This window comes from Pseudomonas sp. B21-036 (assembly GCF_024748925.1).
GTDB lineage: Bacteria > Pseudomonadota > Gammaproteobacteria > Pseudomonadales > Pseudomonadaceae > Aquipseudomonas > Aquipseudomonas palmensis.
In genome coordinates, this window is sequence record NZ_CP087178.1 from 1 (window position 1) to 55,223 (window position 55,223).

Annotated in this window: 54 protein-coding genes (1 of these 54 running past the window's edge); 30 read left to right on the forward strand and 24 right to left on the reverse strand. The window is 64.7% G+C overall.

Translation table 11 applies throughout. The features are described from left to right. The 4 genes from dnaA to gyrB are packed head-to-tail and all read left to right on the forward strand — an operon-like array spanning window position 1 to window position 6,209. Window positions 1–1,518 carry a chromosomal replication initiator protein DnaA gene (gene dnaA, locus LOY33_RS00005; protein ID WP_123753552.1) on the forward strand — a complete coding sequence of 506 codons (1,518 nt, stop codon included), beginning with the start codon at window positions 1–3 and terminating at the stop codon, window positions 1,516–1,518. Between the two features lie 42 nt (window positions 1,519–1,560). Continuing rightward, the gene (gene dnaN / locus LOY33_RS00010; protein WP_043860677.1) at window positions 1,561–2,664 is read left to right on the forward strand and encodes a DNA polymerase III subunit beta; all 1,104 of its coding nucleotides are present in this window, start codon (window positions 1,561–1,563) and stop codon (window positions 2,662–2,664) included. Between the two features lie 19 nt (window positions 2,665–2,683). Further along, window positions 2,684–3,787, forward strand: coding sequence for a DNA replication/repair protein RecF (gene recF, locus LOY33_RS00015; RefSeq protein WP_043860678.1), 1,104 nt, complete (start codon window positions 2,684–2,686; stop codon window positions 3,785–3,787). Between the two features lie 4 nt (window positions 3,788–3,791). Further along, entirely contained in the window at window positions 3,792–6,209 is a 2,418-nt protein-coding gene (gene gyrB / locus LOY33_RS00020; protein WP_054916057.1) for a DNA topoisomerase (ATP-hydrolyzing) subunit B, read from the forward strand. Between the two features lie 120 nt (window positions 6,210–6,329). Here gyrB and LOY33_RS25940 read toward each other — a convergent pair whose 3' ends face one another. Together LOY33_RS25940 and LOY33_RS00025 are read right to left on the reverse strand one after the other, a co-directional pair. Next, complete coding sequence (locus LOY33_RS25940) at window positions 6,330–6,473, reverse strand: GNAT family N-acetyltransferase (protein ID WP_185061973.1); 144 nt, start codon at window positions 6,471–6,473, stop codon at window positions 6,330–6,332. 70 nt (window positions 6,474–6,543) lie between these two features. Continuing rightward, the gene (locus LOY33_RS00025; protein WP_123753550.1) at window positions 6,544–7,851 is read right to left on the reverse strand and encodes a sigma-54-dependent Fis family transcriptional regulator; all 1,308 of its coding nucleotides are present in this window, start codon (window positions 7,849–7,851) and stop codon (window positions 6,544–6,546) included. Window positions 7,852–8,103: 252 nt separating this feature from the next. Here LOY33_RS00025 and LOY33_RS00030 point away from each other — a divergent pair, with 252 nt between their 5' ends. The 3 genes from LOY33_RS00030 to LOY33_RS00040 are packed head-to-tail and all read left to right on the forward strand — an operon-like array spanning window position 8,104 to window position 11,120. Continuing rightward, the gene (locus LOY33_RS00030) at window positions 8,104–8,988 is read left to right on the forward strand and encodes an MBL fold metallo-hydrolase (protein ID WP_258660590.1); all 885 of its coding nucleotides are present in this window, start codon (window positions 8,104–8,106) and stop codon (window positions 8,986–8,988) included. Between the two features lie 39 nt (window positions 8,989–9,027). Further along, window positions 9,028–10,305: an FAD/NAD(P)-binding oxidoreductase gene (locus LOY33_RS00035; protein WP_054916055.1), complete on the forward strand. Its 1,278-nt coding sequence runs from the start codon at window positions 9,028–9,030 to the stop codon at window positions 10,303–10,305. Further along, window positions 10,302–11,120 carry a sulfite exporter TauE/SafE family protein gene (locus tag LOY33_RS00040; protein WP_123753548.1) on the forward strand — a complete coding sequence of 273 codons (819 nt, stop codon included), beginning with the start codon at window positions 10,302–10,304 and terminating at the stop codon, window positions 11,118–11,120. The genes LOY33_RS00035 and LOY33_RS00040 overlap by 4 nt, the downstream gene beginning before the upstream one ends. A gap of 7 nt (window positions 11,121–11,127) precedes the next feature. On the opposite strand, the gene LOY33_RS00045 is transcribed toward LOY33_RS00040, so the two are convergent. Beyond that, window positions 11,128–12,015 (reverse strand): LysR family transcriptional regulator, encoded by an 888-nt coding sequence (locus LOY33_RS00045; RefSeq protein WP_123753547.1) that lies wholly within the window; start codon window positions 12,013–12,015, stop codon window positions 11,128–11,130. A 136-nt stretch (window positions 12,016–12,151) separates the two neighbouring features. Here LOY33_RS00045 and LOY33_RS00050 point away from each other — a divergent pair, with 136 nt between their 5' ends. After that, window positions 12,152–13,801, forward strand: coding sequence for a GMC family oxidoreductase (locus LOY33_RS00050; protein ID WP_104571753.1), 1,650 nt, complete (start codon window positions 12,152–12,154; stop codon window positions 13,799–13,801). A gap of 94 nt (window positions 13,802–13,895) precedes the next feature. Next, complete coding sequence (locus LOY33_RS00055) at window positions 13,896–15,518, forward strand: MFS transporter (RefSeq protein ID WP_043862238.1); 1,623 nt, start codon at window positions 13,896–13,898, stop codon at window positions 15,516–15,518. A gap of 179 nt (window positions 15,519–15,697) precedes the next feature. Here the strand turns inward: LOY33_RS00055 and LOY33_RS00060 are convergent, their stop codons facing one another. Genes LOY33_RS00060 through glyQ form a run of 4 tightly spaced genes read right to left on the reverse strand, consistent with a single transcriptional unit; the run spans window position 15,698 to window position 20,040 of the window. Further along, the gene (locus tag LOY33_RS00060) at window positions 15,698–16,468 is read right to left on the reverse strand and encodes a 1-acyl-sn-glycerol-3-phosphate acyltransferase (RefSeq protein WP_043862239.1); all 771 of its coding nucleotides are present in this window, start codon (window positions 16,466–16,468) and stop codon (window positions 15,698–15,700) included. Window positions 16,469–16,489: 21 nt separating this feature from the next. After that, complete coding sequence (gene gmhB, locus LOY33_RS00065) at window positions 16,490–17,032, reverse strand: D-glycero-beta-D-manno-heptose 1,7-bisphosphate 7-phosphatase (protein WP_100634899.1); 543 nt, start codon at window positions 17,030–17,032, stop codon at window positions 16,490–16,492. A 3-nt stretch (window positions 17,033–17,035) separates the two neighbouring features. Continuing rightward, entirely contained in the window at window positions 17,036–19,090 is a 2,055-nt protein-coding gene (gene glyS, locus LOY33_RS00070; protein WP_258660592.1) for a glycine--tRNA ligase subunit beta, read from the reverse strand. After that, window positions 19,087–20,040 (reverse strand): glycine--tRNA ligase subunit alpha, encoded by a 954-nt coding sequence (gene glyQ / locus LOY33_RS00075; RefSeq protein ID WP_043862242.1) that lies wholly within the window; start codon window positions 20,038–20,040, stop codon window positions 19,087–19,089. The genes glyS and glyQ overlap by 4 nt, the downstream gene beginning before the upstream one ends. Before the next feature lie 81 nt (window positions 20,041–20,121). Here glyQ and LOY33_RS00080 point away from each other — a divergent pair, with 81 nt between their 5' ends. Further along, on the forward strand, window positions 20,122–20,673 hold the full coding sequence (locus LOY33_RS00080) for a DNA-3-methyladenine glycosylase I (RefSeq protein ID WP_043862243.1): 552 nt from the start codon (window positions 20,122–20,124) through the stop codon (window positions 20,671–20,673). Window positions 20,674–20,712: 39 nt separating this feature from the next. Then, window positions 20,713–21,600 carry a lysophospholipid acyltransferase gene (locus LOY33_RS00085; protein ID WP_054916050.1) on the forward strand — a complete coding sequence of 296 codons (888 nt, stop codon included), beginning with the start codon at window positions 20,713–20,715 and terminating at the stop codon, window positions 21,598–21,600. Window positions 21,601–21,707: 107 nt separating this feature from the next. Here the strand turns inward: LOY33_RS00085 and LOY33_RS00090 are convergent, their stop codons facing one another. Genes LOY33_RS00090 through def form a run of 5 tightly spaced genes read right to left on the reverse strand, consistent with a single transcriptional unit; the run spans window position 21,708 to window position 26,231 of the window. Beyond that, on the reverse strand, window positions 21,708–22,019 hold the full coding sequence (locus tag LOY33_RS00090) for a tetratricopeptide repeat protein (protein WP_043862245.1): 312 nt from the start codon (window positions 22,017–22,019) through the stop codon (window positions 21,708–21,710). Window positions 22,020–22,031: 12 nt separating this feature from the next. Then, a complete protein-coding gene (gene trkA, locus LOY33_RS00095) occupies window positions 22,032–23,405 on the reverse strand; it encodes a Trk system potassium transporter TrkA (protein ID WP_043862246.1) in 1,374 nt (457 codons plus the stop codon). Window positions 23,406–23,424: 19 nt separating this feature from the next. Beyond that, a complete protein-coding gene (gene rsmB / locus LOY33_RS00100) occupies window positions 23,425–24,738 on the reverse strand; it encodes a 16S rRNA (cytosine(967)-C(5))-methyltransferase RsmB (protein ID WP_058541981.1) in 1,314 nt (437 codons plus the stop codon). Beyond that, window positions 24,735–25,667: a methionyl-tRNA formyltransferase gene (gene fmt, locus LOY33_RS00105; protein ID WP_116052446.1), complete on the reverse strand. Its 933-nt coding sequence runs from the start codon at window positions 25,665–25,667 to the stop codon at window positions 24,735–24,737. Before fmt ends, rsmB begins: the two co-directional genes overlap by 4 nt. A gap of 57 nt (window positions 25,668–25,724) precedes the next feature. After that, window positions 25,725–26,231, reverse strand: a complete 507-nt coding sequence (gene def, locus LOY33_RS00110) for a peptide deformylase (protein ID WP_043862249.1) — start codon at window positions 26,229–26,231, stop codon at window positions 25,725–25,727. Window positions 26,232–26,440: 209 nt separating this feature from the next. Between def and dprA the strand changes: the two genes are divergently transcribed. Continuing rightward, window positions 26,441–27,538, forward strand: coding sequence for a DNA-processing protein DprA (dprA, locus tag LOY33_RS00115; protein ID WP_258660595.1), 1,098 nt, complete (start codon window positions 26,441–26,443; stop codon window positions 27,536–27,538). A gap of 39 nt (window positions 27,539–27,577) precedes the next feature. Beyond that, window positions 27,578–28,135, forward strand: a complete 558-nt coding sequence (locus LOY33_RS00120) for an L-threonylcarbamoyladenylate synthase (protein WP_043862251.1) — start codon at window positions 27,578–27,580, stop codon at window positions 28,133–28,135. Window positions 28,136–28,219: 84 nt separating this feature from the next. Here LOY33_RS00120 and LOY33_RS00125 read toward each other — a convergent pair whose 3' ends face one another. After that, complete coding sequence (locus LOY33_RS00125; protein WP_054916045.1) at window positions 28,220–29,197, reverse strand: NADPH:quinone reductase; 978 nt, start codon at window positions 29,195–29,197, stop codon at window positions 28,220–28,222. 155 nt (window positions 29,198–29,352) lie between these two features. Between LOY33_RS00125 and hemF the strand changes: the two genes are divergently transcribed. Together hemF and aroE are read left to right on the forward strand one after the other, a co-directional pair. Continuing rightward, window positions 29,353–30,279, forward strand: a complete 927-nt coding sequence (gene hemF, locus LOY33_RS00130) for an oxygen-dependent coproporphyrinogen oxidase (RefSeq protein ID WP_043862252.1) — start codon at window positions 29,353–29,355, stop codon at window positions 30,277–30,279. 52 nt (window positions 30,280–30,331) lie between these two features. Beyond that, window positions 30,332–31,159: a shikimate dehydrogenase gene (gene aroE / locus LOY33_RS00135; protein ID WP_043862253.1), complete on the forward strand. Its 828-nt coding sequence runs from the start codon at window positions 30,332–30,334 to the stop codon at window positions 31,157–31,159. A 69-nt stretch (window positions 31,160–31,228) separates the two neighbouring features. Here the strand turns inward: aroE and LOY33_RS00140 are convergent, their stop codons facing one another. Continuing rightward, window positions 31,229–32,800: a SulP family inorganic anion transporter gene (locus tag LOY33_RS00140; protein ID WP_258660598.1), complete on the reverse strand. Its 1,572-nt coding sequence runs from the start codon at window positions 32,798–32,800 to the stop codon at window positions 31,229–31,231. Window positions 32,801–32,860: 60 nt separating this feature from the next. Then, a complete protein-coding gene (locus tag LOY33_RS00145; RefSeq protein ID WP_058541986.1) occupies window positions 32,861–33,382 on the reverse strand; it encodes an NAD(P)H-binding protein in 522 nt (173 codons plus the stop codon). Window positions 33,383–33,460: 78 nt separating this feature from the next. On the opposite strand from LOY33_RS00145, the gene LOY33_RS00150 reads away from it, so the two are divergent. Continuing rightward, window positions 33,461–33,796 carry a DOPA 4,5-dioxygenase family protein gene (locus LOY33_RS00150; RefSeq protein ID WP_043862256.1) on the forward strand — a complete coding sequence of 112 codons (336 nt, stop codon included), beginning with the start codon at window positions 33,461–33,463 and terminating at the stop codon, window positions 33,794–33,796. Between the two features lie 93 nt (window positions 33,797–33,889). On the opposite strand, the gene trpA is transcribed toward LOY33_RS00150, so the two are convergent. Both trpA and trpB read right to left on the reverse strand, forming a co-directional pair. Then, window positions 33,890–34,702 (reverse strand): tryptophan synthase subunit alpha, encoded by an 813-nt coding sequence (trpA, locus tag LOY33_RS00155; RefSeq protein WP_043862257.1) that lies wholly within the window; start codon window positions 34,700–34,702, stop codon window positions 33,890–33,892. Further along, window positions 34,699–35,916 (reverse strand): tryptophan synthase subunit beta, encoded by a 1,218-nt coding sequence (trpB, locus tag LOY33_RS00160; RefSeq protein ID WP_043862258.1) that lies wholly within the window; start codon window positions 35,914–35,916, stop codon window positions 34,699–34,701. The genes trpA and trpB overlap by 4 nt, the downstream gene beginning before the upstream one ends. A 111-nt stretch (window positions 35,917–36,027) precedes the next feature. Between trpB and LOY33_RS00165 the strand changes: the two genes are divergently transcribed. Beyond that, window positions 36,028–36,924 (forward strand): LysR family transcriptional regulator, encoded by an 897-nt coding sequence (locus LOY33_RS00165; protein ID WP_043862259.1) that lies wholly within the window; start codon window positions 36,028–36,030, stop codon window positions 36,922–36,924. Here LOY33_RS00165 and LOY33_RS00170 read toward each other — a convergent pair. Next, window positions 36,921–37,247: a YqjD family protein gene (locus LOY33_RS00170; RefSeq protein WP_043862260.1), complete on the reverse strand. Its 327-nt coding sequence runs from the start codon at window positions 37,245–37,247 to the stop codon at window positions 36,921–36,923. The genes LOY33_RS00165 and LOY33_RS00170 overlap by 4 nt on opposite strands. A gap of 157 nt (window positions 37,248–37,404) precedes the next feature. Here LOY33_RS00170 and LOY33_RS00175 point away from each other — a divergent pair, with 157 nt between their 5' ends. Together LOY33_RS00175 and LOY33_RS00180 are read left to right on the forward strand one after the other, a co-directional pair. After that, the gene (locus LOY33_RS00175) at window positions 37,405–37,620 is read left to right on the forward strand and encodes a dodecin (RefSeq protein ID WP_043862261.1); all 216 of its coding nucleotides are present in this window, start codon (window positions 37,405–37,407) and stop codon (window positions 37,618–37,620) included. A gap of 52 nt (window positions 37,621–37,672) precedes the next feature. Then, entirely contained in the window at window positions 37,673–37,897 is a 225-nt protein-coding gene (locus tag LOY33_RS00180) for a DUF1161 domain-containing protein (protein WP_043862262.1), read from the forward strand. Window positions 37,898–37,963: 66 nt separating this feature from the next. Here the strand turns inward: LOY33_RS00180 and LOY33_RS00185 are convergent, their stop codons facing one another. Continuing rightward, window positions 37,964–38,968, reverse strand: a complete 1,005-nt coding sequence (locus tag LOY33_RS00185) for an LLM class flavin-dependent oxidoreductase (protein WP_210014018.1) — start codon at window positions 38,966–38,968, stop codon at window positions 37,964–37,966. A gap of 181 nt (window positions 38,969–39,149) precedes the next feature. Between LOY33_RS00185 and LOY33_RS00190 the strand changes: the two genes are divergently transcribed. Both LOY33_RS00190 and LOY33_RS00195 read left to right on the forward strand, forming a co-directional pair. After that, entirely contained in the window at window positions 39,150–39,584 is a 435-nt protein-coding gene (locus LOY33_RS00190; RefSeq protein ID WP_258660602.1) for an OsmC family protein, read from the forward strand. An 85-nt stretch (window positions 39,585–39,669) separates the two neighbouring features. Then, a complete protein-coding gene (locus LOY33_RS00195; RefSeq protein WP_043862264.1) occupies window positions 39,670–39,903 on the forward strand; it encodes a DUF1161 domain-containing protein in 234 nt (77 codons plus the stop codon). 3 nt (window positions 39,904–39,906) lie between these two features. Here LOY33_RS00195 and LOY33_RS00200 read toward each other — a convergent pair whose 3' ends face one another. Beyond that, entirely contained in the window at window positions 39,907–40,320 is a 414-nt protein-coding gene (locus tag LOY33_RS00200; protein WP_043862265.1) for a hypothetical protein, read from the reverse strand. Between the two features lie 52 nt (window positions 40,321–40,372). Beyond that, window positions 40,373–40,786 (reverse strand): hypothetical protein, encoded by a 414-nt coding sequence (locus LOY33_RS00205; protein ID WP_054916040.1) that lies wholly within the window; start codon window positions 40,784–40,786, stop codon window positions 40,373–40,375. A 65-nt stretch (window positions 40,787–40,851) separates the two neighbouring features. Between LOY33_RS00205 and LOY33_RS00210 the strand changes: the two genes are divergently transcribed. Continuing rightward, window positions 40,852–41,970, forward strand: coding sequence for an aminopeptidase (locus tag LOY33_RS00210; RefSeq protein WP_258660603.1), 1,119 nt, complete (start codon window positions 40,852–40,854; stop codon window positions 41,968–41,970). A gap of 27 nt (window positions 41,971–41,997) precedes the next feature. Here the strand turns inward: LOY33_RS00210 and LOY33_RS00215 are convergent, their stop codons facing one another. After that, the gene (locus tag LOY33_RS00215) at window positions 41,998–42,648 is read right to left on the reverse strand and encodes an HAD family hydrolase (RefSeq protein WP_054916038.1); all 651 of its coding nucleotides are present in this window, start codon (window positions 42,646–42,648) and stop codon (window positions 41,998–42,000) included. 32 nt (window positions 42,649–42,680) lie between these two features. Continuing rightward, window positions 42,681–43,229 carry a gamma carbonic anhydrase family protein gene (locus tag LOY33_RS00220; RefSeq protein WP_043862269.1) on the reverse strand — a complete coding sequence of 183 codons (549 nt, stop codon included), beginning with the start codon at window positions 43,227–43,229 and terminating at the stop codon, window positions 42,681–42,683. Window positions 43,230–43,319: 90 nt separating this feature from the next. Between LOY33_RS00220 and prlC the strand changes: the two genes are divergently transcribed. From prlC to LOY33_RS00250, 6 genes are all read left to right on the forward strand, one after another. Next, on the forward strand, window positions 43,320–45,371 hold the full coding sequence (gene prlC / locus LOY33_RS00225) for an oligopeptidase A (protein ID WP_043862270.1): 2,052 nt from the start codon (window positions 43,320–43,322) through the stop codon (window positions 45,369–45,371). Beyond that, entirely contained in the window at window positions 45,368–45,628 is a 261-nt protein-coding gene (locus LOY33_RS00230) for a YheV family putative zinc ribbon protein (protein WP_043862271.1), read from the forward strand. The genes prlC and LOY33_RS00230 overlap by 4 nt, the downstream gene beginning before the upstream one ends. A gap of 99 nt (window positions 45,629–45,727) precedes the next feature. Next, window positions 45,728–47,752 carry a M3 family metallopeptidase gene (locus LOY33_RS00235; RefSeq protein ID WP_258660606.1) on the forward strand — a complete coding sequence of 675 codons (2,025 nt, stop codon included), beginning with the start codon at window positions 45,728–45,730 and terminating at the stop codon, window positions 47,750–47,752. 78 nt (window positions 47,753–47,830) lie between these two features. Further along, on the forward strand, window positions 47,831–48,889 hold the full coding sequence (locus LOY33_RS00240; protein WP_043862273.1) for a PA0069 family radical SAM protein: 1,059 nt from the start codon (window positions 47,831–47,833) through the stop codon (window positions 48,887–48,889). A 243-nt stretch (window positions 48,890–49,132) separates the two neighbouring features. Then, window positions 49,133–49,852, forward strand: coding sequence for a carbonic anhydrase (locus tag LOY33_RS00245; RefSeq protein ID WP_043862274.1), 720 nt, complete (start codon window positions 49,133–49,135; stop codon window positions 49,850–49,852). A gap of 194 nt (window positions 49,853–50,046) precedes the next feature. Then, window positions 50,047–51,573, forward strand: coding sequence for a SulP family inorganic anion transporter (locus LOY33_RS00250; protein WP_258660608.1), 1,527 nt, complete (start codon window positions 50,047–50,049; stop codon window positions 51,571–51,573). A gap of 86 nt (window positions 51,574–51,659) precedes the next feature. Here LOY33_RS00250 and LOY33_RS00255 read toward each other — a convergent pair whose 3' ends face one another. Next, window positions 51,660–52,307, reverse strand: a complete 648-nt coding sequence (locus LOY33_RS00255) for a hypothetical protein (RefSeq protein ID WP_054916034.1) — start codon at window positions 52,305–52,307, stop codon at window positions 51,660–51,662. A gap of 311 nt (window positions 52,308–52,618) precedes the next feature. Between LOY33_RS00255 and coxB the strand changes: the two genes are divergently transcribed. Beyond that, window positions 52,619–53,746, forward strand: coding sequence for a cytochrome c oxidase subunit II (gene coxB, locus LOY33_RS00260; RefSeq protein WP_043862277.1), 1,128 nt, complete (start codon window positions 52,619–52,621; stop codon window positions 53,744–53,746). A 16-nt stretch (window positions 53,747–53,762) separates the two neighbouring features. Then, a protein-coding gene (gene ctaD, locus LOY33_RS00265) for a cytochrome c oxidase subunit I (RefSeq protein ID WP_054916033.1) crosses the window boundary here: on the forward strand, window positions 53,763–55,223 show its 5' portion. Its footprint extends 132 nt past the window's final position; the window shows 1,461 of its 1,593 coding nt (coding positions 1–1,461); its start codon is at window positions 53,763–53,765; its stop codon lies off the right edge, out of view.

Sequence of the window (55,223 nt, forward strand, 5' to 3'; positions counted from 1 at the left end):
GTGTCAGTGGAACTTTGGCAGCAGTGCGTGGACCTTCTGCGCGACGAACTGCCTGCCCAGCAATTCAACACCTGGATCCGTCCGCTACAGGTCGAAGCCGAAGGCGACGAGTTGCGCGTCTATGCGCCTAACCGGTTCGTACTCGATTGGGTCAATGAAAAGTACCTGGGTCGCTTGCTCGAACTGCTGGGCGAACACGGCAACGGCATCGCCCCTGCGCTTTCCTTATTAATAGGCAGCCGACGCAGTTCGGCACCCCGTGCTGCGCCCAACGCACCGCTCGCCGCCTCGGTCGCCGCTTCCCAGGCCCAGCAGGCTGCCCAGGTCGCTGCCGTGGCAGCCCCGGCAGCGCCAGCACCTGCGCCGGCAGCGCCACAGGTCGAAGATGCACCTTCGCGCGACAGCTTCGACTCGATGGGCGAGAACACTGCCGTGGTGGCTCCACCCAGCAGCCGTACCGAACAACGTACTGTGCAGGTAGAGGGTGCGCTCAAACACACCAGCTACCTGAACCGCACCTTCACCTTCGAGAATTTCGTCGAGGGCAAGTCCAACCAGCTGGCCCGCGCGGCAGCCTGGCAGGTCGCCGACAACCCCAAGCATGGCTACAACCCGTTGTTCCTCTATGGCGGGGTGGGCCTGGGTAAGACGCACTTGATGCACGCTGTGGGTAACCACCTGCTCAAGAAGAATCCGAATGCCAAGGTGGTGTACCTGCACTCGGAGCGCTTCGTCGCCGACATGGTCAAGGCGTTGCAGCTCAATGCCATCAACGAGTTCAAGCGCTTCTACCGCTCGGTCGATGCGCTTCTGATTGACGACATTCAATTCTTTGCCCGCAAGGAGCGTTCGCAGGAGGAGTTTTTCCACACCTTCAACGCCTTGCTCGAAGGTGGCCAGCAGGTGATTCTCACCAGCGACCGCTACCCCAAGGAAATCGAAGGCCTCGAGGAGCGCCTCAAGTCCCGCTTTGGCTGGGGCCTGACCGTTGCCGTAGAGCCGCCGGAGCTCGAGACCCGCGTTGCGATCCTGATGAAGAAGGCCGACCAGGCCAAGGTCGACCTGCCACATGACGCTGCGTTCTTCATTGCCCAGCGCATCCGCTCCAACGTGCGGGAACTGGAAGGCGCGCTGAAGCGGGTCATTGCCCACTCGCACTTCATGGGCCGCGATATCACCATCGAGTTGATTCGCGAGTCGCTCAAGGATCTGCTGGCACTGCAGGACAAGCTGGTGAGTGTGGATAACATTCAGCGCACAGTGGCCGAGTACTACAAGATCAAGATTTCCGATCTGCTGTCCAAGCGGCGTTCGCGTTCGGTGGCCAGGCCGCGTCAGGTGGCCATGGCCCTGTCCAAGGAACTGACCAACCACAGCCTGCCGGAAATCGGCGACGTCTTCGGCGGCCGCGATCACACCACGGTGTTGCACGCGTGCCGCAAGATCAACGAACTCAAGGAATCCGACGCGGATATCCGCGAGGACTACAAGAACCTGCTGCGGACCCTGACGACGTGATGAACGTCAGCGCGGCTTTTTTTTAAGGCAAGGGACTAGACCATGCATTTCACCATTCAACGCGAAGCCCTGTTGAAACCCCTGCAACTGGTCGCAGGCGTCGTCGAGCGCCGCCAGACCTTGCCGGTATTGTCCAACGTGCTGCTGGTGGTCCAAGGCCAGCAACTGTCGCTTACAGGTACTGACCTGGAAGTGGAACTGGTTGGCCGTGTGCAACTGGAACACCCTGCCGAGCCTGGCGAGATCACCGTACCTGCACGCAAGCTGATGGATATCTGCAAGAGCCTGCCGAGCGAAGCGGAGATCAGCATCAAGGTCGACGAGCAGAAGGTCATCATCAAGGCCGGCCGCAGCCGTTTCACCTTGTCGACCCTGCCAGCCAACGATTTCCCCACCGTCGAGGAAGGCCCGGGTTCGCTGACCTGCACCCTGGAGCAGAGCCGTCTGCGCCGCCTGATCGAGCGCACCAGCTTCGCAATGGCCGTCCAGGACGTGCGCTACTACCTGAACGGCATGCTGCTGGAAGTCTCCACCGGCACTCTGCGCGCGGTCGCCACCGATGGTCACCGTCTGGCCATGTGCTCGATGCAGGCCGATATCGGTCAGGCTGATCGCCACCAGGTGATCGTACCTCGCAAGGGTATCCTTGAGCTGGCGCGCCTGCTCACTGATCCGGAAGGCACCGTTGCCATCGTGCTGGGCCAGCAACACATTCGCGCCACTACTGGCGAATTCACCTTCACCTCCAAGCTGGTGGATGGCAAGTTCCCGGACTACGAGCGCGTATTGCCAAAGGGCGGCGACAAACTGGTACTGGGTGATCGCCAGGCACTTCGCGAAGCGTTCAGCCGTACCGCGATTCTGTCCAACGAAAAGTACCGCGGCATTCGTCTGCAACTGGCGGCTGGCCAACTGAAGATTCAGGCCAACAACCCTGAGCAGGAAGAAGCCGAAGAAGAGATCGGCGTCGACTACAACGGCGGTTCGCTGGAAATCGGTTTCAACGTGAGCTACCTGCTCGACGTGCTGGGCGTCATGACCACCGAACAGGTTCGTCTGATCCTGTCCGATTCCAATAGCAGCGCCCTGCTGCAAGAGGCGGACAATGACGATTCTGCATACGTCGTCATGCCGATGCGCCTGTAATTTGTCCAGCACTCGCTAGATGTCCCTCAGTCGCGTTTCAGTCACCGCGGTGCGCAACCTGCACCCGGTGACCTTCTCCCCCTCCCCCCGCATCAACATCCTGTATGGCGCCAACGGCAGCGGCAAAACCAGCGTGCTGGAAGCCATCCATTTGCTCGGCCTGGCCCGTTCATTTCGCAGCACTCGCCTTACACCGGTCATCCAGTATGAAGAATTGGCGTGTACGGTATTCGGTCAGGTCGAACTGAATGAAGGTGGTTCCAGCAACCTGGGCATATCGCGGGAACGGCAAGGGGATTTCACCATTCGCATCGACGGGCAGAACGCTCGCAGTGCCGCCCAACTGGCAGAGATACTGCCGCTGCAACTGATCAACCCGGACAGTTTTCGCCTGCTCGAAGGTGCGCCCAAGATTCGCCGGCAATTCCTGGATTGGGGTGTGTTCCACGTGGAACCTCGCTTCATGTCCACCTGGCAGCGCCTGCAGAAGGCCTTGCGGCAGCGGAACTCATGGTTGCGGCATGGTACACTTGACGCTGTTTCGCAAGCAGCCTGGGACCGGGAGTTATGCCTGGCCAGTGCGGAAATCGACGAGTACCGCCGTAATTACATCAAAGCGCTGAAACCCGTCTTCGAACAAACCTTGAGCGAATTGCTGGAGCTCGAGGGGCTGACCCTGAGTTACTACCGAGGGTGGGACAAGGACAGAGACCTCAGTGAGGTCCTGGCTGGCTCGCTCCATCGGGATCAGCAGATGGGCCACACACAGGCAGGTCCGCAACGTGCGGATCTTCGGCTCAGGTTAGGCGCCAACAACGCGGCCGATATCCTGTCTCGCGGCCAGCAGAAACTGGTGGTGTGCGCACTGCGTATCGCCCAGGGGCATCTGGTCAGCCAGGCACGCCGCGGCCAATGTATTTATCTGGTGGATGACCTGCCGTCCGAATTGGACGAGCAGCACCGTCGTGCACTTTGCCGCTTGCTGGAAGACTTACGCTGCCAGGTGTTCATCACCTGTGTAGACCACGAATTATTGAGGGAAGGCTGGCAGACGGATACGCCAGTTGCCTTGTTCCACGTGGAACAAGGCCGTATCACCCAGACCCACGACCATCGGGAGTGAAGGCATGAGCGAAAATCAAACGTACGACTCCTCCAGCATTAAAGTGCTCAAAGGGTTGGATGCCGTACGCAAGCGTCCCGGTATGTACATTGGCGACACCGATGATGGTAGCGGCCTGCACCACATGGTGTTCGAGGTGGTCGATAACTCGATCGACGAAGCCCTCGCCGGCCACTGTGACGACATTACCGTAATCATCCATCCGGATGAGTCCATCACCGTTCGCGACAACGGCCGCGGCATCCCGGTCGATGTACACAAGGAAGAAGGGGTTTCCGCCGCAGAGGTCATCATGACCGTACTGCACGCCGGCGGTAAGTTCGACGACAACTCCTACAAGGTATCCGGCGGCCTGCACGGTGTGGGCGTCTCGGTGGTGAACGCGCTTTCCGAAGAGTTGATCCTCACCGTTCGCCGCAGCGGCAAGATCTGGGAGCAGACCTACGTTCACGGTGTACCGCAGGCTCCGATGAAGATTGTCGGCGACAGCGAAACCACCGGCACCCAGATCCACTTCAAGCCATCGTCCGAAACCTTCAAGAACATCCACTTCAGCTGGGACATCCTGGCCAAGCGGATTCGTGAACTGTCGTTCCTCAACTCTGGCGTAGGCATCCTGTTGAAGGACGAACGCTCGGGCAAGGAAGAGGAATTCAAGTACGAAGGTGGCCTGCGCGCATTCGTCGAATACCTGAACACCAACAAGACTCCGGTGAACGAAGTGTTCCACTTCAGCGTTCAGCGCGAGGATGGTGTGGGTGTGGAAATCGCCCTGCAGTGGAACGACAGCTTCAACGAGAACCTGTTGTGCTTCACCAACAACATTCCGCAGCGCGACGGCGGTACTCACCTGGTGGGTTTCCGTTCGGCGCTGACGCGTAACCTGAACAACTACATCGAGCAGGAAGGTCTGGCCAAGAAGAACAAGGTCGCGACCACCGGTGATGATGCCCGTGAAGGCCTGACCGCAATCATCTCGGTGAAGGTGCCTGATCCCAAGTTCAGCTCGCAGACCAAGGACAAGCTGGTTTCGTCCGAAGTCAAAACTGCGGTGGAACAGGAGATGGGCAAGTACTTCTCCGACTTCCTGCTGGAAAACCCGAACGAAGCCAAGGCTGTGGTCGGCAAGATGATCGACGCTGCGCGCGCCCGTGAAGCGGCCCGTAAAGCGCGTGAGATGACCCGTCGCAAGGGCGCGCTGGACATTGCCGGGCTGCCGGGCAAGCTTGCCGACTGCCAGGAAAAAGACCCTGCCCTCTCCGAACTGTACCTGGTGGAGGGTGACTCCGCAGGCGGCTCGGCCAAGCAAGGTCGCAACCGCAAGACCCAGGCTATCCTGCCGCTCAAGGGCAAGATCCTCAACGTCGAGAAAGCACGTTTCGACAAGATGATCTCGTCCCAGGAAGTGGGCACGCTGATCACCGCACTGGGCTGTGGCATCGGCCGCGAAGAGTACAACATCGAGAAGCTGCGCTATCACAACATCATCATCATGACCGATGCTGACGTCGACGGTTCGCACATCCGTACCCTGCTGCTGACTTTCTTCTTCCGTCAGTTGCCGGAGCTGGTCGAGCGCGGCTACATCTACATCGCGCAGCCGCCGCTGTACAAGGTCAAGAAGGGCAAGCAGGAGCAGTACATCAAGGACGACGAGGCCATGGAAGAGTACATGACCCAGTCGGCCCTCGAAGATGCCAGCCTGCACCTGGACGAGTCCGCGCCACCGGTTTCCGGTGTCGAGCTGGAGCGTCTGGTCAACGAATTCCGTACCGTGATGAAGACCCTCAAGCGTCTGTCGCGCCTGTACCCGCAAGAGCTCACCGAGCACTTCGTGTACCTGCCGGCCATCTCGGTGGAGCAGCTGTCCGACCACGCGCACATGCAGAACTGGCTCGCCAGGTTCGATGAGCGCCTGCGCAATACCGAGAAGTCCGGCTTGCTGTACAAGGCCAGCCTGCGTGAAGACCGCGAGCGCAACGTGTGGCTGCCAGAAGTGGAAATCACTTCCCACGGCCTTGCCAGCTACGTGACCTTCAACCGCGACTTCTTCGGCAGCAACGACTACCGCACCGTGACCGCGCTGGGCGCCCAGCTTGCCACCCTGCTGGGTGAAGGTGCCTACGTGCAGCGTGGCGAACGCAAGAAAGCCATCACCGAGTTCAAGGAAGCCCTGGACTGGCTGATGGCCGAAAGCACCAAGCGTCACACCATCCAGCGCTACAAAGGGCTGGGCGAGATGAACCCGGACCAGCTGTGGGAAACCACCATGGACCCGACTGTGCGCCGCATGCTCAAGGTGACCATCGAAGACGCGATCGCTGCCGATCAGATCTTCAACACCCTGATGGGCGACGCCGTGGAACCGCGCCGCGAGTTCATCGAAAGCAACGCCCTGGCGGTATCCAACCTGGACTTCTGACCGGTTGCAGTACCTCTGAAAGCGGGCAGTTATCCACAGTGACAACGCCCTCGAAAGGCCAACCCTCAGGGGTTGGCCTTTTTGTTTTCCCGCCTAGGTGCTGCTGCGCCCTAGGCGTGATCACTCAAGATGCATGTTCACATAGCCCACACCATGCCGTTCGAAGCGTTCCCCTCTGGCCCTGAAGCCGAACTTCTCATAGAAGCCTGTTGCCGTTTCCCTGGCTGAAAGGGTGATCGCTGTTGCGCCGATCCTTTGCGTCACGTCTATGGCATATGTCAGCAATGGACAATTTCAAAGGTCATCGTCGTCATATCCCTGTTTGCCTGGACGCCTACACACCCAGCTCGCGCAGGCGCCGATACAGGGTGCGCTCGCTCAGCCCCAAGTGGCGGGCAAGCTCGCTGCGCGATCCTTCGAAGCTGTCCAGCGCCTGGGCGATGTCGCGCAATCGGGTATTCGAGCGGCGTGGGGCACTGGCGGGCGAGTCGGCTCTCAGCTCCGTGGGCAGGTGCTCGGCGCGGATGATGCCGTCGTCGCTGAACAACCTCGCCCGCTCCAGAATGTTGCGCAGCTCGCGGATGTTGCCGGGGTAGCGGTACAGCCCCAGCAAGGTCATGGCCTCCTCGTCGACCCGCGGCGCAGCGGACCCGGCCAGGCGCTGCAGCAGGGTCTCGATCAGCAGGGGCAGGTCTTCGAAGCGCTCGCGCAGTGAAGGCAGGCGGATCGGGAAGCCGCTGATACGGTAGTAGAGGTCTTCGCGAAAGCTGCCGGCGGTGGCCATTTCCTTGAGCGGCTTGTGGGTGGCCGAGATCAGGCGGAAATCCGAATGCACCGTGCGCAGGCTGCCCACCGGGCGAAAGCTGCCCGACTCGATCAGACGCAGCAGCTTGACCTGCATCGCCAGCGGCACCTCACCGATCTCGTCGAGAAACAGGGTGCCGCCATGGGCGGCTTCGGCCAGGCCGATCTTGCGCTGGTTGGCACCGGTGAATGCGCCCTTCTCGTAGCCGAACAGCTCGCTCTCCAGCAACGTCTCGGTCAGCCCCGTGCAGTCCACCACCACTAACGGACCGCTGGCACGCGGGCTGCTGGCATGCAGGGCGCGGGCGAACAGCTCCTTGCCGGTGCCGGACTCCCCTTGCAGCAGCACCGGTATCTGCGCCGGCGCGGCCCGCTGGACACCGGCAAGGGCCTCCTGGAAGGCCGCCGAACGCCCTACCAAGCCGAACTGCTGCGGCTGTGCCGACGCCACGGCGATGCTGGTCAGGCGTTCGACAAAGGCGATCACTTCACCCTGCTCGTCCAGGATCGGGCGCAACTCCACGTCCACATGCTCCGGCCCGCGCGGGGTGTGATGCACATGCAGCACCCGCTCGGGGGTGCGGCTGTGCCTGGCCTTGCGCATCGGGCAGTGCTCGCCCGCCTGGTCGCACGGCACCGCGTAGTGGTGCGAGACGTGGTGGCACTTCTGGCCGATCGGCGCGGCGCCCACCACCCCGAATTGATGCAGGTACGCGGTGTTGGCGGCAAGAATGTTGTACTGCAGGTCAAGCACGATGCTCGGCTGAGGTTCGTGTTCGAGGTAGGACACCAGCGCCTGCAGGGCGGGGCTGGCGGGTGTGTCGGGGTTCATGGGCATGACGGCACCAGGGGCAAGGCAGGCCCGCAGCTTAACCGAACGCCACGCCCACTGCCAAAAACTGCCAGCCTCTGCCAACCAGCTGACAGAACCGTGGCAGGCAGTTTCGGCCAGAGGGTCCAGACTCAGGTAAATCGGGCGTGCTGGCCGGGGGCAGGCGTGAATCTGCGCTGGCACATATCTTGATGACTGTTGGTCGAATGCCTGCACGGCTGGCCGGCAGGCATCAGCGGATTTCTCTGGAGAGCGGTAATGATCATCGGCGGTAACCTGTATGTAGAAGCGCTGTTCGACAGCGCGACCTCGACCATCAGCTACCTGGTCATGGACCAGGCCAGCGCGCACTGCGCCCTGATCGACAGCGTGCTGGACTATGACCCCAAGGCTGGGCGTACCGATACCGCCTCGGCCGACAAGCTGATCGCCCGGGTACGCGAGCTGGGTGGCCAGGTGCAGTGGATACTCGAGACCCATGTGCACGCCGATCACCTGTCTGCTGCCGCCTATCTCAAGCAGGCGCTGGGTGGCCAGGTGGCCATCGGCAGCCGCATCACCCAGGTGCAGAAGGTGTTCGGCACGCTGTTCAATGCCGAACCCGGCTTTGCCCGTGATGGCAGCCAGTTCGATGTGCTGCTGGACGACAACGGCGAGCTCGACCTTGGCACGCTCAAGCTGCGCGCCTTGCACACACCGGGGCATACTCCGGCCTGCATGACCTACCTGGTACAGGCCGGTGACGAGTGCGTCGCGTTCGTCGGCGACACCTTGTTCATGCCGGATTACGGCACGGCCCGCTGCGACTTCCCCGGGGCCGATGCGCGCACCCTGTACCGCTCGATCCAGCGCATCCTGGCCCTGCCGGATGCCACCCGCCTGTTCATGTGCCACGACTACCTGCCCGGAGGCCGTGCGTTGCGCTACATGACCACGGTGGGCGAACAGCGCGCCAGCAACATTCACATTCGCGACGGCATCAGCGAGGACTGCTTCGTGGCCATGCGCGAAGCCCGTGACGCCACCCTCGACATGCCGCAACTGATCCTGCCCTCGGTACAGGTGAACATGCGCAGCGGCCACTTACCCGAGCCGGAAGACAACGGTGTGTGCTACCTGAAGATCCCGCTCAACAAGCTCTGAACCTGCTGCACCAGAATTATTATTAAAGGACGTACTGCCATGCCTGCCCCCTCCTCTGCCGCTGCCCGCGAGGTCAGCCACCACAAGGTGCTGATCGTCGGCGCCGGTGCCGCCGGAATCGCCACCGCCTCCAGCCTGCTGGCGCGTGATGCCTCGCTGGATATCGCGATCATCGACCCCGCCGACGTTCACTATTATCAACCTGGCTGGACCATGGTCGGCGCGGGCGTGTTCCGTGCAGCGTCCACCGCCCGCACCCTGGCCTCGACCGTGCCGGCGGCGGTCAGGTGGATCAAGGCCGCCGTGCAACAGTTCGACCCGCAGGCGCAGACCGTCAGCCTGGATGACGGGCGCCTGGTGAGCTACGAACAGCTGGTTGTATGCCCCGGGCTGCGGTTGGCCTGGGACGCCATCGACGGCCTGGTCGAGACCCTCGGCCAGAACGGCGTGACCTCCAATTACCGCTACGACCTGGCGCCCTACACCTGGCAGCTGGTGCAGGGCCTGAAGGAAGGCCGCGCCGTGTTCACCCAGCCACCTATGCCGATCAAGTGCGCCGGTGCCCCACAAAAAGCCCTGTACCTGTCGTGCGACCACTGGCTGCGCAGCGGGCGCCTGGGGGCGATCCAGGCGCAGTTCTTCAACGCCGGCAACGTGTTGTTCGGTGTCGCCGACTATGTGCCGGCGCTGATGGAATACATCGACCGTTACGGCGTGGACCTCAACTATTCACACCGGCTGGTGGCGGTGGACGGGCCGGGCAAGCGCGCGACCTTTCTGCGCACCCTGCCCGACGGCAGCAGCGAAACCGTGGTGCAGGCATTCGACATGCTGCATGTGGTACCGCCGCAGGTTTCGCCGGACTTCATCCGCAACAGCCCGCTGGCCGATGCGGCCGGTTGGCTCGAGGTCGACCCGGCCACCCTGCGCCATGCGCGCTACGGCAACATCCATGGCCTGGGCGATGTGATCAACACCAGCAATGCCAAGACGGCCGCCGCTGCCCGCAAGCAGGCGCCGGTGGTGGCCAACAACGTGCTGGTGGCACTGGGGCGCCTGTCGCGTCTGGCCGAATACGACGGCTACGGGTCGTGCCCGCTGACGGTGGAGCGCGGCAGGATCGTGCTGGCCGAGTTCACCTACGGCGGCAAGCTGGCACCAAGCTTTCCGCGCTGGTTGCTCGACGGGCGCAGGCCCACGCGCCTGGCCTGGCTGCTCAAGGCGCGGATACTGCCGCCGCTGTACTGGCGCTGCATGCTCAAGGGGCGCGAATGGCTGGCCAAGCCAGTTGCGCGACTGCGTGAGGCGCGCCAGTGACAGAGCATGAACTGGTCGGCGCCGGTCTTGGCGCCCTCATTGGCATCATCCTGGCCCTGACGGGCGCCGGTGGCGGCATTCTTGCGGTGCCGCTGCTGGTGTTCGGCCTGGGCCTGAGTATGGTCGAGGCGGCCCCGGTCGGCCTGCTGGCGGTGGGCCTGGCGGCAGGTGTAGGTGCGGTGCTGGGGCTGCGTCAGGGGCTGGTGCGCTACCGGGCCGCGCTGTTCGTCGCGCTGATCGGCATGTGCGCCACCCCCTTCGGCCTGCTGCTGGCGCATCGCCTGCCCAATGCACCGCTGGCGCTGGGGTTCAGCGTGGTGCTGGTGTATGCCTGCGCACGCATGCTACGCAAGGCCCTGCGCGAGCTGCGGGGCGAGCCGCCCTGTGCGGATCGTGCCCTGCAGCCCTGTGTGCTCAACCCGTTGCAGGGGCGCTTGCGCTGGACCCTGCCCTGCGCCCGCGCGTTGGCCTTCACCGGCTTGCTCAGCGGCCTGCTGTCCGGCCTGCTCGGGGTCGGTGGCGGGTTTGTGATCGTGCCTGCCCTGGGGCGCTACACCAACCTTGAGATGAAAAGCATCGTCGCCACGTCGCTGGCGGTGATCGCCCTGGTGTCGCTGGGCAGCGTGTTGAGCGCCAGCCTCAGCGGGGTGATGCACTGGGGTGTCGGCGTGCCGTTTGCCGGCGGTGCGGTGGCGGGCCTGGTGGTTGCGCGCCAGTTCGCCCACCGCCTGGCCGGGCCGCGTCTGCAACAGGGCTTTGCGCTGGTGGGGATAGCGGCTGCCCTGTTGCTGGTGGTCAACACCCTGGCGCGCTGAACGCCGCTCACTCGGCGAGCAGTTCGCCCTGCTCTTCGGCGCACAGCGCCAGCAGGTAGTCCCACACTACCCGCAGGCGCACCGACTTGTGCAGTTCGCGCCGGGTGCTGATCCAGTAGCTGCGCTGGATGGTTTCGCTGGGCAGCACGCGCACCAGGTGCGGGTCGTGGCGGGCCATGTAGTTGGGCAGTACCGCGATGCCCAGCCCGGCACGCGCCGCATGTTGCTGGGCGATCACGCTGGTGCTGCGAAACACCACGTTCGGTGCGCGGCAGAAGCTGTTGAGAAACAGCAACTGCTGGCTGAACAGCAGGTCGTCCACGTAGCCGATCCAGCTGTGCCGGGCCAGGTCTTCGCGGCTGTTGAGCGGCGCAGCCCTGGCCAGGTACTCGGGGCTGGCATACAGCGCCAGGCGGTAATCGGTGAGTTTTCGCGTGATCAACAGGTCGGCATGCGGGCGTTCCAGGTGAATGCTGATCTCTGCCTCGCGGTTGATGATGCTGACAAAGCGCGGCACTGCAACCAGCTCCACCTCCAGCCCCGGGTAGCGTTCGAACAAACTGCCCATGCGCGGGGTGAAGAACATGATGCCGATGCCCTCGGTCACCCCCAGGCGAATCTTGCCCAGCGGCGTGATGGCCTGGGTGATCTCCTCCTGCGCCAGCAAGGCGACGTTCTCCATGGCTTCGGCGTGCTTGAGCAGGGCCTGCCCGGCCGGGGTCAGTTCATAGCCCTGGGCGTGCTGCACGAACAGTGCCGTGCCCAGGCTGCTCTCGATGCTCTCGATATGCCGGGCCACGGTGCTATGGGTGGTGTTGAGGCGCTTGGCGGCGGTCAGCAGGCGGCCGCTACGCTGCAACTCGAGAAAAAACCGCAGGTCATTCCAGTCGAACATGCTTTTCCTTGTGAATCAGAGGTTCACTTGCGTTGTTCTAAAACGCACAGCCGTTGCGTGAAATCTAACGTGTTCAACTCGAAAATAATCAATAACACTGGCCTGGACAAGAATAAAAATCAGGCGCGAGGTCTTCATGGCACCAGCCGATCATTCCTACGACTACGTGGTAGTCGGTGCCGGCCCTGCCGGCTGTCTACTGGCCAATCGGCTGTCTGCCGACCCTGGCTGCCGCGTGCTGCTGCTCGAAGCCGGCGGTCGCGACAACTACCCCTGGATCCACATTCCGGTGGGCTACCTCTATTGCATTGGCAACCCGCGTACCGACTGGTGCTTCAAGACCGAAGCGCAACCGGGGCTCGACGGTCGCAGCCTGGGCTACCCACGGGGCAAGGTGCTGGGCGGGTGTTCCTCGATCAACGGCATGATCTACATGCGCGGTCAGGCCCGCGACTACGATCACTGGGCCGAACAGGGCAATCCCGGGTGGGCCTGGAATGACGTGCTGCCACTGTTCAAGGCCAGCGAAAACCATTTTGGCGGCGCCAGCGAGCTGCACGGCAACGCTGGCGAATGGCGGGTCGAACGCCAGCGCTATTCGTGGGCGATCCTCGATGCGTTTCGCGAGGCGGCAGCCCAGAGCGGCATCGCCAGCATCGACGACTTCAACGGTGGGGATAACCAGGGCTGTGGATACTTTCAGGTCAACCAGCGCAGCGGCGTGCGCTGGAATGCGGCCAAGGCATTCCTGCGCCCCGTGCGCCACCGCCCCAACCTGACGGTGCTGACCGGGGTCGAGGTGGACAAGGTGCTGCTCGACAATGGTCGCGCGTCGGCCGTTCAGGCGCGCTGGCAGGGCAGCGAACAGCGTTACCAGGCCCGCCGCGAAATCATCCTGTGTGCCGGGGCGGTGGGTTCGCCGGGCATTCTTCAACGCTCCGGCATCGGCCCGCGGCCATTGCTGGAACGCCTAGGCATCCCGGTATTGCACGAATTGCCCGGCGTGGGCGGCAACCTGCAGGATCACCTGCAACTGCGCCTGATCTACAAGGTCAGCAACGTGCGCACCCTCAACCAGGTGGCCAACACCCACTGGGGCAAGCTGGGCATGGGCCTGCGCTATCTGTATGACCGCAGCGGCCCGTTGGCCATGGCGCCGAGCCAGCTGGGGGCGTTCGTGCGCTCGCACCCCGAGCAGCCCACGCCCAACCTGCAGTACCACGTGCAGCCCCTGTCGCTGGACCGCTTCGGCGAGCCGCTGCACCGCTTTGCCGCATTTACCGCCTCGGTGTGCAACCTGCGCCCGCTCAGCCGCGGGCGTGTGGATATCCGCTCGGCCAACCCGGGCGATGCACCGGTCATCGACCCCAACTACCTCAGCGAGCCTGAAGACCTGCGCGTCGCCGCCCAGGCCATCCGCCTTACCCGACAGATCGTGCAGGCCCCTGCCCTCGCCGCTTTTGCACCGGTCGAATACCTGCCAGGCGCAGCACTCGATACCGAGGAGCAGTTGCAGCAGGCTGCCGGGCAGATCGGCACCACCATTTTCCATCCGGTAGGTACCTGCCGCATGGGCAACGGCCCGCTGGATGTGGTGGACGCACAGTTGCGCGTGCATGGCGTGGCGGGGTTGCGCATCGCCGATGCCTCGATCATGCCGCAGATCACCTCTGGCAATACCTGTTCACCCACCCTGATGATCGGCGAAAAGGCCGCGCAACTGATTCTTAAGGCCGCACCCGCAGCCAGCAACAGCAGTGGCAAGACCGCGTTAGCGACGCCCTGAGGGCGGCGTGCAGTGACGTCGGCAGCAGTCGGCCGGCGACGACAGTGGAACAACAACAAGAATCACTGTGCCCGCAAGGGCCGAGGACAGCACGATGTCGGACACTCTTCAACAGCAGGGCGCTGCAGCCGCGGGCAACAGCCGCCGCGAAGAACGCAAGATCATTTTCGCGTCATCCCTCGGGACGGTTTTCGAGTGGTATGACTTTTTTCTCTATGGGGCGCTGGCAGTCGTCATCAGCAAGCAGTTCTTCGCCGGGGTCAACGACACCACGGCGTTCATCTTCGCGCTGATGGCGTTCTCCGCCGGGTTCCTGGTACGGCCCTTCGGCGCTCTGGTGTTCGGGCGCCTGGGCGACATGATCGGGCGCAAATACACCTTCCTGGTCACCATCGTGCTGATGGGCCTGTCGACCTTTGCGGTGGGCCTGCTGCCCAACTACGCCAGCATCGGCATTGCCGCGCCGATCATCCTGGTGGTGCTGCGCATGCTCCAGGGCCTGGCCCTGGGTGGCGAGTACGGCGGCGCGGCCACCTATGTGGCCGAGCACGCGCCGCCCGGCAAGCGCGGCTTTCACACCGGGTTCATCCAGTCCACCGCCACCCTCGGCCTGCTGCTTTCGCTGCTGGTGGTGCTGGGCAGCCGTTACCTCACGGGCGACCAGTTCGAGGTATGGGGCTGGCGCCTGCCGTTTTTGCTGTCGATCGTGCTGCTGGGTATCTCCACCTGGATCCGCATGAGCATGCACGAGTCGCCGGCCTTCGTGAAAATGAAAGCCCAGGGCAAGACCAGCAAGTCGCCGATTCGTGAGTCGTTCGGCTCGTGGGCCAACCTCAAGATTGTGCTCACCGCGCTGTTCAGCATCAACGCCGGCCAAGCGGTGACCTTCTACACCGCGCAGTTCTATGTGCTGTTCTTCATGACCCAGATGCTCAAGATGGACCCGGCCCAGGCCAATACCCTGCTGATCATCAGCGTGGTGATCGGCGCGCCGTTCTTCGTGTTCTTCGGCTGGCTGTCGGACCGGATCGGGCGCAAGCCGATCCTGATGCTCGGCCTGCTGCTGGCCACCGTGCTGTACTTCCCGCTGTTCAAGGGCCTGAGCCACTACGCCAACCCGCAGATCGACGCGGCCAGCCGCCAGGCGCCGATCGTGGTGATGGCCGACCCGCAGGGCTGCACCTTCCAGTTCGACCCGGTGGGCAAGGCACGTTTCGACAGCACCTGCGACAAGGTCAAGACCTTCCTGGTCAAGCAGGGCCTGCCGTACAGCTCGCAATCGGTGCCTGCCGGTACCGAGGTGGTGGTGACCATCGGCGAGCAGCGTATCGACGGCTTCGACGAAGCGGCCATGCGTGCGGCCATCGAAAAGGCTGGCTACCCGGCCAAGGCAGACCCGGCCAACGTGAACCAGCCGATGGTGGTGCTGCTGATCGTGGTGATGATCCTGATCGCGACCATGACCTATGGTCCGCTGGCGGCGGTGATGGTGGAGCTGTTCCCCACGCGCATCCGCTACACCTCGATGTCGCTGCCGTATCACATCGGCAATGGCTGGTTCGGCGGCTTCCTGCCGACGGTATCGTTCGCGCTGGTGGTGTATACCGGGGATATCTTCTACGGGCTGTGGTACCCGGTGCTGATTACCGGGGTGAGCCTGGTGGTGGGGATCTTCTGCCTGAAGGAGACCAACAAGGTGGACCTGGACAAGGTGTGAAAGGGCCTTAAGTAATCCACAAAAAAACCGGCCTAAAAGCCGGTTTTTTTATCGCGCGAAAAAACTTATGCACGATTTTCGCAAAACAGTCATACAGAGAAATAAGCAGTTAAATCATAAGGTTAGCTAATTTTTCTGAAAGAAATCCAAATACTGTACACACGTTATCCACAGAACGGTCAGGTCACCGGCTGGGCGTCGTCGGGGGCGTGCGCCGGCAGCGAACCGAGGTCGCGCTGGGTCTGCTCGTTCCATGCCGCCGCACGGTCGTTGAGCGCTGCGATGGCGCGTGGCCCGGTGCCTTCGGCATACATAGGCTCGCCGATCACCACCTCGATGGTGCCGGCGCGCTTGCCCCAGCCTTCCTTGGGCCAGTACTTGCCGGCGTTGTGCGCGATCGGCAGCACCGGCAGGTTGGCATTAACCGCCAGCGCGGTACCGCCACGGGAGAACTTGCCGATCTTGCCGAACGGCACGCGGGTACCCTCCGGGAAGATCAGCACCCACACACCGTCCTTGAGCAGCTTGTCGCCTTCGGTGGCCACCTGCTTGAGCGCAGCCTTGGGGTTGTCGCGGTCGATGGCGATGGGCCGCAGCATGGCCATGGCCCAGCCGAAGAACGGCACGTACAGCAGTTCGCGCTTGAGCACCTGGCTCAAGGGCTGGAAATAGGCGGAGAGGAAAAACGTCTCCCAGGTGCTCTGGTGATTGGAGAGGATCACGCAGGGTTGCGCCGGAATGTTCTCGGCCCCGGTGACGTTCACCCGAATGTTCAGGAAAACACGCACCAGCACCAGCGCAAAACGGCACCAGTACACATTGATGAAGCGGTAACGGGCGCGGAACGAAAGGAACGGCGCGATAAAGAAGCTCAGGGTGCACCACAGCAACGAGCTGGTACCCAGCAGCAGGTAAAAAAGAAAAATTCTGATCGCCTGCAGGATCGACATAGCGGAATGTACCGTTGCGGGCTAACCCGCCTGTGTGTGGATAAGTGCACTGGCGATCGACGCCAGGTCATCGAAAATCAGCGTTGCCTCGGGCACGCCCTTGCTCAGGGTCTGCTCGCCTTTGCCGGTCATTACCAGAACCGGTTGTGCATCGACGGCGCGCGCGGCTTCCAGGTCACCCTTGCTGTCACCCACGAACCACACCCCGGCCAGGTCGACCGCGTAATGGTTGGCAATGGTGCGCAGCATGCCCGGCCTGGGCTTGCGGCAATCGCAGCCGTCGTCCGGGCCATGCGGGCAATAGACGATCAGGCCCACCTCGCCGCCCTGCGCCGCCACCAGCTCGCGCAGGCGCGCGTGCATGGCGTCGAGGGTGGCCAGGCTGTAATAGCCACGGGCGATGCCCGACTGGTTGGTGGCCACCGCCACCGTCCAGCCGGCCTTGCTCAGCTGCGCAATGGCCTCGATCGAACCCGGGATGGGAATCCACTCGTCCAGCGACTTGATGTAGGCGTCGGAGTCCTGGTTGATAACCCCGTCCCGATCGAGAATCAGCAGCTTCACGTCCTACCCCAGCAGCGAGATGTCGGCCACGCCCAGGAACAGGCCGCGCAGGCGGCTGAGCAGGGCATAACGGTTGGCTCGCACGTTGGCGTCGTCGGCGTTGACCATCACCGCCTCGAAGAACGCATCCACCGGCTCGCGCAGCGCGGCCAGGCGCGCCAGCGACTCGCTGTACTGACGCGCAGCGGCCATCGGTTGTACCGCCTGATCGGCCTGTTGAATGGCCGAGTACAGCGAGAACTCGTTGGCGTTGTCGAAGTACTTGGGCTCTACCGAGGTAGCCACCGAACCTTCGGCCTTGCTCAGCAGGTTGGACACACGCTTGTTTACCGCAGCCAGGGCTGCGGCTTCCGGCAGCTTGCGGAACGCCTGCACGGCTTGCACGCGCTGGTCGAAGTCCAGTGCCGAGCCTGGCTTGAGCGCACGTACCGAGAGGTAGGTGGCCACGTCGATGCCTTCATCTTCGTAACGCGCACGCAGGCGGTCGAAGACGAATTCCAGCACCTGCTCGCTCAGGCCGGCAGCCTTGACCTTGGCACCGAACTGGGCGACGGCGACGTTCACCGCCTCGTTCAGGTCCAGGTCCAGCTGCTTCTCGATCAGGATACGCAGCACGCCCAGGGCGGCGCGGCGCAGGGCATAGGGGTCCTTGCTGCCGGTTGGCAGCATGCCGATGCCGAAGATGCCGACCAGGGTGTCGAGCTTGTCGGCGATTGCCACGGCCGCACCGGTCAGGGTCGAGGGCAGTTCGGCACCGGCACCGCGCGGCATGTACTGCTCGTTCAGGGCCAGGGCGACGTCTTCGGGCTCGCCGTCGTTGAGGGCGTAGTAGTAGCCGGCAACGCCCTGCATTTCAGGGAACTCGCCAACCATCTCGGTGGCCAGGTCGCACTTGGACAGCAGGCCGGCACGCGCCGCGCGCTGGGCGTCGCCGCCGATGCGCTGGGCAATGAACGTAGCCAGCTTGGCCACGCGCTCGGCCTTGTCGAACACGCTGCCCAGCTGTGCCTGGAACACCACGTTCTGCAGGCGCTCGTTGAAGCTTTCGAGCTTCTGCTTCTTGTCCTGCTTGAAGAAGAACTCGGCGTCGGTCAGGCGCGGGCGCACGACCTTCTCGTTGCCTTCGATGATCTGCTTCGGATCGCGGCTCTCGATGTTGGCCACGGTGATGAAGCGCGGCAGCAGCTTGCCGTCCACGTCCAGCAGGCAGAAGTACTTCTGGTTGTCCTGCATGGTGGTGATCAGGGCTTCCTGCGGCACCTCGAGGAAACGCTCCTCGAACGAGCACACCAGCGGCACCGGCCATTCGACCAGCGCGGTCACTTCGTCGAGCAGGGCCGGCGGCACGATCGCGGTGCCTTCCTGCAGGGTGGCCAGTTCGGCGGTGCGTTTGCTGATCAGCTCGCGGCGCTCGTTGGCGTCGGCCAGCACATAGGCAGCGCGCAGGTCGGCCAGGTAGTTGGCAGGCGAGGTGATGCGCACGGCTTCAGGGTGGTGGAAGCGGTGGCCACGCGAGTCGCGGCCGGCCTTCTGGGCGAGGATGGTGCAATCGATGACCTGGTCACCGAGCAGCATCACCAGCCACTGGGTCGGACGCACGAACTCTTCCTTGCGTGCACCCCAGCGCATGCGCTTGGGAATCGGCAGGTCGTTGAGCGAGTCTTCGACGATGGTCGGCAGCAGGCTGGCGGTCGGCTTGCCGACGATGTTCTGGCTGTAGCGCAGCTTCGGCCCGCTCTGGTCGATTTCACTGAGGTCCACGCCGCACTTCTTGGCAAAACCCAGGGCGGCCTGGGTCGGGTTGCCGTCGGCGTCGAACGCGGCCTGGCGTGGCGGGCCGTCGAGGTTGACGCTGCGGTCCGGCTGCTGGGTGGCCAGGGCGGTGATCAGCACCGCCAGGCGACGTGGCGCGGCGTACACGGTCTTGCTCTCGAAGCTCAGGCCGGCCGCTTGCAGGCCCTTGTCGATGCCGGCCAGGAAGGCTTCGGCCAGGGTGTTCAGGACCTTGGGTGGCAGCTCTTCGGTGCCCAGTTCTACCAGGAAATCTTGAGCACTCATTGTGCAGCCTCCAGCTTGGCCAATACTTCGTCACGCAGGTCCGGGGTCGCCATCGGGAAGCCCAGCTTGGCACGGGCCAGCAGGTAGGCCTGGGCCACGGCACGCGCCAGGGTGCGCACGCGCAGGATGTACTGCTGACGCGCGGTCACCGAGATGGCGCGGCGTGCATCCAGCAGGTTGAAGGTGTGCGAGGCCTTGAGCACCATTTCATAGCTTGGCAGCGGCAGCGGCTGGTCCAGTTCGATCAGGCGCTTGGCTTCGCTCTCGTAGAAGTCGAACAGTTCGAACAGCTTGTCGACGTTGGCGTGCTCGAAGTTGTAGGTGGACTGCTCCACCTCGTTCTGGTGGAACACGTCGCCGTAGGTCACCTTGCCGAACGGGCCGTCGGCCCATACCAGGTCGTAGACCGAGTCCACGCCCTGCAGGTACATGGCCAGGCGCTCCAGACCGTAGGTGATCTCGCCGGTGACCGGGTAGCACTCGATGCCGCCGGCCTGCTGGAAGTAGGTGAACTGGGTCACTTCCATACCGTTGAGCCAGACTTCCCAGCCCAGGCCCCAGGCGCCCAGGGTCGGCGACTCCCAGTTGTCTTCGACGAAGCGGATGTCGTGCACCAGCGGGTCCAGGCCCACGTGCTTGAGCGAGCCCAGGTACAGTTCCTGGAAGTTGTCCGGGTTCGGCTTCAGGACCACCTGGAACTGATAGTAGTGCTGCAGGCGGTTGGGGTTTTCGCCGTAGCGGCCGTCAGTCGGGCGACGACTGGGCTGCACATAAGCGGCGTTCCAGGTTTCCGGGCCGATGGCGCGCAGGAAGGTGGCGGTATGAAAAGTGCCGGCGCCTACTTCCATATCGTAGGGCTGAAGTACCACACAACCTTGCTCGGCCCAGTACTGCTGCAGGGCGAGGATCAGGTCTTGGAAGGTACGCACGGCTGGCGTAGGCTGGCTCACGAAATTCACCTTTTCCAGGGCTGCGAATATAAAGAGCGGGAGTATAACCCGATTCGCCCCCGCCTCTACCCTTGGAGCCTTATGCCACGCTGCTTTTGGTGTACCGATGATCCGTTGTACCAGGCGTACCACGACAGCGAGTGGGGCACGCCCCAGCGCGAGCCCGGCGCGCTGTTCGAAATGCTGCTGCTCGAAGGCTTTCAGGCCGGGTTGTCGTGGATCACGGTGCTGAAGAAGCGCGAACGCTACCGTGAGGTGCTGTTCGGCTTCGACCCGCAGCGCCTGGCGCAGATGACCGATGCCGAGATCGAGGAGCGCATGCTCGACCCCGGCATCATCCGCAACCGCCTCAAGCTCAACGCCGCGCGGCGCAACGCCAGGGCCTGGCTGGCGCTGGACGAGCCGGCGCAGTGGCTCTGGTCGTTCGTCGGCGGGGTGCCGAAAATCAATCATTTCAGCCAGCGCAACGAGGTGCCGGCCGTGACCGACGAGGCCACGGCCATGAGCAAGGCCCTGAAGAAGGCCGGCTTCACCTTTGTCGGGCCGACCATCTGCTATGCCTTCATGCAGGCCACTGGCATGGTCATGGATCACACCACCGATTGCGATCGTTACGCCGCCCTGCGCCGCTGACGGTTACAATGCGCGGCTTGCAGAAGGAGGAACCTGCCTGTGGATAAGTTCAAGGGCGCCTTGATGGTCGGGGCGTTGCGATTGTTTGCCAAGTTGCCCTGGGGAGCGGTGCAGCGGGTTGGCGCGGCCATCGGCTGGATCATGTGGAAGGTGCCCAACAGCTCGCGCAACGTGGTGCGCATCAACCTGGCCAAGTGTTTCCCCGAGATGGACCCGGCCGAACGCGAGCGCCTTGTGGGCCGCACGCTGATGGATATCGGCAAGTCGTTCACCGAAAGCGCCTGTGCGTGGATCTGGCCGGCGCAGCGCTCCATCGACCTGGTGCGCGAGGTCGAGGGCCTGGAGGTGCTGCACGAGGCACTGGCGTCGGGCAAGGGCGTGGTGGGCATCACCAGCCACCTGGGCAACTGGGAAGTGCTCAACCACTTCTATTGCAGCCAGTGCAAGCCGATCATCTTCTACCGCCCGCCCAAGCTCAAGGCGGTGGATGACCTGCTGCGCGAACAGCGCGTGCAACTGGGCAACCGCGTGGCGGCGTCGACCAAGGAAGGCATCCTCAGCATCATCAAGGAAGTGCGCAAGGGCGGCCAGGTGGGCATTCCGGCCGACCCGGAGCCGGCGGAATCGGCGGGGGTGTTCGTGCCGTTCTTTGCCACCAAGGCACTGACCAGCAAGTTCGTGCCGAACATGCTGGCCGGTGGCAAGGCGGTGGGGGTGTTCCTGCATGCGTTGCGCCTGCCGGACGGTTCGGGCTTCAAGGTGATCCTGGAAGCGGCGCCGGATGCGATGTACAGCACCGACGTGGAGACCTCGGCGGCGGCCATGAGCAAGGTGGTGGAGCGTTATGTGCGCGCGTATCCAAGCCAGTACATGTGGAGCATGAAGCGCTTCAAGAAGCGCCCGCCGGGCGAGACGCGCTGGTACTGAGCGCCCCTTCGCGGGTCAAGCCCGCTCCCACAGGGATATCAGTGATCTCAGGATCTGCTCTGTACCTGTGGGAGCGGGCTTGACCCGCGATGGGCTGCACAGCAGCCCTAAACAGCCTTGTCGAGCTTCCTGAGAAACACCGTCATCTCCTTCTCCGCCTGCTTGTCCCCATGCGCCTGCGCTGCAGCCAGCCCTTCGGTCCAGGCCTGGCGCGCGCCGGCCACGTCGCCCTGCACCTGATACGCCTTGCCCAGCAGCTTCCACGCCGCCGAGTACTTGGGGTCGAACTCCACGCAGCGGCGCAGGTGCAGCGCGGCCTCTGCGCCGTTGCCCTCATCCAGCCAGGCCTTGCCCAGGCCGAAGCGCAGCAGCGAGTTATCCACACCCTTGGCCAGCATCTTTTCCAGTGATTCGCGCATTCCGGTTTCTCCCTAGAAGAAGCTCAGGCCCACGTGGAACAGCTTCTCCACGTCGCGGATGTACTTTTTATCCACAACGAACAGGATCACGTGGTCGCCGGACTCGATCACTGTGTCGTCGTGGGCGATCAGCACCTGCTCGTCGCGGATGATCGCACCGATGGTGGTGCCCGGCGGCAGCGCGATGTCCTCGATGGCCTTGCCGATCACCTTGCTCGACTTCGAATCGCCGTGGGCAATGGCCTCGATGGCTTCGGCCGCGCCACGGCGCAGCGAGTGCACGCTGACGATGTCACCGCGGCGCACGTGGGCCAGCAAGGTGCCGATGGTGGCCTGCTGCGGGCTGATGGCGATGTCGATCTCGCCGCCCTGCACCAGGTCGACATAGGCCGGGTTGTTGATGATGGTCATCACCTTCTTCGCGCCCAGGCGCTTGGCCAGCAGCGAGGACATGATATTGGCTTCGTCATCGTTGGTCAGGGCCAGGAAGATGTCGGCGTCGGCGATGTTCTCTTCCAGCATCAGGTCGCGGTCCGAGGCGCTGCCCTGCAGCACCACCGTGCTGTCGAGGGTGTCGGACAGATAGCGGCAACGGGCCGCGTTCATCTCGATGATCTTGACCTGGTAGCGGCTCTCGATGGCCTCGGCCAGGCGTTCGCCGATCTGCCCGCCGCCGGCGATCACCACGCGCTTGTTGGTTTCGTCGATGCGGCGCAGCTCGCCCATCACTGCGCGGATGTGGTTCTTGGCGGCGATGAAGAACACCTCGTCGTCGGCCTCGATCACCGTGTCGCCCTGTGGCTTGATCGGCCGGTCGCGACGGAAGATCGCCGCCACGCGGGTGTCCACATTGGGCATGTGCTCGCGGATCTGGCGCAGCTGCTGGCCCACCAGCGGGCCGCCGTAGTAGGCCTTGACCGCCACCAACTGGACCTTGCCCTCGGCGAAGTCGATCACCTGCAGGGCGCCGGGGTGCTCGATCAGGCGCTTGATGTAGTGGGTGACCACCTGTTCGGGGCTGATCAGCACGTCGACCGGGATCGCCTCGTTGTTGAACAGGCCGCTGCGGGTCAGGTAGGCCGACTCGCGAACCCGGGCAATCTTGGTCGGGGTGTGGAACAGGGTGTAGGCCACCTGGCAGGCGACCATGTTGGTCTCGTCGCTGTTGGTCACCGCCACCAGCATGTCGGCATCATCCGCACCGGCCTGGCGCAGCACCGTCGGCAGCGAGGCGCGGCCCTGCACGGTGCGGATGTCGAGGCGGTCGCCCAGATCGCGCAGGCGGTCGCCATCGGTGTCGACCACGGTGATGTCGTTGGCTTCGCTGGCCAGGTGCTCGGCCAGCGTGCCGCCGACCTGCCCCGCGCCCAGGATGATGATCTTCATCCGCTCTCCCTTGTGCTGGTTAGTGTCCGCGAACGGCGGCGATCTTGATCAGCTTGGCATAGTAGAAGCCATCGTGGCCGCCTTCCTGCGCCAGCAGCTGCCGGCCATGGGGCTGGCGGATGCCGGCCTCGGTGGCCAGGTCCAGCTCGCGCGCGCCCGGCGTGCGGGCCAGGAACGCCTCGATCACTTCGGTGTTCTCGGTCGGCAGGGTCGAGCAGGTGGCGTAGAGCAGGATGCCGCCCACTTCGAGGGTTGGCCACAGCGCGTCGAGCAGCTCGCCCTGCAGGCTGGCCAGGGCAGCGATGTCATCGGCCTGGCGGGTCAGCTTGATGTCCGGGTGGCGACGGATCACACCGGTGGCCGAGCAGGGAGCGTCCAGCAGGATGCGCTGGAAGGTCTTGCCGTCCCACCAGCTGGCGGTGTCGCGGGCATCGCAGGCGATCAACTGGGCCTCCAGGCCCAGGCGGTCGAGGTTTTCACGCACGCGGGTCAGGCGCTTGGCTTCCAGGTCGATGGCCACCACCGCCTCCAGCCCGGCATGCGCCTCGAGCAGGTGGCAGGTCTTGCCGCCGGGGGCGCAGCAGGCGTCGAGCACGCGCTGGCCGGGCGCCAGGTCGAGCAGGTCGGCGGCCAGTTGCGCGGCTTCGTCCTGCACGCTGATCCAGCCCTGTTCGAAGCCCGGCAAACCGCGCACGTCGCAGGCCTCGGCGAGCAGAATACCGTCACGGCTGTACGTGCACGGCGCGGCATCGATGCCGGCTTCGCGCAGCAGGCCCAGGTAGGCATCGCGGCTGTGGTGGCGGCGGTTGACCCGCAGGATCATCGGCGGGTGGGCATTGTTGGCGGCGCAGATGGCTTCCCACTGCTCGGGCCAGAACGCCTTGAGCGACTTCTGCAGCCAGCGCGGGTGCGCGGTGCGCACCACCGGGTCGCGTTCGAGTTCGGCAAGCATCTCGCTGCTCTCGCGCTGGGCGCGGCGCAGCACGGCATTGAGCAGGGCCTTGGCCCAGGGCTTTTTCAGCTTGTCGGCGCACCCGACCGTTTCGCCGATGGCGGCGTGGGCCGGCACGCGGGTGTACAGCAGCTGGTAGAGGCCCACCAGCAGCAACGCCTCGACATCCGCGTCGGCGGCCTTGAACGGCTTTTGCAGCAGGCGCTCGGCCAGTGCCGACAGGCGTGGCTGCCAGCGTGCTGTACCGAAGGCCAGGTCCTGGGTGAGGCCGCGATCGCGGGCCTCGACCTTGTCCAGCTGGGCGGGCAGCGAGCTGTTGAGCGAGGCCTTGCCGCTGAGCACGGCGGCCAGGGCGCGGGCGGCGGCCAGACGCGGGTTCATTGGCCCAGCACCGTGCCGCTGGCGAATTTTTCGCGGCGGCTGTTGTACAGGTCGCTGAAGTTCAGCGCCTTGCCGCCGGGCAGTTGCAGGCGGGTCAGGCACAGCGCCTGCTCGCCGCAGGCCACGATCAGGCCGTCCTTGCTGGCAGACAGGATCTCGCCCGGCGCGCCCTTGCCATCGGCCAGGCGCGCACCCAGCACCTTGAGGGCTTCGCCGCCCAGGGTGCTGTGGCAGATCGGCCACGGGTTGAAGGCGCGGATCAGGCGCTCCAGTTCCTCGGCGGGGCGCGACCAGTCCAGACGCGCCTCGTCCTTGTTCAGCTTGTGGGCATACGTGGCCAGCGCGTCGTCCTGCACTTCGCCGTGCAGGGTGCCCGCGCCCAGGCCGTCGATGGCCTGCAGCACCGCGGGCGGGCCCAGTTCGGCCAGGCGATCGTGCAGGCTGCCGCCGGTGTCGCTGGCGCTGATCGGGGTGCTGACCTTGAGCAGCATCGGCCCGGTGTCCAGGCCGGCCTCCATGCGCATGACCGTCACGCCGCTTTCGGCGTCGCCGGCCTGCACCGCGCGCTGGATCGGCGCGGCGCCGCGCCAGCGTGGCAGCAACGAGGCGTGGCTGTTGATGCAGCCCAGGCGCGGAATATCCAGCACCGCCTGGGGCAGGATCAGGCCGTAGGCCACCACCACCATCAGGTCGGGCTTGAGTGCGGCCAGCTCGGCCTGCGCCTCGGGGCTGCGCAACGTCGGCGGTTGCAGCACCGGGATGGCGTTATCCACAGCCAGCTGCTTGACCGGGCTGGGCATCAGCTTCTGGCCACGGCCGGCCGGGCGGTCTGGCTGGGTGTAGACCGCGACGATTTCATGGGGGCTGGCCAGCAGGGCCTTGAGGTGTTCGGCGGCAAACTCGGGGGTGCCCGCGAAGACGATGCGCATGCAGTTCTCGCTTAAAAAGAAAAAGGCTTGCCGGAGCAAGCCTTCTGGAATGAGGAATCAAGCGTTCTGGCGGTGCTGCTTTTCCAGTTTCTTCTTGATGCGGTCGCGCTTGAGGTTCGACAGGTAGTCGACGAACAGCTTGCCGTTGAGGTGGTCGCATTCGTGCTGGATGCACACGGCCAGCAGGCCTTCGGCGATCAGTTCGAAGGGCTTGCCGTCGCGATCCAGGGCCTTGACCCTGACCTTCACCGGGCGGTCGACGTTCTCGTAGAAGCCGGGTACCGACAGGCAGCCTTCCTGGTACTGGTCCATGTCGTCGGTGAGCATTTCCAGCTCGGGGTTGATGAAGACCCGCGGTTCGCTGCGGTCTTCGCTCAGGTCCATGACCACCACGCGCTTGTGCACGTTGATCTGGGTGGCGGCCAGGCCGATGCCAGGGGCTTCGTACATGGTTTCAAACATGTCATCGATCAACTGACGGATGCTGTCGTCCACTTCCGTCACCGGTTTGGCGATGGTGCGCAGGCGCGGGTCCGGGAATTCGAGGATGTTCAAGATGGCCATAAGCGTATGAGCTGCACTGTGCGATGGGTTGCAAACATGAATGCACATAATAAAGGTATTCGGCGCGTTCGGCACCCTTCTCAAGGTCGGCTAGGGTTTTGAAGGCGACTGGCGGCCCGCACCGGGCGGCGAGTTGTCAAACTATTATCAACAGAGTTATCCACAGGTTTTCACGCGTGGCTGACCCGCCTTCGATCAAGGATGATCCGATGCCCCTCCCGCCTGTTGCGGCGTGCTCGCCGGTTGAACTCGAGGCACGTCTGCGCCTGCACCGCCTTCCCGATATCGGGCCAAAGGGCTTTGGCCTGCTGCTGGAAGCCTTTGGCAGCGCGGCCGCCGCGCTTGATGCGCCCGCCACACAATGGCGGGCGCTGGGCCGCAGCCCGGCCAGCATAACGGCCCGCCACAGTGCCGAGGCTTACGCCGGTGCAGCGGCTGCAATGGCCTGGCTAGAGCGGCCCGGGCAGCATTTGCTGATGTGGGACGCCCCCACCTACCCTGGCTTGCTGGCCGAGCTTTGCGATGCCCCGCCCCTTCTGTTCATTGCCGGCGACCCGACGATTCTGGAGCAGCCGCAGCTGGCCATCGTCGGCAGCCGGCGCGCTTCACGCCCGGCCCTGGACACCGCGGCCGCGTTTTCCAGGCAACTGGCCCAGGCCGGTTTCGTGATTACCAGCGGCCTGGCGCTGGGGGTCGACGGTGCCGCTCACCAGGCTGCAATGGATGCTGGCGGACGCACTATCGGCGTGCTCGGCACCGGCCTGCAAAAACTTTATCCACAGCGACATCATGCCCTCGCGCAGGCCATGGCCGAGCGCGGTAGCGCAGTGGTCTCGGAGTTCCCGCTGGATGCCGGACCGGTGGCGGCCAACTTCCCGCGGCGCAATCGCATCATCAGCGGGCTGTCGCTCGGCGTGCTGGTGGTGGAGGCCAGCCTGGCCAGCGGTTCGCTGATCACCGCGCGCCTGGCGGCCGAACAGGGGCGCGAGGTGTACGCGATTCCTGGCTCCATCTACCATCCGGGGGCCAGGGGTTGCCATCAATTGATACGTGATGGCGCGATGCTGGTGGAGAGCATAGAGCAGATTCTGGAAAGTTTGCGTGGCTGGCAGAACCTTCCGTCGGCCGCCCCCGAGCCGGTGGTGCACCCGCTGCTGGGGTTGCTGCTGGCGGCGCCGCACACCACCGAGGCGTTGGCGCTGGCCAGCGGTCAGGCCCTGCCCCAGGTGCTGGCCACGCTCACCCAACTGGAGCTGGACGGGCGTGTGTGCAGTGACGCGGGGCGTTGGTTTGCCCGGCCGGGCTAAGTACACTGCGTACCAGCCTTTGAACGCGGAGTGACAACGATGGTGAACAGTTGGCGTGTGCAACAAGCCGCGCGGGAAATTCGGGCGGGTGCGGTACTGGCCTATCCGACCGAGGCGGTCTGGGGCCTGGGCTGTGACCCGTGGAACGAGGAGGCGGTGGACCGCCTGCTGGCGCTCAAGTCCCGCTCGGTGAACAAGGGGCTGATCCTGATTGCGGACAACATCCGCCAGTTCGACTTCTTGTTCGAGGACTTCCCCGAGCTGTGGCTGGACCGCATGGCCAGCACCTGGCCGGGGCCCAATACCTGGCTGGTGCCGCACCAGGGCATGTTGCCGGAATGGATCACCGGCGTGCATGACACCGTGGCGCTGCGGGTCAGCGACCACCCGGTGGTGCGCGACCTGTGTTCGCTGGTGGGCCCGCTGGTGTCGACCTCGGCCAACCCGCAGGGTCGGCCGGCAGCGCGCTCGCGCCTGCGCGTGGAACAGTACTTCCACGGGCAGCTGGATGTGATCCTGGGCGGCAGCCTGGGCGGGCGGCGCAACCCGAGCGTGATTCGCGACCTGGCCACGGGGCAGGTCGTCAGAGCGGGGTGACCCCATTCGCCGGCAAGGCCGGCTCCTACAGGCGCGCCAACGTCTGTAGGAGCCGGCCTTGCCGGCGAAGCATTCAGCGCCGATTCAGGGCAGCAGTACCGTAGACCCCACCGTCCGCCGCGCCGACAGCTCTGCCTGAGCCTTGGCCGCCTCGGCCAGCGGATAGCGCTGCTGGATATCCACAGCCAGCTTGCCGCTGGCGATCATTTCGAACAGCTCGTCGGCCATCGCCTGGGTGTTCTCGGCATTGTTGGCATAGCTGGCCAGCGTCGGCCGGGTCACATACAGCGAGCCCTTCTGCGCCAGGATCCCCAGGTTGACTCCGCTCACCGCGCCCGACGCATTGCCGAAGCTCACCATCAGCCCGCGCGGCGCCAGGCAGTCCAGCGAGGTCAGCCAGGTGTCCTGGCCCACGCCGTCGTACACCACCGGGCACTTCTTGCCGCCGGTCAGCTCCAGCACGCGCTGCGCCACGTCTTCACGGCTGTAGTCGATGGTTTCCCATGCACCCAGGGCCTTGGCCCGCGCCGCCTTCTCCGGCGAGCTCACGGTACCGATCAGCTTCACGCCCAGGGCCTTGGCCCACTGGCAGGCCAGCGAACCCACCCCACCGGCGGCGGCATGGAACAGCACCGTCTGGCCGGCCTGCAGCGCGTAGGTCTGGCGCAGCAGGTACTGCACGGTCAGGCCCTTGAGCATCACCGCGGCGGCCTGCTCGAAGCTGATGCTCTCGGGCAGCTTCACCAGGTTGGCTTCAGGCAGCGTGTGCACCTCGCTGTAGGCACCCAGCGGACCGCCAGCGTAGGCCACCCGATCGCCCACCTTGATCCGCGTCACGCCCTCGCCCACCGCCTCGACCACGCCGGCAGCTTCGGTGCCCAGGCCCGAGGGCAGTGCCGGCGGCGCGTACAGCCCGCTGCGGAAATAGGTGTCGATGAAGTTCAGACCAATGGCGTGGTTGCGCACGCGGACCTGTTGCGGGCCGGGCGCGGCGGGTTCGAAGTCGACCAGGGTCAATACCTCGGGGCCGCCATGCTGGCTGAACTGGATACGCTTGGCCATCTGCACTCTCCTGCTGGATCCGGGAAAACCCCTATCGGACGCCTTTGCTTGATCGCCGTCAACTGCGGGTGGCCTGCCGCCGGTGGTATGCTACGCGCCGAATTCAGCGCCGGCCCCCGCCTGGCCCGGCCCTAGCCCGTTTCCAAGGTGACCTGATGACTACCCGCACCGAGGCCGTGAAGGCCTACCTGCTCGACCTGCAAGACCGGATTTGCGCCGCCCTGGAAAGCGAAGACGGCGGCGCCCGCTTCGTCGAGGACGCCTGGGTACGCGAAGCCGGTGGCGGTGGGCGCACGCGGGTGATCGGCGAAGGCAACGTCATCGAAAAAGGCGGGGTCAACTTCTCGCACGTGTTCGGCAGCGGCCTGCCGCCGTCTGCCAGCGCGCACCGCCCCGAACTTGCTGGCCGTGGTTTCGAGGCGCTGGGGGTGTCGCTGGTGATCCATCCGCACAACCCCCATGTACCGACCTCCCACGCCAACGTGCGCTTCTTCATTGCCGAGAAGGAAGGTGAAGAGGCGGTATGGTGGTTCGGCGGCGGCTTCGACCTCACGCCCTACTACGCCCACGAAGAAGACTGCATCCACTGGCACCGCGTGGCCGAGCAGGCCTGCGCACCGTTCGGCGCCGATGTGTACCCGCGCTACAAGGCCTGGTGCGACCGCTACTTCCACCTCAAGCACCGGGGCGAGCCGCGGGGCATCGGCGGCTTGTTCTTCGACGACCTGAACGAGTGGGACTTCGACACCTGCTTCGCCTTCATCCGTGCCATTGGCGATGCCTACGTCGAGGCCTACCTGCCCATCGTGCAACGGCGCAAGGCGCAGCCGTACACCGCCCAGCAGCGTGAATTCCAGGAGTTCCGCCGCGGGCGCTACGTGGAATTCAACCTGGTGTACGACCGTGGCACCCTGTTCGGCCTGCAATCGGGCGGCCGTACCGAGTCGATCCTGATGTCGCTGCCTCCGCAGGTGCGCTGGGGCTATGACTGGAAGGCTGCGCCGGGCAGCGAAGAAGCACGCCTGACCGAGTACTTCCTGCAGGACCGCGACTGGCTGGGCCTGGACAAGGCCGCTCACTGAACCCATTGTGGATAACGTGCCCGATTCGCCGGGCGGACTCAGGAAACGCGTCATGGACCAGTACGTTGTATTCGGCAACCCGATCGGCCACAGCAAGTCGCCGCTGATTCACCGGCTGTTTGCCGACCAGACCGGCCAGCAGCTGGAGTACAACACCCTGCTGGCGCCGCTGGACGACTTCAGCATGTGCGCGCTGGGCTTCTTCAAGCAGGGCAGTGGCGCCAACGTCACCGTGCCCTTCAAGGAGGAAGCCTACCGCCTGGTGGGTGACGGCCTGACCGCACGCGCCTGGCGAGCCGGGGCGGTGAACACGCTGACCCGGCTGCCCGACGGCAGCCTGCAGGGCGACAACACCGACGGTGCCGGCCTGGTGCGCGACCTCACGGTGAATGCCGGGGTCGAGCTCAAGGGCAAGCGCATCCTGCTGCTGGGGGCCGGTGGCGCGGTGCGCGGGGTGCTCGAGCCGTTGCTGGCGCATGAGCCTGCGTCGCTGGTGATTGCCAACCGTACGGTAGAAAAGGCCGAGCAGCTGGCCCGCGAGTTCGACGACCTGGGGCCGGTGGCCGCCAGCGGCTTCAGCTGGCTGGAAGAGCCGGTGGACCTGATCATCAATGCCACCTCGGCGAGCCTGGCCGGCGAGATGCCGCCGATTGCCGCGAGCCTGATCGAACCGGGCGTGACCGTGTGCTACGACATGATGTACGCCAAGGAGCCCACGCCGTTCTGTCGCTGGGCCACCGAGCATGGGGCGGCCAAGGTGCTGGACGGGCTGGGAATGCTGGCTGAGCAGGCGGCGGAGGCGTTCTTCATCTGGCGCGGGGTGCGCCCGGACACCGGGCCGGTGCTCGATGAGCTGCGCCGGCAGCTGGCGCGGGGCTAGAACGCGGCGCTGCCTTCTCCGGCAAGGCCGGCCCCTGTAGGCGCCGGCCTTGCCGGCGAAGGGCGCAACTCAATCCTCAAACTGGACCGGGCAATCAGCCGCCCCTTCCAGCTTCTGCAACTCCTCCACCACCTGCCCCCTCGCCCGCCGCAGCACCAGCTGACGTCCCTGCCGGCGCAGCCGCCGCGCCTCCTGGTGCAGCATCTCCACCCCCGAGTAATCGATGAAGTTGATCTGCCGCGCATCGATCACCACCACCGGTGCCTGGCACCGCTGCAGGCGCACCTGCAGATAATGGCTGGCGCCGAAGAAGATCGAGCCGAACACCCGCAGCACATCCGCCTCGCCTTCGCGCGACTGCTGTACCCGTGGCTGCGAAGTGCGCTTGAGGTAGAAGAACAGCGACGCCAGCACCCCGGCATAAATCGCCGTCTGCAGTTCCAGCAGCAAGGTAGCGACGCAGGTCAGCAGCATCACCAGAAACTCCGGCCGGCTGACCCGGTACAGCGCCCGAATCGCACGGTGATCCACCAGCCCCCAGCAGATCAGCAGGATGCTGCCGGCCATCGCCGGGATCGGGATGTGCGCGATCAGGCTGGCGCCCGCCATGGCGAACAGCGCCACCCACAGGGCCGAGAACACCCCCGCCAGCGGTGACTGCGCCCCGGCCTCATAGCTGAGCCCGGAACGGGTGAACGAGCCCGACGACAGGTAGCCGGAGAACCATGCACCGCCCAGGTTGGACAGGCCCTGGGCGCGGATCTCCTGGTTGGCGTCGATCAGCTGTTCGGAGCGGATCGACAGCGAGCGCGCAATCGACAGGCTGGTGACCAGCCCCAGCATGCCCACCGCCACGGCACTGGGCAGCAGGCGCAGGATCAGCTCCAGGTCCAGCAGCGGCAGCGGGCTCAGCGGGGGCAGCCGGCCAATGAACGCCGGCACCAGCGCCACATGGCCGAACAGTGCCGGCCACAGCCACACCAGCAGGCTGGCGCCGGCAAGGCTGATCAACAGCGCCGGCCAGCGCGGCCGTGCGAGCTTGATCGACAGCCCCAGCAGCAAGGTGCCCAGCCCCAGCAGCAGCGATGGCCAGTCGATGTCGCCGGCATGCTGCAGCAGGCCTTGCAGGGTTCTGAGGGCGGTGGCCTGGCTGGCGAGGTCGAGCCCCAGCAGGTTCGGCACCTGGCCCAGGGCGATCACCACTGCAGCGCCGAGGGTGAAGCCGAGCACCACCGAGTGCGAGACGAAATTCACCAGCGCGCCGAAGCGCAGCATGCCCAGCAGCCACTGGAACACCCCGGCCAGGAAGGTCAGCAGCAGGATCAGGCGGATGTAGTCGTCGCTGCCGGGCACCGCCACGGGGCTGATGCTGGCGTAGAGCACGATGGAGATGGCGGCGGTGGGCCCGCAGATCAGGTGCCACGACGAGCCCCACAGGCACGCGATCAGCACCGGCACGATGGCCGCGTACAGCCCGTACTCGGCGGGCAGGCCGGCGATCAGCGCATAGGCGATCGACTGGGGCAGGGCCAGGATCGCCCCGCTGAGCCCCACCAGCAGGTCGCGCCGCACGCTGGCACGGGTTTGCCGAGGCAACCAGGCGAGAAAGGGAAACAGACGGTGGCGCTCTAGCCAGGCCATGAAGCTCTCTATGCAGTGCGGTGAAGGCTCAGGGTGCAGGCTATGGCGGCCCGGTGCAAGTCAGGGGGCCTCGATGAAATTCACCTGTTCGCCAACATGCAGGTTCAGGTCCAGCAGGTCGGCAATGCCCGCAGCGATGCCTGCCAGGCTGTCCGGGTGCTCGCTCAGTGGCGTGTTGACCAACGTCCAGCGCAGGCCACCGGCCTGCAACAACTCCGCCAGCGGCGCCGCGCCGCCGCCAAACTGGCCCACCAGCACGATGCGACGCAGGGGCGTGCGGGCCATGCCCGCGAGCAGGGCCTGGGTCATCAGCCCCTGCCGCGAGAAGTCGCCGGGCGCCAGGCCGTCGAGCAGGCACACCACGGCCGAGCCGCCGGCGATGCTCTGTTCGGCCTGGTCTGCGCTGGCCAGGCCGCCGTTCTTGACGTGCAGGCCGGGGCGGGCCTGGGGCTGGTTGAGGTCGTCGAGGATCAGGGTCACCTCGTGCTGGCGCTGCAGCAGTTCGCTTACCAGCGCATCACCCAGGGTGCACTGGCCGCCGAGCAGGATCAGTTTGAAGACAGGTGTTTCGGCGTTTTTCACGATAGCGCTCCGGGGGTATCCTGATGGCCTTTGGACCTGCGGGAGCACCTGGGGGTTCGGTCGAATTCAGGAGGCAGCGTGCAACGGATAAAGGGGTATCACGCCCATGTGTATTACGACGCCGGTACGATGGAGCAGGCGCGGGCGCTGTGCGAGGAAGCCGCCACGCTGTTTGGCGTGAGCATGGGGCGCATGCATCAGAAACCGGTGGGGCCGCACCCGGACTGGAGCTGCCAGCTGGCATTCGGGCCGGAGATGGTGGGCGTGGTGCTGCCGTGGCTGGCGTTGTACCGCAAGGGGCTGGTGGTATTTCTGCATCCGCTGACCGGCGATGAGCTGGCCGATCATCGGGACCATGCGATCTGGATGGGGGCCGTGCGGCCGCTGGATCTTTCGATGTTCGAAGGGGCCTGAAGCGGCGGTGAGGCTTTCGCCGGCAAGGCCGGCTCCTACAGGACTGCGGTGTCTGTAGGAGCCGGCCTTGCCGGCGAAAGAGGCGACGCGGTATCAGCCTTTGCGCGCGCCGCGCACACCTTCGGCCAGCGCCGAACACAGCGCCAGCACATCGCTTACCGCCTGCTCGCCCGTACTGGCGTTGGCCACCTTGTCCACCAGCGCCGAACCCACGACCACACCATCGGCCAGCCGCGCAATGGCTGCCGCCTGTTCAGGCGTGCGAATGCCGAAGCCCACGCTGATCGGCAGGTCGGTGTGGCGGCGCAGGCGCTCGATGGCGCCGCTTACCTGATCGCTGGTCGCCGAGCCTGCGCCGGTCACGCCGGCTACCGACACGTAGTACACAAAGCCCGAACTGCGCTCCAGCACGCGTGGCAGGCGCGCGTCATCGGTGGTCGGGGTGGTCAGGCGGATAAAGTCGATGCCCGCGGCCTGGGCCGGGGTGGCCAGCTCGGCGTCGTGCTCCGGCGGCAGGTCGACGATGATCAGGCCGTCCACGCCCGCATCCCTGGCCTCGGCCACGAACTTCTCCACGCCGAAGCGGTGGATCGGGTTGTAGTAACCCATCAGCACGATCGGCGTGGTGGCATTGCCGGTGCGGAACTCGCGCACCATCTGCAGGGTTTTGGCTAGGGTCTGCCCGGCCTCCAGCGCACGCAGGGTGGCCAGCTGGATGGCCACGCCGTCGGCCATCGGGTCGGTGAACGGCATGCCCAGCTCGATCACGTCGGCACCCGCAGCCGGCAGGCCCTTGAGGATCGCCAGCGAAGCGTCGTAGCCCGGGTCACCGGCGGTCACGAAGGTCACCAGGGCAGCGCGGCCCTCGCGCTTGAGGTCGGCAAAACGTTGTTCAAGACGGCTCATGCCTGCTTCTCCTGCGCGGCCATATGGCTCATTACGGTTTGCATGTCCTTGTCGCCACGCCCCGAAAGGCACACCACCATCAGGTGGTCCCTGGGCAGGGTGGGCGCACGCTTGATGGCTTCGGCCAGCGCGTGGGAGGTTTCCAGCGCCGGGATGATGCCTTCAAGGCGGCAGGTAGCGTGGAACGCATCCAGCGCCTCGTCGTCGGTGATGCTCACGTACTCGACGCGCTTCACTTCGTGCAGGTAGGCGTGCTCCGGGCCGATGCCGGGGTAGTCCAGGCCGGCGGAAATCGAGTGGGCGTCGGTGATCTGGCCATCGGCGTCCTGCAGCAGGTAGGTGCGGTTGCCGTGCAGCACGCCGGGCACGCCGCCGTTGAGGCTCGCTGCGTGCTTGTCGGTGTCGACCCCGTGGCCGCCGGCCTCGACGCCGATGATCTGCACACTGGCGTCATCGAGGAAGTCATGGAACAGGCCCATGGCGTTGGAGCCACCACCCACGCAGGCGATCAGGCTGTCGGGCAGGCGTCCTTCCTTGGCCTGCAGCTGCTCGCGGGTTTCCTTGCCGATGATCGACTGGAAGTCGCGCACCATCGCCGGGTACGGGTGCGGGCCGGCCACGGTGCCGATCAGGTAGAAGGTGTCGTCGACGTTGGTCACCCAGTCGCGCAGCGCTTCGTTCATGGCGTCCTTGAGGGTGCCGGTGCCGGCGGTGACCGGCACGATCTCGGCGCCCAGCAGCTTCATGCGGAACACGTTGGCCTGCTGGCGCTCGATGTCGGTGGCGCCCATGTAGATCACGCAGGGCAGGCCGAAACGTGCGGCCACGGTGGCGGTGGCCACACCGTGCATGCCGGCGCCGGTTTCGGCGATCAGGCGCTTCTTGCCCATGCGCTTGGCCAGCAGCACCTGGCCGATGCAGTTGTTCACCTTGTGCGCGCCGGTGTGGTTGAGCTCTTCGCGCTTGAAGAAGATCTTCGCCCCGCCGCAGTGTTCGGTGAGGCGCTCGGCGAAGTACAGCGGGTTAGGACGGCCGATGTAGTCGCGCTGGAAGTACGCCAGTTGCTCGTTGAACTCGGGGTCGGCCTTGGCCGCTTCGTATTCACGGGCCAGGTCGAGCACCAGCGGCATCAGGGTTTCGGCCACGTAGCGGCCACCGAATGCGCCAAACAGGCCGTTGGCATCGGGGCCGCTGCGGAAGTTGGTCTGGGTCATGGGTCGCTCCAGGGCGTGGGTATGAGGTCGCAATGGGCCTACTCTACCCACGACACGCGCCGCTGAAAACCGATAAGATCGCCACAACCTGTCAGGAAAACTCACACGTCAATGGCCAGAGAACTGCCCCCGCTCAATGCCCTTCGGGCCTTTGAAGCCACCGCCCGGCTCAACAGCGTCAGCCAGGCTGCCGAGCAACTGCACGTGACCCACGGTGCGGTGAGCCGGCAGTTGAAGGTGCTCGAAGAGCACCTGGGCGTGAGCCTGTTCGTCAAGGAAGGGCGCGGCATTAAACTCACAGATGCCGGTGTGCGCCTGCGCGACGCCAGCAGCGACGCCTTCGAGCGCCTGCGCAGCGTGTGCGCCGAGCTGGGCCAGGACCGCGCCGACGCACCGTTCGTGCTGGGTTGTTCAGGCAGCCTGCTGGCGCGCTGGTTCATTCCGCGCCTTGGGCGCCTGCAGGCCGACCTGCCGGAGCTGCGTCTGCACCTGTCGGCGGGCGAAGGCGACCTGGACCCGCGCCGGCCGGGGCTGGATGCGCTGCTGGTATTCGCCGAGCCGCCGTGGCCGGCCGACATGCAGGTGCACGTGCTGGCACAGGAATGCATCGGGCCGGTGCTCAGCCCGCACTTTCCAGGGTTCGACCGCCTGCGTCAGGCGCCAGCCAGCGCCTTGCTGGGGGAAACCCTGCTACACACCACCTCACGGCCCCAGGCCTGGCCCGACTGGGCCCGCCAACAGCACATCGACCCGCAGGCAATGCGCTACGGGCAAGGTTTCGAGCATCTGTATTACTTGCTGGAGGCAGCTGTGGCCGGCCTGGGGGTGGCGATCGCCCCGCAGCCGCTGGTGGCCGATGACCTGCGTGCCGGCAGGCTGGCGGCACCGTGGGGCTTTGGTCCTACGCGGGCGTCATTGGCCCTGTGGGTGCCCCGGCGCGCCGCGGACGGGCGCGCCGAGCAGCTGGCGCACTGGTTGCGCGCCGAACTGGGGCGTCAGGCGCTTTAGTCGCCGCGCTTGCACAGCAGGTAGGCGGCCAGCAGGCCCAGTGCGCCCACGGCCACGCCGGCGGTGGTCCAGGGGTGTTGCTGGGCATAGTCACGGGTGGCGATGCCGGTTTCGCGGGTCTTGGTCTTGACCTCTTCATAGGCATCGGTGAGCAGGCTGCGCGAGTGACGCAGGGCATTTTCGGCATTGCCCTTGAGGCTCTTCAAGGTCTTGCGCGACTCGTCCGAAGCATCGTCTTTGAGGTTTTCCAGGGATTTGAGGAGACTTTCGATTTCCGCTTCCATGCTTTGCAACGAGGCTTTACGTAGCGAGCTATTGGCCATGGTGGCTCTCCTTCAGGGTTTGAGTGGCATGTGAAGAATGGGACTGCGCAGTGCCGCGAAAGTGCAGAGCAATCGAACTTTTGCCAGGTTTTTACCCACACAGGTAAACCTGCCTGGCGCTGCTAGGCTCAATGCACACCATTGATGGAGAGTAGTCATGTCTGATCACCACACGTACAAGAAGGTCGAACTGGTCGGCTCCTCGCCCAGCAGCATCGAGGACGCGATCAACAATGCCCTGGCCGAAGCGGCCAAGAGCATCAAGCACCTGGAGTGGTTCGAAGTGACCGAGACCCGGGGCCATATCAAGGATGGCAAGGCGGCGCATTTTCAGGTAACCATCAAGGTGGGCTTCCGTATCGCCAACAGCTGATGGCGGCCGGCTGGCCCTGAACCCTTTTTGATCTGAACAAGGAATGCGATCGATGAAGAAGCTGGTATTGGCGTTTGGCTTGATGACCCTGGCCGGGACTGCGCTGGCGGCGGGCAAGCCGTGTGAAGAATTGAAGAGCGAGATTGCCGCGAAGATCGACGCCAATGGCGTACCGCACTATTCGCTGGAGATCGTCGACAAGGGCGCTGCGACCGATGGCAAGGTGGTGGGGTCGTGTGAAGGCGGTACCAAGGACATCGTGTACAAGCGCGGCTGATCGGTGAGTCTTTCGCCAGCAAGGCTGGCTCCTACGTAGGAGCCAGCCTTGCTGGCAAAAGGGACTTCAGTTGCCCTTGATGATCTGCGACAGAATCTCGTAGGACCGGATCCGGTCCGCATGCTCGTACAGGTCGCAGGTAAAGATCAGCTCATCAGCACCGGTCTGCTCCAGCAGCACGTCCAGTTTGGCGCGGATCTTCTCTGGCCCGCCCACCATCGCCAGGCCCAGGAAACTTCCCACTGCCTCCCGCTCATGGGGCTGCCACAGGCCGTCCATGCTATCGACGGGCGGGCGCTGCACCAGGCTCTGCCCACGCATCAACGCCAGAATTCGCTGATACACCGAGGTGGCCAGGTACTCGGCCTGCTCGTCGGTATCGGCCGCCACCAGCGGTACACCCAACATCACGTAGGGCTTGTCGAGCACTGTCGAGGGCTTGAAGTGGTTGCGGTACACGCGGATCGCTTCATGCATCATGCGCGGCGCAAAGTGCGAGGCAAACGCATACGGCAAGCCGCGCATCCCCGCCAGCTGTGCACTGAACAGGCTCGAGCCCAACAGCCAGATCGGCACCTCGGTGCCATACCCCGGCACGGCAATCACTTTCTGGTCGGGCGTGCGCGGGCCCAGGTAGCGCACCAGTTCCTCTACATCGTCCGGGAAGTCGTCGGCGCTGCCCGAGCGCTCGCGGCGCAGGGCGCGGGCGGTCATCTGGTCGGAGCCCGGCGCACGTCCCAGGCCCAGGTCGATACGGCCCGGGTACAGGCTGGCCAGGGTGCCGAACTGCTCGGCAATCACCAGCGGCGCGTGGTTGGGCAGCATCACCCCGCCTGCACCCACGCGGATCGTCGAGGTGCCACCGGCCAGGTACCCCAGCAGCACCGAGGTGGCGGAGCTGGCAATGCCGTCCATGTTGTGGTGCTCGGCCACCCAGAAGCGGTTGTAGCCGAATTTCTCCACGTGTTGCGCCAGGTCCAGCGAGTTGCGCAGCGACTGGGCCGGGCCGCTGTCCTGGCGTACCGGTACCAGGTCGAGGGTGGAGTATTTGATGTCCGCGAGTCGCGTCATGGCGTGTACGCCTCCTGAATGGTTAGGCCGACAGCATGCCGCGACCTTTCTGACTCTGTATGGGCAGATCACAGGTATTCAATGCCTGCCCCTGCAATCGGGCTGAACTTGCCCGTGGTGACGCCCTCTGAATTGAACGCCAGGCGCGATCCCCCGCGCTCTCAGGCACTCAGGAGGCTTTATGAGTTCGATAAAAAAGACAGCATCGGCAATCTGGCAAGGCGACCTGAAAACCGGCAAGGGCCAGCTCTCCACCGAGAGTGGCGCCTTGAAGGCCAACCCCTATGGCTTCAACACCCGGTTCGAAGGCCAGCCTGGTACCAACCCTGAAGAACTGATCGGCGCTGCCCATGCAGGCTGCTTCTCCATGGCCTTTTCGATGATCCTCGGCGAAGCCGGCCTGACCGCCGAGCGTATCGACACCATCGCCGAAGTGACCCTGGACAAGCAGCCCGATGGTTTTGCCATCACCGCCGTGCACCTGATCCTCAAGGCCAAGGTGCCCGGTGCCGACAAGGCGAAATTCGAGGAGCTGGCCAACAAGGCCAAGGCGGGATGTCCGGTATCCAAGGTGCTCAAGGCCCGGATCAGCCTGGACGCCACCCTGGTGGACTGACGCCGGCGCAGATCAGAACGACGCACGGCTTCTTGTGGTCAAATGGCTGTCGGCAGATGGTCTGCCGCCACAAGGAGCTGTTCTGATGACTCGTATTGCATTCGCTGTGCTGACCTCGTTGCTGGCCACCAGTGCGCTGGCCGCGCCCAAGGACTGCGCCGAGCTCAAGGCCGAGATCGAAGCCAAGATCCAGGCCAACAATGTCTCTTCCTACACCCTGGAAATCGTGACCAACGATGAAGTCCATGACCAGAACATGGTGGTGGGCAGCTGTGAGAACGGCACCAAGAAGATCATCTACCAGAAAAACGATCGCTAGCCGTCACGGGATGCAGAAGATGTCGTTCTGTTCTTCGGCGACCAGCTTGCGCTGCGCGTCGTACAGATAGGCACTGGGCTGCATGGCCGGGGCGCGGGCTTCGATGCGGTAGCGCTGGCCGGCCTGGAAGTCGTCGTAGCGAATCTTCAGGTAGCAGGTGCGTTCGGTGGGGTCGGTGCTGAAACCGCCTGAATACACCTCGAAATCAAAGCGCACCACCAGTTCGTGTTTGCCCGGCGTGACCTGGAAGAAACGGCCGTCGTTCAGGCGCTGACCATCCAGGCGGTCGGCCATGAGCACCTTGCCCGGCGTGACGGTATACAGGTCGATCCAGGCCTGCTTGCTGTCGACCGGTGGCAGGGGACTGGCACAGGCCCCCAAGGTACTGATGGCAAGCAGCATCATGGGCTGGCGCATGGCAATCTCCGCTGGCGGGCTACAAGCTACAAGCATAGCGCCATTAGTCTGTTCAGGTACGCTGGCATCCGGCAGGCAAACCGGTGCCGACCAGTTTGCGCTGCTCGTCGTAGAGCTTGGCCCAGGGCCTGAAGCCGATGCTGCCGGCCTGCAACTGATAGCGCTGGCCGGCATTGAAATCCTTGAATTTCACGTTCAGCTGGCAATCGCGCCACAGCGGTTCGTCCACCGGCCCGATATTGCCGGGCGCTACCGCGAACTGATAGCGCACCGTCAACTCGTGACTGCCCGGCGTGACTTCGAAGTAGCGGGTGTCGGCCCAGCTGCGCTCGTCCACCTCCAGCGCGTGCAGGGTGTCGTCGGCAGCGGGCTGGAGGTCGACCCAGGCCTGGTTCGGATCGGCGGCGGGCAGGCCGGCGCAGCCGGTCAGGGCCAGCACAGCGCTGGCGGCAAGCATCGTACGCATGGCAAAACTCCGGGCAGGCAGGATAGTCTTGGGCCGATGAGCACTTGAGCGAGACATCCCTGCACATGGTTCGAATTTTTTTCTGGTTGCGCTCAAGCCCCGGGGCACTCGACCGCGTTTTCCTCGGGTTGGTTCCCGTGCTGCTGATCGGGCTGCTCAACGGTTGCACCAGCCTTGGCTACTACAGCCAGCTGGCCAGCGGGCAATGGCAGCTGCTGCGCGCGCGCGAGCCGGTGGCGGTGCTGGTGGCCGACCCGGCCACCCCCCCTGCCCTGCGCCAGCACCTGGCGAAAGCGCAGCAGGCACGCGCTTTTGCCAGCAGCCACCTTAAGCTGCCGGACAACCGCAGCTACCGGGTGTACGCCGATATCGGGCGCCCGTTCGTGGTGTGGAACGTGTTCGCCACCCCGGAGTTTTCGCTGGAACCGCATACCTACTGCTTCCCCATCGCCGGTTGCGTGGCCTATCGCGGCTACTACAGTCAGGGTGCGGCGCGCGGGGCGGCGGCGTTGCAGAAGGCACAGGGGCAGGATGTGTATGTGGGCGGGGTGGAGGCCTATTCGACCCTGGGCTGGTTCGACGACCCGATTCTCAATTCGATGCTGGGCTGGGGCGACGAGCGCCTGGCCACGGTGATCTTCCACGAACTTGCGCACCAGCGCGTGTACGTGAAGGACGACACTGCGTTCAACGAGTCGTTTGCCACCTTTGTGGAGCAGGAAGGTTCGCGCCAGTGGCGCGCGGCCCGCGGGCTGGCGCCCTTGCCGCAGGGTGGAGCGCGCCAGCGTGACGAGTTCGTGGGGCTGGTGCTGGCCAGCCGCGAGCGGCTCAAGACATTGTATGCACAGCCGCTGGACGAGGCAGCGATGCGCGCGGGCAAGCAGGCCGAGTTCGAGCGCCTGCGCAGCGAGTACCGGGTGCTGCGCGATACAAGGTGGCAGGGCGACAAGCGCTATGACGCGTGGATCAACGCGCCGATCAACAACGCCAAGCTGCTGCCGTTCGGGCTGTATGATCAGTGGGTGCCTGCGTTTGCAGCGTTGTTCCGGGAGGTTGGCGGAGATTGGGCGGTGTTCTACCAGCGGGTCGAGGCCTGGGGGCGGTTGCCGTTCGAGCAGCGCCAGCAGGCCCTGGAAAGCTCCGCCGGCAAGGCCGGCTCCTACAACGCTTCGCACCCCCTGTAGGAGCCGGCATTGCCGGCGAAAAGGCCTTCAGGACCGCATGAAGGCCCGATGCAGCTCGCCCAGCGTGTCGAAATGATACGCCGGCTGCTCTGCGGTCAATTCCTCGCGGCTGCCAAACCCGTAGCCCACCGCCACTGCTTCCAGCCCGTTGCTGCGCGCGCCGATCAGGTCGTGCTTGCGGTCGCCGATCATCAGCGTCTGCGCCGGGTCCAGGTTTTCTTCGGCCAGCAGGTGCGCAATCAGCTCCACCTTGTTGGTGCGCGTACCGTCCAGCTCGCTGCCGTAGATGACCTTGAAATGCCGGGCAAAATCGAAGTGCCGGGCAATCTCGCGGGCGAACTCCCAGGGCTTGGAGGTGGCGATGTACAGCGTGCGCCCCTGCGCCTGCAGCCCTTCGAGCAGCTCGCTCACGCCTTCGAACACGCGGTTCTCGTACAACCCGGTGACCTTGAAGCGCTCACGGTAGAAGTTCACCGCCTGCCATGCCTTGGCCTCGTCGAAGCCGTAGAACTGCATGAATGCCTGCAGCAAGGGCGGGCCGATGAAGTGTTCCAGGCGGGCCAGGTCCGGCTCGTCGATGTCCAGCTTGGCCAGGGCGTACTGGATGGAGCGCGTGATGCCTTCACGGGGGTCGGTGAGTGTACCGTCGAGGTCGAACAGAATGGTTTGCTGGTGCATGACAGTCTCGAAAAAAGGGGGCTGTGGATAACTCACTCGGGCTGGTCGAAGCCTTCGGCCAGGTGCAGGTCCTTGAGCTTCACGTAGTTGGCGGCGCTGTAGGGGAAGAACGCGCGTTCCTTGTCGGTCAGCGCCCGTGCCTGCTTCACCGGGCTGCCCACGTACAGGAAGCCGCTCTCCAGCGTCTTGCCCGGCGGTACCAGGCTGCCGGCACCGATGATCACCTCGTCCTCGACCACCGCGCCGTCCATGATGGTGCTGCCCATGCCGACCAGAATGCGGTTGCCCAGGGTGCAGCCATGCAGCATGACCTTGTGGCCAATGGTCACGTCATCGCCGATCAGCAGCGGGTAGCCGTCGGGATTGAACGGCCCGGCATGGGTGATGTGCAGCACGCTGGCGTCCTGCACGCTGGTGCGCGCGCCGATGCGGATGCGGTGCATGTCGCCGCGGATCACCGTCAGGGGCCATACCGAGCTGTCCTCGCCGATCTCGACATCACCCAGCACCACTGCGCTGCGGTCGACGAAGGCGCGGGCGCCGAGACGCGGAATGTGTTGCTGGAAGCTGCGGATGGCCATGAATAGTGTCTCTCTGTAAGGCTGATAGCTGCGGTCAGCGTCGATTGTAATTAAGATGGAGCGGTGTTTCTTCTGCCAAGGTGTTTAACCGTGAGTGCGAACAACCCGCTTCTGCAGTCTTATGACCTGCCGCCCTTCTCGGCGATCCGTGCCGAGCATGTGCTGCCGGCGATCGAACAGATCCTGGCCGACAACCGCAGCGCCATCGCCTCGATCCTGAAAACCCAGGGCCAGAACCCCACCTGGGCCGGCCTGGTGCTGGCCATGGACGAACTCAACGACCGACTGGGTGCCGCCTGGAGCCCGGTCAGCCACCTCAACGCGGTATGCAACAGCGCCGAGCTGCGCGAGGCCTACGAGGCCTGCCTGCCGGCCCTGAGCGCCTACGCCACCGAAATGGGCCAGAACCGCGAGCTGTTCCAGGCCTACGAAGCGTTGATCGCCAGCCCCGAAGCTGCCGGCTTCGATGTGGCGCAGAAAACCATCCTCGAACATGCCCTGCGTGACTTCCGCCTGTCGGGTATCGACTTGCCGGCCGACCAGCAGAAGCGATATGCCGAGGTGCAGAGCAAGCTCTCGGAGCTGGGCAGCCGTTTCTCCAACCAGCTGCTCGACGCCACCCAGGCCTGGACCAAGCACGTCACCGACGAGGCCGCACTGGCCGGCCTGACCGAATCGGCCAAGGCGCAGATGGCGGCCGCCGCGCAGGCCAAGGGCCTGGATGGCTGGCTGATCAGCCTGGAATTCCCCAGCTACTACGCCGTGATGACCTACGCCCACGACCGTGCCCTGCGCGAAGAACTGTACGCGGCCTACTGCACCCGCGCCTCGGACCAGGGCCCCAATGCCGGCCAGTTCGACAACGGCCCGGTGATGCGCGAGATCCTCGACCTGCGTCAGGAACTGGCCGAGCTGCTGGGTTATGCCAACTTCGCCGAGCTGAGCCTGGCCACCAAGATGGCCGAGTCCAGCGACCAGGTGCTGAGCTTCCTGCGTGACCTGGCCAAGCGCAGCAAACCCTTCGCCGCCCAGGACCTGGCCCAGCTCAAGGCCTACGCCGCCGAGCAGGGCTGCCCGGACCTGCAGAGCTGGGACAGCGGTTTCTATGGCGAGAAGCTGCGCGAACAGCGGTACAGCGTGTCGCAGGAAGCCCTGCGTGCCTACTTCCCGATCGACAAGGTGCTGTCGGGCCTGTTCACCATCGTGCAGCGCCTGTACGGCATCGAGATCGCCGAGGTGAAAGGCTTCGATACCTGGCACCCGGACGTGCGCCTGTTCGAGATCAAGGAAAACGGCCAGCACGTGGGGCGCTTCTTCTTCGACCTGTACGCCCGCGCCAACAAGCGCGGCGGTGCCTGGATGGACGGCGCCCGCGACCGTCGCCGCACGGCCGATGGCAGCCTGCAGAGCCCGGTGGCCAACCTGGTGTGCAACTTCACCCCGGCCGCCCCGGGCAAGCCGGCGCTGCTGACCCACGATGAAGTCACCACCCTGTTCCACGAGTTTGGCCACGGCCTGCATCACCTGCTGACCCGCATCGAGCATGCCGGGGTATCCGGCATCAATGGCGTGGCCTGGGACGCGGTCGAGCTGCCGAGCCAGTTCATGGAGAACTGGTGCTGGGAGCCCGAAGGCCTGGCGTTGATCTCCGGTCATTACGAAAGTGGCGCTGCCCTGCCGCAGGACCTGCTGGAGAAGATGCTGGCGGCGAAGAACTTCCAGTCGGGCCTGATGATGGTGCGCCAGCTGGAGTTCTCGCTGTTCGACTTCGAACTGCACGCCAGCCACGGCGATGGCCGCAGCGTGCTGGAGGTGCTCGAAGGGGTGCGCGACGAGGTTTCGGTGATGCGCCCGCCGGCGTACAACCGCTTCCCCAACAGCTTTGCGCACATCTTCGCCGGCGGCTACGCGGCCGGTTACTACAGCTACAAGTGGGCTGAAGTGCTGTCGGCCGATGCCTTCTCGCGCTTCGAGGAAGAGGGTGTGCTCAACGCCGAAACCGGTCGCGCCTTCCGCGAGGCGATTCTGGCCCGTGGCGGCTCGCAGGCGCCGATGCGCCTGTTCGTCGACTTCCGTGGCCGTGAGCCGTCGATCGATGCGCTGTTGCGCCACAGTGGCCTGAGCGAGGACCTGGCGGCATGAGCAAGACCAAGAAACGCTTCATTGCCGGGGCCGTATGCCCGGCGTGCAGCGAGCCGGACAAGCTGATGATGTGGAGCGAAGACGGCGTGCCACACCGCGAGTGCGTGGCCTGCGGGTTCTCCGACACGCTCAACGAACAGGGCCTGTCGGTGCCCAAGGAACTGGGCACCCGCGTCAACCAGGCCGAGGCCAAGGCGCCCCAGCCTGCGGTGCAGACGGTGCAGTTCTTCCCCAATCCGAAGCTGAAGAAGCCCTAGCGGGCCGTGTGGCTGGTGCAGGGGCATACATAGTTAGCCCCTGGCGCACCGGCAACCCTTGAAAGTGACGGGACCTTCCCGTCACTCAAGGAGCTGCCCATGACCAGCAATCCCCTGCTCGCCCCCCTCGATCCGCCAGCCTACGCCGACATCCGCCTGGAACACCTGACGGCGGGCATCGACCAGATCATCCTCGACAACCACAACGCCCTGGCCCGCATCATCCTGGCCCAGCGTGGCCTGCCCACCTGGGACGACCTGGTGATGGCCATCGATGCACTGGATGCACGCCTCAACAACGCCGTGCGCCTGATCGTGCCCCTGTACACCCGCGGCGAGGCCTGGAAGGCCGCCGTGGACGAGTGCTGGCTCAAGAGCCAGGCCTATCATCAGGCAAAGCTGCAGAACGCCACGTTGCTGGCGCTCTATCAGCGTCTGGCCGACAGCGCCCATGGTGCGCTGTTCAGCCACGAACGCAGGATATCGCTGCAGCAGTCGATCAAGGCCTTTCGCCTGAGCGGCGCCGAGCTCGGTGAAACCGAGCGTGCCCGCCTGATGAACCTGCAAACCAGCATCAGTGCCCAGCGCAACCTGTTCCTCGACAACCTGGCACACGCCACCGGCGCCTGGACCCTGCTGATCACCGATGCCCGGCGCCTGCAGGGGGTCGACGCGCTGGAGACCGCCGCCATGGCGCGCAAGGCCCAGGCCAAGGGCCTCGAGGGCTGGCTGGTGACCTTGGAAGAGGCCCCGTGCCTGGCGATCCTGCAGCAGGCCACAGACCGTAGCCTGCGTGAAACCGTGTATCGGGCCTACCATGGCCGCGCGTCGGAGCTGGACGCAGGCCCCGACAACGGCCCGGTGCTGCTGGAGTTGCGACGACTGCGCCATGAGCAGGCGCAACTGCTGGGGTTTGCCAGCTTTGCCGAACTCAGCCTGCAGACCAAGACGGCAGAATCGACGCAACAGGTCACGCGGTTTCTGCAGGACCTGAGCACCCACAGCGCCGCCTGGCGTAGCGCCGAAACCGCGCGGTTGCGGGCCTTCGACCAGCAGGCGCGCTTGGGTGGCCTGCAGCCTTGGGACATCGCCTTCTACGCGCAGCGTGCGCATCGGCACCCGCTGGCGCTGTCTGGCGAGGAAATGCGTGGCTACTTCCCGCTGGAGCAGGTGGTGCTGGCCATGACGCAGCTGGCCGATACCCTGTTCGGCGTGCAGATCACGCCGTCCAGCACGTTGCAGGCCTGGCATGCGGATGTGCGGTGCTTCGAGGTAACCCAGGGCCATGCGCTGGTGGGGTACCTGTACATGGATGCGATCACCCGCCCGGGCAAGGAGGACTACGCCTGGAGCCTGCGGGTATGGAACCGCCACGTGGATGCCGAGGGTCGTTTTCACAAGGGCGCGGCGGCGCTGTTCTGCGCAGTCGAGCGTGGCGACGGGGTTGCCCCACCGTTGCTGACCCACCTGGACCTGCGCAAGCTGTACCACGAGTTCGGTCACTGCCTGCACCAGCTGCTGGTGGCCACCACCGATTACCGCCTGTCCGATATCGACAGCCTGGGGCCGGACGGGATCGAGTTCTTCAGTGAGCTGCTGGAGCGCTGGTGCTGGTCGGCCGAGTACCTGGCCGGTATCTCCCACCACTACCAGACAGGCAAGGCACTGCCGCAGTCCACGGTGCAGGCGTTTCTCGACCAGCAGAAACAGCAGCAAGGGCTCACGTTTGCCCGAGACCTGGCAATGGCGCGCCTGGACCTGCACCTGCATGGCGAGACCTACCCGGCTGCTGCGCAAAGCCTGCAGCAGCAGGTGGTGGAACAGTTCGACGCAGTGCTGCCCTGGCCGCTGGGCGATTTCGAGCGTCCGGCCCAGGCCTTCGATCACCTGGCCAGCGGCTACGAGGCGGGCTATTACAGCTACCTGTGGTCACGGGTCTACGCGATCGATGCCTTCGCCCGGTTCGAAGCCGAAGGCGTGCTCAACCCGGCCGCCGGGCGTGCCCTGCTCGAGGCCATTGTTGCCCCGGGGGCCGGGCGCTCGATCACGGCAGGGTTCAAGGTGTTTCGCGGGCGTGACGTGAGCCCCCTGCCGTTTCTGCAGTGGCATGGCCTTAACCCGTAGCCACGTCGGGCGCCGAGCGGTGCTGGAGGTCCTGGTGGCGATGCAGTACTGTATATAAAAACAGTACAGGGGCTCGCCATGTTCACTCCAGCGCCTGTGCGTGGCCGCGGTACCGCGCACAACCCGCACAACCGCTTCGCCCCTGCCCGCTCTGTGGCCGAGGATGATGGCTGGTACCAGGAGGTGCCGCTGACCCAGGGCACCGAAGTCCGCATCGAGACGGCCAAAACCATCATCACCCGTAACACCTCGCCCGACCTGCCCTTCGACCGCTCGATCAACCCCTACCGAGGTTGCGAGCATGGTTGCATCTATTGCTATGCCCGCCCCAGCCACGCCTACTGGGACCTGTCGCCGGGGCTCGATTTCGAGACCAAGCTGATCGCCAAGACCAACGCGGCGGCGGTGCTGGAACAACAGCTGTCGAAGAAAGGCTACGTGTGCGCCCCGATCAACCTGGGGTCCAACACCGACCCGTACCAGCCCATCGAGCGCGAACAGCAGTTGACCCGGCGCCTGCTCGAAGTGCTGCTGCGCTACCGTCACCCGGTCACCATCGTGACCAAGGGCTCGCTGATCCTGCGCGACCTCGACCTGCTGGCCGAACTGGCACAGCAGCGCCTGGTGTCGGTGATGATCAGCCTGACCACCCTCGACGACGAGCTCAAGCGCACCCTGGAACCGCGTGCCGCCGCGCCCAAGGCGCGGTTGCGGGCGATTCGGGTGATGCGCGAGGCGGGTGTACCGGTAGGTGTGCTGTGTTCGCCGATGATCCCGATGATCAACGACAGCGAACTGGAGCACCTGCTGGAGGCGGCCAAGCAGGCCGGGGCACTGCACGCGGCCTACATGCTGCTGCGCCTGCCGCTGGAGGTGGCGCCGCTGTTCGAGCAATGGCTGCAGGATCATTACCCGCAACGTGCGACCCATGTGCTGAGCCTGATCCGTCAGAGCCGTGGCGGCGAGCTGTACGACAGCCGTTTTGGCGCACGCATGCGGGGCGAAGGCGTGTTTGCCGACTTGCTGGCGCAGCGTTTCGACAAGGCCATGCGCCGCCTGGGACTGAACCGGCGTGAAGGCCATGCGCTCGATTGCAGCGCGTTCTGCCCGCCCGGTGGGCAGTTGTCGCTGCTGTAATGCATTAATGGGTAGTTGCCATTAATGCTTTTTTGCTAGTATCCGAGGCCCGCCCTTTTGTTCTGGAACGCCCGTTCTAGAGCCTCCAAATTCAGTTTGAGTTAAGTTTTTCCGCGTAGCGTGAAACGCCAGGCAGCCGCACTGTGCTTTATTGAGCGTGAGCGACATCCAAGCTTCATTGCGTTGTCTGAATCTTGAACCGGTAAAATGGACTTACCTTCAAACCGTCAAAGAGGATCAACAATGAAAGACCAGGACCCCTCTCAAAACGGCCCGGCTGATCAAGCCGAAAGCGCCGATGCCGCACTGAAGCATATCGTCGACGGCTTTTTGCATTTTCATCATGAAGTCTTCCCGCAACAGGAAGAGCTCTTCAAGAAACTCGCCACTGCGCAGAAGCCGCGGGCGATGTTCATTACCTGCGCCGACTCGCGCATCGTGCCCGAACTGATTACCCACAGCTCCCCAGGCGACCTGTTCGTGACCCGCAATGTGGGTAACGTGGTGCCGCCCTACGGGCAGATGAACGGTGGTGTATCCACGGCCATCGAGTACGCGGTGATGGCCCTGGGCGTGCAGCACATCATCGTGTGCGGGCATTCCGATTGCGGGGCCATGCGTGCCGTGCTCAACCCGCAGAGCCTGGAGAAGATGCCCACGGTCAAGGCCTGGTTGCGGCATGCCGAGGTGGCGCGCACGGTGGTCGAAGACAATTGCCATTGCCACAACGAACACGAAAGCATGCAGGTGCTGACCAAGGAAAACGTCATCGCGCAGTTGCAGCACCTGCGTACCCACCCTTCGGTCGCCTCGCGCCTGGCGGCCGGCCAGTTGTACATCCACGGCTGGATCTACGACATCGAAACCAGCGAAATCACCGCCTATGACGCGGTAAGCGACCGCTTCCTGCCCCTGCAGAGCGGCCAGCCGATTCCCTGCGCCACCCCGCGCGGGCGCTACTAGCCACACCTCATTCGCAACAGGGTGACTGAAGGCTGCACGTTCGCGTGCAGCCCAGGTAGTCGGCTGCCTTGAATTTCCATGAATGCCTTGCCGGCCTGCCGGCGGCTTGCGGCTGCCCGCGTGGCGGCGTTACTGCGGCGTGCGGGCCAGCGGAATGGCCCGGCGTGATCGATAGAGGGAGAATCAAGGTGAACATGACGCAATTGAAAGCGGCCCTGCCGCGTGAACTGCTGGCTTCGGTGGTGGTGTTTCTGGTGGCGCTGCCGCTGTGCATGGGCATTGCCATCGCTTCCGGCATGCCCCCGGCCAAGGGTCTGATCACCGGCATCGTCGGTGGCCTGGTGGTGGGGTTCATCGCCGGCTCGCCATTGCAGGTCAGCGGCCCGGCGGCGGGCCTGGCGGTGCTGGTGTTCGAGCTGGTACGCCAGCATGGCCTGGCCATGCTCGGGCCGATCCTGCTGCTGGCGGGCCTGCTGCAACTGCTGGCCGGGCGTCTGCGCCTGGGCTGCTGGTTCCGGGTCACGGCGCCGGCGGTGGTGTACGGCATGCTCGCCGGTATCGGCGTGCTGATCGTACTGTCGCAGGCGCATGTGATGTTCGACGCCAGCCCGCAGCCTTCCGGGCTGGCCAACCTGACAGCGTTCCCACAGACCGTACTGCAGGCGCTGACCCCGGAAGGCCCCGGCAATGCCTGGCAGGCGGGTGCGTTGGGCCTGGGCACCATCGCGATCATGTGGGGCTGGGAGCGCCTGCGCCCGCAGCGTCTGCGCTTCGTGCCGGGGGCCTTGCTCGGGGTGGCGCTGATGACCCTGCTGAGCCTGTGGCTGGCGTTGCCGGTGAACCGCGTGGTGGTGCCCGCCAACCTGGCCGAGGCCATTGACTGGCTGCGCCCCGTCGACCTGCTGCAACTGGCCAACCCGCACCTGCTGGTGGCGGCGCTCGCCCTGGCATTCATCGCCAGTGCCGAGACGCTGCTGTCGGCGGCGGCGGTGGACCGCATGCACAGTGGCCAGCGTTCGGACTTCGACCGTGAACTGTCGGCCCAGGGGGTGGGCAACATGCTCTGTGGCGTGCTGGGGGCGTTGCCGATGACCGGGGTGATCGTACGCAGTTCGGCCAACGTGCAGGCCGGTGCGCAGACGCGGCTGTCGGCTATTCTGCATGGGGCATGGCTGCTGGCGTTCGTGGTGGTGCTGAGCAGTGTGCTGCAGCAGATCCCGGTGGCGAGCCTGGCAGGTGTACTGGTGTACACCGGCTTCAAGCTGGTGGACTTCAAGGCGTTCCGCGGGTTGGGGCGCTATGGGCGCATGCCGATGTTCACCTACGCGGCGACCGCACTGGCGATCATCTTCACCGACCTGTTGACCGGCGTACTGCTGGGTTTCGCCCTTACTTTGCTCAAGCTTGCGCTGAAGGCGGCGCGGTTGAAGATCAGCGTCAGCCACCTGGATACGCCGGGGCACCTGGAGCTTCGCTTGAGCGGTGCGGCGACGTTTCTCAAGGTCCCGGCACTCGCCCGGGTGCTTGATAACGTACCGGTATGTACCACGTTGCATGTACCGCTGGCCCAGCTCAGCTACATCGACCACGCGTGTCTCGAGCTGCTGGAGGACTGGGGCCGGGCGAATGCGGGCAATGGATCGGTGCTGGTGATCGAGCCGCGCGGGTTGAAGCGGCGCACCGAGGGGCGGGCGCGCATGGCGGCAGGGCTTGGCGCCTGAACGATTCGCCAGCAAGGCTGGCTCCTACACGGGGTGTAATCCTGTAGGAGCCAGCATTGCTGGCGAAGGCTGCGCCGCCGAGCCGATCAGGCCGACTGATCCAGCTCCAGCCCCACGCCCAGCTGGCGCGACAGGCACGGCCAGCGCTTCCACGCCGCGCCGGTGTCCGGGCTGCTCAGCTTGTCTCGGTAGGCCTCCACCGATTCGAGCGCGAAGCTTTCGTCGTTGAGCATTTCGTCCACCGAGTGGTGCACCACCTCATCCAGCTGGTTGGCGAATGCCTCGCCGATCAGCTGATGCGCGATCAGGTTGGCCACGGTGGTATCCAGTGGGATCAGTGGCTGCTTGAAATGCTTGATGTACAGGTCGTTCACTTCCTCCACCAGGCGGTGCGCCAGGTAGGCCTCATCCAGCAGGCAGCCCAGGCCGACCTGGCCTTGCATGATCGCCGGCGGCTGCAGGAAATAGGCTTCGGCAATTTTCAGTACCGGTTTGATCTGCGACTCGATGCCCGCCTCGCGCGCCACCGCATTGGCGGCCTCCAGCAATTCGGGTACCTGGTCGATGTACGCGTCGACAAACCCCACAAGCGCCGCATGCGGGTCTTGCTCAGGCAGGTTGATCGAGGGATGCAGGTGGGGCAGTTGCACTTCAAGTTGCTTTTTCAACTGGCCGGTTTGGACCTCATGTTGACGGGCACGGGTGATCTGCTCGCGCAAAGCGGCGATGTTCATGACAACTCCAGGGACAAGGGAAACACACGGATGACATAAGGTAGCTCGGTTCGAAAAAGAGTTAAGACGGATTTGTCATAAACGATGTGCGTTTATGTCGCTGTAAGGCATATCAAATGGCCATCAACCCCCTCTCGGCGATTTTTTGCGCGGTCCGGGCGGCTGTCTATACTCCGCTTTGAAAGTGATTGGTTGATGAGGCCCGCCTGCTGTCCAGCAGGGGCTCGCCGTCGAAGTTCGCCGTCTTGACGCCGTACCCTTAGCCGTAGGCCCTGCCTCCGGGATAACAAGAATCATAAGGGGAACCCGCAATGATGCGACATCCACATGCCTGGATGGGCCTGCTGTTGTGGTCACTGTTCACGCCGGCACACGCCGCCTGGACCGTGAATATGGCGCCGGGGGCGACTGAAGTCAGCAACGCCGTGTTCGACCTGCACATGACCATCTTCTGGATCTGCGTGGTGATCGGCATCGTGGTGTTCGGCGCGATGTTCTGGTCGATGATGGTGCACCGTCGCTCCACCGGCCAGCAGCCGGCGCATTTTCATGAGCACACCTGGGTCGAGATCATGTGGACGGTGGTGCCGTTCCTGATCCTGGTGGCCATGGCCATCCCCGCCACCAAGACCCTGGTGGACATCTACGATGCCAGCGAGTCGGACGTGGATATCCAGGTCACCGGCTACCAGTGGAAGTGGCACTACAAGTACCTGGGCCAGGACGTGGAGTTCTTCAGCAACCTGGCCACCCCCGCCGATCAGATCCACAACAAGGCACCCAAGGACGAGCACTACCTGCTGGAGGTCGATCAGCCGCTGGTGATCCCGGTGGGTGCCAAGGTGCGCTTTCTGGTGACTGCCGCCGACGTCATCCATTCCTGGTGGGTGCCGGCGTTCGCGGTCAAGCGCGATGCCATCCCCGGTTTCGTCAACGAGGCCTGGACCCGTGTCGAGAAGCCGGGCATCTACCGCGGCCAGTGCACCGAACTGTGCGGCAAGGACCACGGCTTCATGCCGGTGGTGGTGGAGGTCAAGTCCAGGGCCGACTACGACACCTGGCTGGCCGAACGCAAGGCCGAGTCGGCCAAGCTCAAGGAGCTGACCAGCAAGGAGTGGACCCTGCAGGAGCTCAGCGAGCGCGGCGACAAGGTCTACCACACCACCTGCGTGGCCTGTCACCAGGCCGAAGGCCAGGGCCTGCCGCCGATGTTCCCGGCGCTCAAGGGTTCGAAGATCGCCACCGGCCCGATCAAGGATCACCTGAACATCGTCTTCCACGGCAAGGCCGGCACGGCCATGGCGGCGTTCGGCAAGCAGCTCTCGGAAGTGGATATCGCCGCCGTGATCACCTACGAGCGCAACGCCTGGGGCAACAACAAGGGCGACATGGTCACGCCGAAGGATGTGCTGGCGCTCAAGCAGGCCGACAGCCAATGAACCGGGGAGACAGGACATGAGTACAGTCATCGACGACCACGGTCATGCCGCCCATGACCACGCCCACGGCCCGGCCAAGGGCCTGATGCGCTGGGTGCTGACCACCAACCACAAGGACATCGGCACGATGTACCTGTGGTTCGCCTTCGCCATGTTCCTGCTCGGCGGCTCGTTCGCCATGGTGATCCGCGCCGAGCTGTTCCAGCCCGGCCTGCAGATCGTGGAGCCGGCATTCTTCAACCAGATGACCACCATGCACGGCCTGATCATGGTGTTCGGTGCCGTGATGCCGGCCTTCGTCGGCCTGGCCAACTGGATGATCCCGCTGATGATCGGCGCGCCGGACATGGCCCTGCCGCGCATGAACAACTTCAGCTTCTGGCTGCTGCCGGCAGCGTTCCTGCTGCTGGTATCGACCCTGTTCAGCCCCGGCGGCGGGCCGAATTTCGGCTGGACCTTCTATGCCCCGCTGTCGACCACCTACGCACCGGCCAGCGTGACCTTCTTCATCTTCGCCATCCACCTGATGGGCATCAGCTCGATCATGGGCGCGATCAACGTGATCGCCACCATCCTCAACCTGCGCGCACCCGGCATGACCCTGATGAAGATGCCGCTGTTCGTCTGGACCTGGCTGATCACCGCGTTCCTGCTGATCGCGGTGATGCCGGTGCTGGCCGGTGTGGTAACCATGATGCTGATGGACATCCATTTCGGCACCAGCTTCTTCAGCGCCGCCGGTGGTGGCGACCCGGTACTGTTCCAGCACGTGTTCTGGTTCTTCGGTCACCCCGAGGTGTACATCATGATCCTGCCGGCGTTCGGCGCGGTCAGCTCGATCATCCCGGCGTTCTCGCGCAAGCCGCTGTTCGGCTACACCTCGATGGTCTACGCCACCGGGGCCATCGCCTTCCTGTCGTTCATCGTGTGGGCGCACCACATGTTCGTGGTCGGCATCCCGGTGGTGGGCGAGCTGTTCTTCATGTACGCCACCATGCTCATCGCGGTGCCCACCGGGGTGAAGGTGTTCAACTGGGTGAGCACCATGTGGGAAGGTTCGCTGACCTTCGAGACGCCGATGCTGTTCGCCATCGCCTTCGTCATCCTGTTCACCATCGGCGGTTTTTCGGGGTTGATGCTGGCCATCGCCCCGGCCGACTTCCAATACCACGACACCTACTTCGTGGTGGCGCACTTCCACTACGTGCTGGTGCCGGGGGCGATCTTCGGCATCTTCGCCTCCGCCTACTACTGGCTGCCCAAGTGGACCGGGCACATGTACGACGAAACCCTCGGCAAGCTGCACTTCTGGCTGTCGTTCATCGGCATGAACATGGCGTTCTTCCCGATGCACTTCGTTGGCCTGGCGGGCATGCCGCGCCGGGTGCCGGACTACAACCTGCAGTTCGCCGACTTCAATATGGTGTCGTCGATCGGCGCGTTCACCTTCGGCGTCACGCAGATCTTCTTCCTGTTC

Excerpts from the sequence above, each read along its gene's own strand:
- LOY33_RS00190 (WP_258660602.1), top strand. The coding sequence starts at position 39,150 with ATGAGTTCGATAAAAAAGACAGCATCGGCAATCTGGCAAGGCGACCTG.
- hemF (WP_043862252.1), top strand. The coding sequence starts at position 29,353 with ATGACTACCCGCACCGAGGCCGTGAAGGCCTACCTGCTCGACCTGCAA.
- LOY33_RS00050 (WP_104571753.1), top strand. The coding sequence starts at position 12,152 with ATGGCACCAGCCGATCATTCCTACGACTACGTGGTAGTCGGTGCCGGC.
- dnaN (WP_043860677.1), top strand. The coding sequence starts at position 1,561 with ATGCATTTCACCATTCAACGCGAAGCCCTGTTGAAACCCCTGCAACTG.
- glyS (WP_258660592.1), bottom strand. The coding sequence starts at position 19,090 with ATGAGTGCTCAAGATTTCCTGGTAGAACTGGGCACCGAAGAGCTGCCA.
- def (WP_043862249.1), bottom strand. The coding sequence starts at position 26,231 with ATGGCCATCTTGAACATCCTCGAATTCCCGGACCCGCGCCTGCGCACC.
- LOY33_RS00125 (WP_054916045.1), bottom strand. The coding sequence starts at position 29,197 with ATGGCCAAGCGTATCCAGTTCAGCCAGCATGGCGGCCCCGAGGTATTG.
- LOY33_RS00090 (WP_043862245.1), bottom strand. The coding sequence starts at position 22,019 with ATGCGCGAATCACTGGAAAAGATGCTGGCCAAGGGTGTGGATAACTCG.
- LOY33_RS00055 (WP_043862238.1), top strand. The coding sequence starts at position 13,896 with ATGTCGGACACTCTTCAACAGCAGGGCGCTGCAGCCGCGGGCAACAGC.
- fmt (WP_116052446.1), bottom strand. The coding sequence starts at position 25,667 with ATGCGCATCGTCTTCGCGGGCACCCCCGAGTTTGCCGCCGAACACCTC.
- recF (WP_043860678.1), top strand. The coding sequence starts at position 2,684 with ATGTCCCTCAGTCGCGTTTCAGTCACCGCGGTGCGCAACCTGCACCCG.
- LOY33_RS00235 (WP_258660606.1), top strand. The coding sequence starts at position 45,728 with ATGACCAGCAATCCCCTGCTCGCCCCCCTCGATCCGCCAGCCTACGCC.
- LOY33_RS00185 (WP_210014018.1), bottom strand. The coding sequence starts at position 38,968 with ATGACGCGACTCGCGGACATCAAATACTCCACCCTCGACCTGGTACCG.
- gyrB (WP_054916057.1), top strand. The coding sequence starts at position 3,792 with ATGAGCGAAAATCAAACGTACGACTCCTCCAGCATTAAAGTGCTCAAA.
- LOY33_RS00250 (WP_258660608.1), top strand. The coding sequence starts at position 50,047 with ATGACGCAATTGAAAGCGGCCCTGCCGCGTGAACTGCTGGCTTCGGTG.
- LOY33_RS00245 (WP_043862274.1), top strand. The coding sequence starts at position 49,133 with ATGAAAGACCAGGACCCCTCTCAAAACGGCCCGGCTGATCAAGCCGAA.
- LOY33_RS00030 (WP_258660590.1), top strand. The coding sequence starts at position 8,104 with ATGATCATCGGCGGTAACCTGTATGTAGAAGCGCTGTTCGACAGCGCG.
- LOY33_RS00080 (WP_043862243.1), top strand. The coding sequence starts at position 20,122 with ATGCCACGCTGCTTTTGGTGTACCGATGATCCGTTGTACCAGGCGTAC.
- trkA (WP_043862246.1), bottom strand. The coding sequence starts at position 23,405 with ATGAAGATCATCATCCTGGGCGCGGGGCAGGTCGGCGGCACGCTGGCC.
- LOY33_RS00220 (WP_043862269.1), bottom strand. The coding sequence starts at position 43,229 with ATGGCCATCCGCAGCTTCCAGCAACACATTCCGCGTCTCGGCGCCCGC.
- LOY33_RS00120 (WP_043862251.1), top strand. The coding sequence starts at position 27,578 with ATGGTGAACAGTTGGCGTGTGCAACAAGCCGCGCGGGAAATTCGGGCG.
- LOY33_RS00240 (WP_043862273.1), top strand. The coding sequence starts at position 47,831 with ATGTTCACTCCAGCGCCTGTGCGTGGCCGCGGTACCGCGCACAACCCG.
- LOY33_RS00195 (WP_043862264.1), top strand. The coding sequence starts at position 39,670 with ATGACTCGTATTGCATTCGCTGTGCTGACCTCGTTGCTGGCCACCAGT.
- LOY33_RS00045 (WP_123753547.1), bottom strand. The coding sequence starts at position 12,015 with ATGTTCGACTGGAATGACCTGCGGTTTTTTCTCGAGTTGCAGCGTAGC.
- trpA (WP_043862257.1), bottom strand. The coding sequence starts at position 34,702 with ATGAGCCGTCTTGAACAACGTTTTGCCGACCTCAAGCGCGAGGGCCGC.
- LOY33_RS00140 (WP_258660598.1), bottom strand. The coding sequence starts at position 32,800 with ATGGCCTGGCTAGAGCGCCACCGTCTGTTTCCCTTTCTCGCCTGGTTG.
- dprA (WP_258660595.1), top strand. The coding sequence starts at position 26,441 with ATGCCCCTCCCGCCTGTTGCGGCGTGCTCGCCGGTTGAACTCGAGGCA.
- LOY33_RS00230 (WP_043862271.1), top strand. The coding sequence starts at position 45,368 with ATGAGCAAGACCAAGAAACGCTTCATTGCCGGGGCCGTATGCCCGGCG.
- LOY33_RS00165 (WP_043862259.1), top strand. The coding sequence starts at position 36,028 with ATGGCCAGAGAACTGCCCCCGCTCAATGCCCTTCGGGCCTTTGAAGCC.
- LOY33_RS00175 (WP_043862261.1), top strand. The coding sequence starts at position 37,405 with ATGTCTGATCACCACACGTACAAGAAGGTCGAACTGGTCGGCTCCTCG.
- LOY33_RS00200 (WP_043862265.1), bottom strand. The coding sequence starts at position 40,320 with ATGCGCCAGCCCATGATGCTGCTTGCCATCAGTACCTTGGGGGCCTGT.
- rsmB (WP_058541981.1), bottom strand. The coding sequence starts at position 24,738 with ATGAACCCGCGTCTGGCCGCCGCCCGCGCCCTGGCCGCCGTGCTCAGC.
- LOY33_RS00025 (WP_123753550.1), bottom strand. The coding sequence starts at position 7,851 with ATGCCCATGAACCCCGACACACCCGCCAGCCCCGCCCTGCAGGCGCTG.
- LOY33_RS00180 (WP_043862262.1), top strand. The coding sequence starts at position 37,673 with ATGAAGAAGCTGGTATTGGCGTTTGGCTTGATGACCCTGGCCGGGACT.
- LOY33_RS00205 (WP_054916040.1), bottom strand. The coding sequence starts at position 40,786 with ATGCGTACGATGCTTGCCGCCAGCGCTGTGCTGGCCCTGACCGGCTGC.
- LOY33_RS00210 (WP_258660603.1), top strand. The coding sequence starts at position 40,852 with ATGGTTCGAATTTTTTTCTGGTTGCGCTCAAGCCCCGGGGCACTCGAC.
- LOY33_RS00170 (WP_043862260.1), bottom strand. The coding sequence starts at position 37,247 with ATGGCCAATAGCTCGCTACGTAAAGCCTCGTTGCAAAGCATGGAAGCG.
- aroE (WP_043862253.1), top strand. The coding sequence starts at position 30,332 with ATGGACCAGTACGTTGTATTCGGCAACCCGATCGGCCACAGCAAGTCG.
- LOY33_RS00035 (WP_054916055.1), top strand. The coding sequence starts at position 9,028 with ATGCCTGCCCCCTCCTCTGCCGCTGCCCGCGAGGTCAGCCACCACAAG.
- LOY33_RS00215 (WP_054916038.1), bottom strand. The coding sequence starts at position 42,648 with ATGCACCAGCAAACCATTCTGTTCGACCTCGACGGTACACTCACCGAC.
- coxB (WP_043862277.1), top strand. The coding sequence starts at position 52,619 with ATGATGCGACATCCACATGCCTGGATGGGCCTGCTGTTGTGGTCACTG.
- LOY33_RS00060 (WP_043862239.1), bottom strand. The coding sequence starts at position 16,468 with ATGTCGATCCTGCAGGCGATCAGAATTTTTCTTTTTTACCTGCTGCTG.
- trpB (WP_043862258.1), bottom strand. The coding sequence starts at position 35,916 with ATGACCCAGACCAACTTCCGCAGCGGCCCCGATGCCAACGGCCTGTTT.
- LOY33_RS00255 (WP_054916034.1), bottom strand. The coding sequence starts at position 52,307 with ATGAACATCGCCGCTTTGCGCGAGCAGATCACCCGTGCCCGTCAACAT.